The sequence below is a fragment of the Paenibacillus sp. NRS-1782 genome, assembly GCF_050467685.1.
Classification (GTDB): Bacteria; Bacillota; Bacilli; order Paenibacillales; family Paenibacillaceae; genus Paenibacillus; species Paenibacillus terrae_A.
In genome coordinates, this window is record NZ_JBITPH010000016.1 from 1 (window position 1) to 57,182 (window position 57,182).

At 45.8% G+C, this 57,182-nt stretch carries 58 protein-coding genes, 1 tRNA gene, 3 pseudogenes and 1 other annotated feature (1 of these 63 running past the window's edge); of the genes and pseudogenes, 15 read left to right on the forward strand and 47 right to left on the reverse strand.

Annotation, left to right across the window (positions count from 1 at the left end; translation table 11 throughout):
- The 3 genes from ACIFQM_RS06160 to ACIFQM_RS06170 form a co-directional block, all read right to left on the reverse strand.
- Positions 1–393 (reverse strand): helix-turn-helix domain-containing protein (locus ACIFQM_RS06160; RefSeq protein WP_430065163.1); only part of this gene is annotated, 393 nt, incomplete at its 3' end.
- Positions 390–1,298 carry a hypothetical protein gene (locus ACIFQM_RS06165; RefSeq protein WP_430065164.1) on the reverse strand — a complete coding sequence of 303 codons (909 nt, stop codon included), beginning with the start codon at positions 1,296–1,298 and terminating at the stop codon, positions 390–392. The genes ACIFQM_RS06165 and ACIFQM_RS06160, both read right to left, overlap by 4 nt.
- Before the next feature lie 164 nt (positions 1,299–1,462).
- On the reverse strand, positions 1,463–2,446 hold the full coding sequence (locus tag ACIFQM_RS06170; RefSeq protein WP_430065166.1) for a tyrosine-type recombinase/integrase: 984 nt from the start codon (positions 2,444–2,446) through the stop codon (positions 1,463–1,465).
- A gap of 465 nt (positions 2,447–2,911) precedes the next feature.
- On the opposite strand from ACIFQM_RS06170, the gene ACIFQM_RS06175 reads away from it, so the two are divergent.
- Complete coding sequence (locus tag ACIFQM_RS06175; RefSeq protein WP_013311032.1) at positions 2,912–3,070, forward strand: hypothetical protein; 159 nt, start codon at positions 2,912–2,914, stop codon at positions 3,068–3,070.
- Between the two features lie 395 nt (positions 3,071–3,465).
- Here the strand turns inward: ACIFQM_RS06175 and ACIFQM_RS06180 are convergent, their stop codons facing one another.
- The 3 genes from ACIFQM_RS06180 to ACIFQM_RS06190 form a co-directional block, all read right to left on the reverse strand.
- The gene (locus ACIFQM_RS06180; protein ID WP_430041893.1) at positions 3,466–3,618 is read right to left on the reverse strand and encodes a hypothetical protein; all 153 of its coding nucleotides are present in this window, start codon (positions 3,616–3,618) and stop codon (positions 3,466–3,468) included.
- A gap of 99 nt (positions 3,619–3,717) precedes the next feature.
- On the reverse strand, positions 3,718–4,044 hold the full coding sequence (locus ACIFQM_RS06185; protein ID WP_430042230.1) for a YnfA family protein: 327 nt from the start codon (positions 4,042–4,044) through the stop codon (positions 3,718–3,720).
- 55 nt (positions 4,045–4,099) lie between these two features.
- Complete coding sequence (locus ACIFQM_RS06190; protein WP_430041892.1) at positions 4,100–4,282, reverse strand: hypothetical protein; 183 nt, start codon at positions 4,280–4,282, stop codon at positions 4,100–4,102.
- A 263-nt stretch (positions 4,283–4,545) separates the two neighbouring features.
- Here ACIFQM_RS06190 and ACIFQM_RS06195 point away from each other — a divergent pair, with 263 nt between their 5' ends.
- Positions 4,546–4,788 (forward strand): hypothetical protein, encoded by a 243-nt coding sequence (locus tag ACIFQM_RS06195; RefSeq protein ID WP_430041891.1) that lies wholly within the window; start codon positions 4,546–4,548, stop codon positions 4,786–4,788.
- Between the two features lie 32 nt (positions 4,789–4,820).
- Positions 4,821–5,852 (forward strand): glycosyl hydrolase, encoded by a 1,032-nt coding sequence (locus ACIFQM_RS06200; RefSeq protein ID WP_430041889.1) that lies wholly within the window; start codon positions 4,821–4,823, stop codon positions 5,850–5,852.
- Positions 5,853–5,926: 74 nt separating this feature from the next.
- Here the strand turns inward: ACIFQM_RS06200 and ACIFQM_RS06205 are convergent, their stop codons facing one another.
- From ACIFQM_RS06205 to ACIFQM_RS06215, 3 genes are all read right to left on the reverse strand, one after another.
- Positions 5,927–6,142 carry a hypothetical protein gene (locus ACIFQM_RS06205; RefSeq protein WP_322153707.1) on the reverse strand — a complete coding sequence of 72 codons (216 nt, stop codon included), beginning with the start codon at positions 6,140–6,142 and terminating at the stop codon, positions 5,927–5,929.
- Positions 6,143–6,300: 158 nt separating this feature from the next.
- Positions 6,301–7,404 carry a glycerol dehydrogenase gene (locus tag ACIFQM_RS06210; RefSeq protein ID WP_430041888.1) on the reverse strand — a complete coding sequence of 368 codons (1,104 nt, stop codon included), beginning with the start codon at positions 7,402–7,404 and terminating at the stop codon, positions 6,301–6,303.
- Positions 7,405–7,537: 133 nt separating this feature from the next.
- Positions 7,538–8,086 (reverse strand): GNAT family N-acetyltransferase, encoded by a 549-nt coding sequence (locus tag ACIFQM_RS06215; RefSeq protein WP_430041885.1) that lies wholly within the window; start codon positions 8,084–8,086, stop codon positions 7,538–7,540.
- A gap of 350 nt (positions 8,087–8,436) precedes the next feature.
- Between ACIFQM_RS06215 and ACIFQM_RS06220 the strand changes: the two are divergent.
- Positions 8,437–8,604 (forward strand): annotated as a pseudogene (locus ACIFQM_RS06220) (excalibur calcium-binding domain-containing protein); the annotation flags it as partial.
- Between the two features lie 70 nt (positions 8,605–8,674).
- On the opposite strand, the gene ACIFQM_RS06225 reads toward ACIFQM_RS06220, so the two are convergent.
- From ACIFQM_RS06225 to ACIFQM_RS06235, 3 genes are all read right to left on the reverse strand, one after another.
- On the reverse strand, positions 8,675–9,661 hold the full coding sequence (locus tag ACIFQM_RS06225) for a ketoacyl-ACP synthase III (protein WP_430041882.1): 987 nt from the start codon (positions 9,659–9,661) through the stop codon (positions 8,675–8,677).
- Between the two features lie 53 nt (positions 9,662–9,714).
- Positions 9,715–10,065: a hypothetical protein gene (locus ACIFQM_RS06230; RefSeq protein WP_430041880.1), complete on the reverse strand. Its 351-nt coding sequence runs from the start codon at positions 10,063–10,065 to the stop codon at positions 9,715–9,717.
- A 182-nt stretch (positions 10,066–10,247) separates the two neighbouring features.
- Positions 10,248–10,628 carry a peptidoglycan-binding domain-containing protein gene (locus ACIFQM_RS06235; protein ID WP_430041878.1) on the reverse strand — a complete coding sequence of 127 codons (381 nt, stop codon included), beginning with the start codon at positions 10,626–10,628 and terminating at the stop codon, positions 10,248–10,250.
- A 348-nt stretch (positions 10,629–10,976) separates the two neighbouring features.
- On the opposite strand from ACIFQM_RS06235, the gene ACIFQM_RS06240 reads away from it, so the two are divergent.
- The gene (locus ACIFQM_RS06240; RefSeq protein ID WP_430041877.1) at positions 10,977–11,651 is read left to right on the forward strand and encodes a cupin domain-containing protein; all 675 of its coding nucleotides are present in this window, start codon (positions 10,977–10,979) and stop codon (positions 11,649–11,651) included.
- On the opposite strand, the pseudogene ACIFQM_RS06245 reads toward ACIFQM_RS06240, so the two are convergent.
- Together ACIFQM_RS06245 and ACIFQM_RS06250 are read right to left on the reverse strand one after the other, a co-directional pair.
- Positions 11,623–11,757 (reverse strand): annotated as a pseudogene (locus ACIFQM_RS06245) (IS3 family transposase); the annotation flags it as partial. The gene ACIFQM_RS06240 and the pseudogene ACIFQM_RS06245 overlap by 29 nt on opposite strands.
- Positions 11,758–11,931: 174 nt before the next feature.
- A complete protein-coding gene (locus ACIFQM_RS06250) occupies positions 11,932–12,084 on the reverse strand; it encodes a hypothetical protein (RefSeq protein WP_430041874.1) in 153 nt (50 codons plus the stop codon).
- A gap of 177 nt (positions 12,085–12,261) precedes the next feature.
- Here ACIFQM_RS06250 and ACIFQM_RS06255 point away from each other — a divergent pair, with 177 nt between their 5' ends.
- Positions 12,262–12,456, forward strand: a complete 195-nt coding sequence (locus ACIFQM_RS06255; protein WP_430041873.1) for an IS3 family transposase — start codon at positions 12,262–12,264, stop codon at positions 12,454–12,456.
- Positions 12,457–12,515: 59 nt separating this feature from the next.
- On the opposite strand, the gene ACIFQM_RS06260 is transcribed toward ACIFQM_RS06255, so the two are convergent.
- The 5 genes from ACIFQM_RS06260 to ACIFQM_RS06280 are packed head-to-tail and all read right to left on the reverse strand — an operon-like array spanning position 12,516 to position 17,878.
- A complete protein-coding gene (locus ACIFQM_RS06260) occupies positions 12,516–14,006 on the reverse strand; it encodes a glycoside hydrolase family 1 protein (protein ID WP_430041871.1) in 1,491 nt (496 codons plus the stop codon).
- Positions 13,993–15,294, reverse strand: coding sequence for a PTS sugar transporter subunit IIC (locus tag ACIFQM_RS06265; RefSeq protein WP_430041869.1), 1,302 nt, complete (start codon positions 15,292–15,294; stop codon positions 13,993–13,995). The genes ACIFQM_RS06260 and ACIFQM_RS06265 overlap by 14 nt, the downstream gene beginning before the upstream one ends.
- Positions 15,295–15,311: 17 nt before the next feature.
- Complete coding sequence (locus tag ACIFQM_RS06270; protein ID WP_430041866.1) at positions 15,312–15,605, reverse strand: PTS sugar transporter subunit IIB; 294 nt, start codon at positions 15,603–15,605, stop codon at positions 15,312–15,314.
- Complete coding sequence (locus ACIFQM_RS06275; RefSeq protein ID WP_430041864.1) at positions 15,605–15,943, reverse strand: PTS lactose/cellobiose transporter subunit IIA; 339 nt, start codon at positions 15,941–15,943, stop codon at positions 15,605–15,607. Before ACIFQM_RS06275 ends, ACIFQM_RS06270 begins: the two co-directional genes overlap by 1 nt.
- Positions 15,944–15,958: 15 nt before the next feature.
- Entirely contained in the window at positions 15,959–17,878 is a 1,920-nt protein-coding gene (locus ACIFQM_RS06280; RefSeq protein ID WP_430041862.1) for a BglG family transcription antiterminator, read from the reverse strand.
- 874 nt (positions 17,879–18,752) lie between these two features.
- On the opposite strand from ACIFQM_RS06280, the gene ACIFQM_RS06285 reads away from it, so the two are divergent.
- Positions 18,753–18,983 (forward strand): hypothetical protein, encoded by a 231-nt coding sequence (locus ACIFQM_RS06285; protein ID WP_430041859.1) that lies wholly within the window; start codon positions 18,753–18,755, stop codon positions 18,981–18,983.
- A gap of 198 nt (positions 18,984–19,181) precedes the next feature.
- On the opposite strand, the gene ACIFQM_RS06290 is transcribed toward ACIFQM_RS06285, so the two are convergent.
- On the reverse strand, positions 19,182–19,304 hold the full coding sequence (locus tag ACIFQM_RS06290; protein WP_014282395.1) for a hypothetical protein: 123 nt from the start codon (positions 19,302–19,304) through the stop codon (positions 19,182–19,184).
- Between the two features lie 170 nt (positions 19,305–19,474).
- Between ACIFQM_RS06290 and ACIFQM_RS06295 the strand changes: the two genes are divergently transcribed.
- Positions 19,475–19,744, forward strand: coding sequence for a YuzF family protein (locus ACIFQM_RS06295; protein WP_430041857.1), 270 nt, complete (start codon positions 19,475–19,477; stop codon positions 19,742–19,744).
- A gap of 73 nt (positions 19,745–19,817) precedes the next feature.
- On the opposite strand, the gene ACIFQM_RS06300 is transcribed toward ACIFQM_RS06295, so the two are convergent.
- Both ACIFQM_RS06300 and ACIFQM_RS06305 read right to left on the reverse strand, forming a co-directional pair.
- Positions 19,818–20,891, reverse strand: a complete 1,074-nt coding sequence (locus tag ACIFQM_RS06300; RefSeq protein WP_430041854.1) for a GH25 family lysozyme — start codon at positions 20,889–20,891, stop codon at positions 19,818–19,820.
- Between the two features lie 197 nt (positions 20,892–21,088).
- Positions 21,089–22,150: a YeiH family protein gene (locus ACIFQM_RS06305; RefSeq protein WP_430041852.1), complete on the reverse strand. Its 1,062-nt coding sequence runs from the start codon at positions 22,148–22,150 to the stop codon at positions 21,089–21,091.
- Between the two features lie 118 nt (positions 22,151–22,268).
- On the opposite strand from ACIFQM_RS06305, the gene ACIFQM_RS06310 reads away from it, so the two are divergent.
- Positions 22,269–23,156, forward strand: a complete 888-nt coding sequence (locus tag ACIFQM_RS06310; RefSeq protein WP_430041849.1) for a LysR family transcriptional regulator — start codon at positions 22,269–22,271, stop codon at positions 23,154–23,156.
- Positions 23,157–23,422: 266 nt separating this feature from the next.
- Here ACIFQM_RS06310 and ACIFQM_RS06315 read toward each other — a convergent pair whose 3' ends face one another.
- The 7 genes from ACIFQM_RS06315 to ACIFQM_RS06345 all read right to left on the reverse strand — a co-directional run bounded on the left by ACIFQM_RS06315 (position 23,423) and on the right by ACIFQM_RS06345 (position 31,637).
- Positions 23,423–25,000 (reverse strand): glycoside hydrolase family 43 protein, encoded by a 1,578-nt coding sequence (locus tag ACIFQM_RS06315; protein ID WP_430041847.1) that lies wholly within the window; start codon positions 24,998–25,000, stop codon positions 23,423–23,425.
- Entirely contained in the window at positions 24,966–25,970 is a 1,005-nt protein-coding gene (locus tag ACIFQM_RS06320) for a pectinesterase family protein (RefSeq protein ID WP_430041845.1), read from the reverse strand. Before ACIFQM_RS06320 ends, ACIFQM_RS06315 begins: the two co-directional genes overlap by 35 nt.
- A 25-nt stretch (positions 25,971–25,995) precedes the next feature.
- Positions 25,996–26,880 carry a dienelactone hydrolase family protein gene (locus ACIFQM_RS06325; protein WP_430041844.1) on the reverse strand — a complete coding sequence of 295 codons (885 nt, stop codon included), beginning with the start codon at positions 26,878–26,880 and terminating at the stop codon, positions 25,996–25,998.
- A 49-nt stretch (positions 26,881–26,929) separates the two neighbouring features.
- Positions 26,930–28,291, reverse strand: coding sequence for a glycoside hydrolase family 28 protein (locus ACIFQM_RS06330; protein ID WP_430041843.1), 1,362 nt, complete (start codon positions 28,289–28,291; stop codon positions 26,930–26,932).
- Between the two features lie 180 nt (positions 28,292–28,471).
- Entirely contained in the window at positions 28,472–29,992 is a 1,521-nt protein-coding gene (locus ACIFQM_RS06335; protein ID WP_430041841.1) for an extracellular solute-binding protein, read from the reverse strand.
- Between the two features lie 28 nt (positions 29,993–30,020).
- Entirely contained in the window at positions 30,021–30,644 is a 624-nt protein-coding gene (locus ACIFQM_RS06340) for a YesL family protein (protein ID WP_430041839.1), read from the reverse strand.
- 21 nt (positions 30,645–30,665) lie between these two features.
- Positions 30,666–31,637, reverse strand: coding sequence for an ABC transporter permease (locus ACIFQM_RS06345; RefSeq protein WP_430041837.1), 972 nt, complete (start codon positions 31,635–31,637; stop codon positions 30,666–30,668).
- Positions 31,638–31,905: 268 nt separating this feature from the next.
- On the opposite strand from ACIFQM_RS06345, the gene ACIFQM_RS06350 reads away from it, so the two are divergent.
- Entirely contained in the window at positions 31,906–32,790 is an 885-nt protein-coding gene (locus ACIFQM_RS06350; protein WP_430041835.1) for a carbohydrate ABC transporter permease, read from the forward strand.
- A gap of 31 nt (positions 32,791–32,821) precedes the next feature.
- Here the strand turns inward: ACIFQM_RS06350 and ACIFQM_RS06355 are convergent, their stop codons facing one another.
- Positions 32,822–35,083 carry an AraC family transcriptional regulator gene (locus tag ACIFQM_RS06355; RefSeq protein ID WP_430041833.1) on the reverse strand — a complete coding sequence of 754 codons (2,262 nt, stop codon included), beginning with the start codon at positions 35,081–35,083 and terminating at the stop codon, positions 32,822–32,824.
- Positions 35,084–35,249: 166 nt separating this feature from the next.
- On the opposite strand from ACIFQM_RS06355, the gene ACIFQM_RS06360 reads away from it, so the two are divergent.
- The 4 genes and pseudogenes from ACIFQM_RS06360 (at position 35,250) to ACIFQM_RS06375 (ending at position 38,864) form a co-directional block, all read left to right on the forward strand.
- A complete protein-coding gene (locus ACIFQM_RS06360) occupies positions 35,250–36,743 on the forward strand; it encodes a GDSL-type esterase/lipase family protein (protein ID WP_430041832.1) in 1,494 nt (497 codons plus the stop codon).
- A 244-nt stretch (positions 36,744–36,987) separates the two neighbouring features.
- On the forward strand, positions 36,988–37,320 hold the full coding sequence (locus ACIFQM_RS06365) for a hypothetical protein (protein WP_430041830.1): 333 nt from the start codon (positions 36,988–36,990) through the stop codon (positions 37,318–37,320).
- Positions 37,321–37,644: 324 nt separating this feature from the next.
- Positions 37,645–38,202 carry a hypothetical protein gene (locus ACIFQM_RS06370; protein WP_430041828.1) on the forward strand — a complete coding sequence of 186 codons (558 nt, stop codon included), beginning with the start codon at positions 37,645–37,647 and terminating at the stop codon, positions 38,200–38,202.
- Between the two features lie 202 nt (positions 38,203–38,404).
- Positions 38,405–38,864, forward strand: a pseudogene (locus tag ACIFQM_RS06375) (uridine kinase).
- A 5-nt stretch (positions 38,865–38,869) separates the two neighbouring features.
- Here ACIFQM_RS06375 and ACIFQM_RS06380 read toward each other — a convergent pair.
- The 11 genes from ACIFQM_RS06380 to lspA form a co-directional block, all read right to left on the reverse strand.
- Positions 38,870–38,943, reverse strand: a tRNA-Ile gene (locus ACIFQM_RS06380).
- 126 nt (positions 38,944–39,069) lie between these two features.
- Entirely contained in the window at positions 39,070–39,234 is a 165-nt protein-coding gene (locus tag ACIFQM_RS06385; protein WP_014282411.1) for a hypothetical protein, read from the reverse strand.
- Positions 39,235–39,373: 139 nt separating this feature from the next.
- Positions 39,374–40,015, reverse strand: a complete 642-nt coding sequence (gene pyrE, locus ACIFQM_RS06390; RefSeq protein ID WP_430041826.1) for an orotate phosphoribosyltransferase — start codon at positions 40,013–40,015, stop codon at positions 39,374–39,376.
- Complete coding sequence (gene pyrF / locus ACIFQM_RS06395) at positions 40,012–40,749, reverse strand: orotidine-5'-phosphate decarboxylase (protein WP_430041823.1); 738 nt, start codon at positions 40,747–40,749, stop codon at positions 40,012–40,014. Before pyrF ends, pyrE begins: the two co-directional genes overlap by 4 nt.
- Before the next feature lie 126 nt (positions 40,750–40,875).
- Positions 40,876–44,094 carry a carbamoyl-phosphate synthase large subunit gene (carB, locus tag ACIFQM_RS06400; protein ID WP_430041821.1) on the reverse strand — a complete coding sequence of 1,073 codons (3,219 nt, stop codon included), beginning with the start codon at positions 44,092–44,094 and terminating at the stop codon, positions 40,876–40,878.
- A 1-nt stretch (position 44,095) separates the two neighbouring features.
- Positions 44,096–45,232, reverse strand: a complete 1,137-nt coding sequence (locus tag ACIFQM_RS06405) for a carbamoyl phosphate synthase small subunit (RefSeq protein ID WP_430041818.1) — start codon at positions 45,230–45,232, stop codon at positions 44,096–44,098.
- A 61-nt stretch (positions 45,233–45,293) separates the two neighbouring features.
- Positions 45,294–46,616, reverse strand: coding sequence for a dihydroorotase (locus ACIFQM_RS06410; protein ID WP_430041817.1), 1,323 nt, complete (start codon positions 46,614–46,616; stop codon positions 45,294–45,296).
- Positions 46,617–46,719: 103 nt separating this feature from the next.
- Positions 46,720–47,634 carry an aspartate carbamoyltransferase catalytic subunit gene (locus tag ACIFQM_RS06415; protein ID WP_430041814.1) on the reverse strand — a complete coding sequence of 305 codons (915 nt, stop codon included), beginning with the start codon at positions 47,632–47,634 and terminating at the stop codon, positions 46,720–46,722.
- Positions 47,631–48,197, reverse strand: a complete 567-nt coding sequence (pyrR, locus tag ACIFQM_RS06420; protein ID WP_430041811.1) for a bifunctional pyr operon transcriptional regulator/uracil phosphoribosyltransferase PyrR — start codon at positions 48,195–48,197, stop codon at positions 47,631–47,633. Before pyrR ends, ACIFQM_RS06415 begins: the two co-directional genes overlap by 4 nt.
- Before the next feature lie 504 nt (positions 48,198–48,701).
- Entirely contained in the window at positions 48,702–49,673 is a 972-nt protein-coding gene (locus ACIFQM_RS06425) for an RluA family pseudouridine synthase (RefSeq protein WP_025684629.1), read from the reverse strand.
- A gap of 1 nt (position 49,674) precedes the next feature.
- Positions 49,675–50,166, reverse strand: a complete 492-nt coding sequence (lspA, locus tag ACIFQM_RS06430) for a signal peptidase II (protein WP_149093331.1) — start codon at positions 50,164–50,166, stop codon at positions 49,675–49,677.
- Positions 50,167–50,402: 236 nt separating this feature from the next.
- Between lspA and ACIFQM_RS06435 the strand changes: the two genes are divergently transcribed.
- Entirely contained in the window at positions 50,403–51,134 is a 732-nt protein-coding gene (locus tag ACIFQM_RS06435; RefSeq protein WP_044648406.1) for a TraR/DksA C4-type zinc finger protein, read from the forward strand.
- A gap of 31 nt (positions 51,135–51,165) precedes the next feature.
- Here ACIFQM_RS06435 and ACIFQM_RS06440 read toward each other — a convergent pair whose 3' ends face one another.
- From ACIFQM_RS06440 to ACIFQM_RS06465, 6 genes are all read right to left on the reverse strand, one after another.
- The gene (locus ACIFQM_RS06440) at positions 51,166–51,561 is read right to left on the reverse strand and encodes a DUF5665 domain-containing protein (protein ID WP_430041808.1); all 396 of its coding nucleotides are present in this window, start codon (positions 51,559–51,561) and stop codon (positions 51,166–51,168) included.
- A gap of 141 nt (positions 51,562–51,702) precedes the next feature.
- Positions 51,703–54,792 carry an isoleucine--tRNA ligase gene (gene ileS, locus ACIFQM_RS06445; protein ID WP_430041805.1) on the reverse strand — a complete coding sequence of 1,030 codons (3,090 nt, stop codon included), beginning with the start codon at positions 54,790–54,792 and terminating at the stop codon, positions 51,703–51,705.
- A 76-nt stretch (positions 54,793–54,868) separates the two neighbouring features.
- Positions 54,869–55,156: a binding site (T-box leader), on the reverse strand.
- Positions 55,157–55,320: 164 nt separating this feature from the next.
- Positions 55,321–55,830, reverse strand: a complete 510-nt coding sequence (locus ACIFQM_RS06450; protein WP_014282424.1) for a DivIVA domain-containing protein — start codon at positions 55,828–55,830, stop codon at positions 55,321–55,323.
- Between the two features lie 171 nt (positions 55,831–56,001).
- The gene (locus tag ACIFQM_RS06455) at positions 56,002–56,784 is read right to left on the reverse strand and encodes an RNA-binding protein (protein ID WP_430041802.1); all 783 of its coding nucleotides are present in this window, start codon (positions 56,782–56,784) and stop codon (positions 56,002–56,004) included.
- An 8-nt stretch (positions 56,785–56,792) separates the two neighbouring features.
- Positions 56,793–57,050, reverse strand: coding sequence for a YggT family protein (locus tag ACIFQM_RS06460; protein ID WP_134913494.1), 258 nt, complete (start codon positions 57,048–57,050; stop codon positions 56,793–56,795).
- A 7-nt stretch (positions 57,051–57,057) separates the two neighbouring features.
- Positions 57,058–57,182, reverse strand: partial view of a cell division protein SepF gene (locus ACIFQM_RS06465; RefSeq protein ID WP_025684635.1) — the end only. It continues 328 nt past the right edge of the window; only the last 125 of its 453 coding nucleotides appear in the window; the start codon falls outside the window, past its right edge — the gene reads right to left on this strand; it ends in the stop codon at positions 57,058–57,060.

Below are 57,182 nucleotides of genomic sequence, written 5' to 3' on the forward strand. Positions count from 1 at the left end.
CGCATCAAATATCGCAAGTTGACTTATCGGAAGCACCGTATATCGCGTATTCTGCCACGTACCTGTAGGCGATCTCTCCCGTACGGCACGGATAACTGGACGTCCGTTCCAGCGGTATTCCGTCAGCTTTCTAACGTACCTATTCGCTGTCTGCCGATTAACTCCGAGATACCTCGCAATCTGATCCTGCGTTGGGTAGCAGTTACCAGCGGAATCCATAAACGAAGCGATTACGCAAAGTGTCGTCCAGTTTTGCGCACCCATACTTGCGATGAGCCCCGCCTTTGCGGCGTCGACGTACATTTTAACGAATATACGCGTTTCGGTTGCGCCGGATGTGACGGAGTATTCCGTTTGAGTCTCTACGCTGACGAGACGTTGTGTATCAGTCATGCTGCGTCCTCTCTTCTGTAGGATATCGAATCAACGAACGCCTCCATATCCACTATTAAGTCCGAACGTCCTGCGCCTCTCAGTCGTGGGTATAACGCAGATACATGAACAACCGATGCAATACCGATCGACTCCGCTATCGGCTCGCCTCTTGCGTAGTAGACCGTTAGACTGTCCGTCTCCTTCGTGTACTTCTCTAACGTCCTACACCTCGGGTCAAGTATCGAGTTAGCGCTCAGTTTGGCGTCGACCCACTCCGTTTCATTAACGATGAAGTCCGGAATGCACGCGCCTACTTTGACGTGATATCTGACGTCTGGATAAATAGCACGTAATATCTCGCCGAGTCTTCGTTCAAATTCGTGTCCGAGCGGGATGGAGTCGCGGCCTCTGTACCTTTGACTAAGTGCGTATTTGTACGAGACTTTATACGCAGCTAGAAACTTCCGATATGTCCCGTAGTGCTTACGTAGGTACCCGTAAAGTTTCGGATAGGTCTCCCGTAAAACTCGCGTAGGTAACTCGTCGAAGGGGTAGTGTTTACGGTAGAACTCGTCTAGAACATCTACCTCTACGCGTTCCCTAACTTCTCGTGACACTCTCCGAAAGCTAAGGTAATCGAGATTGTAAATATCGCATACGTGCGCAACATCGACCGTCTCTACTACTCGGAAATCGTCCGTTATATCGAAACACCGTTGGAGATCGATTTCGCTAGGTGTTCCGTTGCATTCGTATAGTCCGTATTCACGAAGCGCTTGCGTGTAGCTTCCGAAGGTGCGTACGGCCTGCTTGCGGATGCTGTCGTACTCCTTTGCGGAAAGTTCTTTCGAAATGTTGGTAACGTCGATTCCGCGATCTATTAACTCGTCGATCTTCGAAAGCACCCGCTCCTTACCGCCCACTCGATCGCCTCCTCACTTCACTTGCTTCTGTTTGGGGTAGCTTCGCATACTTTCGGGAAACTGTCGCCTTCATTTACTTCAACGACACCCAAGCATCCGTGTCACACTTTTACGAAAAAAAAAATAACGCCCACCTCCGAAGAGATGAGCGTTGTGTGCATAATTTATAAGCGTTCCAATGGCGAAAATTTAGCGTGTTGCCGAGACACGTCCGTCCCGAAGAGATTTACGTACATTCTGACGATCTCTAACGAAGTATGCCCGAGTATTTTCTGGAGGCTGAACGCGTCGCCACCGTTCATAATGTACATCTTTGCGAACGTGTGGCGAAAGGTATGCGGACTGACACGTACTCCTTTGATCCGCGCTGCCTGCCCGTAAAGCTGAATAGCTTGCTGCATACCGCGCACTCTAAACGTGTTGTTGTCTATATTTACGAATAAACTATCGGTCTCCAAGATGCCGCGCATCTCCATATAATTAAATAGTATTTTTTCCAGTGACCTAGAGAACGGCACAAGTCGCTCCTTGCGGCCCTTTCCGTACACTTTAAATGTACGGTCCTTCCAATCAATATCCGGAATGTCTAACCCTTCCGCTTCACTGATTCGTACTCCCGTATCTAATAGCATTGACATCAAGAAGTAATCCCGGTATCCCGTAAAGGTAGACCGATTCGGCGCGTCAAACAACGCCTTTACCTGTACGTTATTGAGCGTTTCAATAATACGCTTCTCCGCTTTGATCGTACCGATACCGACTACCGGATTTATATCCGTGAAGCCCTCCGTATGCAGCCAGTTGAAGAAGGCGCGCCACCCTCGTATTAGCTTATTGATCGTAGCGTCTGCGGGAGTTGAAGCGCGACCTCTTTTAATCTTCTCGTTCCTCTTCGTGTCAATAGCGGTCATTATGTTCGCCTTCGTAACGTCAATTGGACGCTCAACTTCTTGCTTCGTCAATTGGCGTATTAGTTCCTTCGTTGTGTCTCGGTAGAAGTTTAACGTTTCATCCGTGAGGTTTCGTATCCGACAATAACGTAGGAAGGAATCTCTTGCGGTTTCAAATTCGAGGGCTTCCGGGGGGTATGCCGTTGTTACTTTAGTCCGACCAGCAGCGGCCAAGTTAACGCGTCGTTTTCGTTCCAATCAAAAACGCCTCCATTCGTAATTATCCGTTAATGAAACGAATAAAACGAATGTAGGCGTACAGGATATCGTATATAACGTATCGCATAACTTGCGTAATTTACCGTATTGGGGATGCGTACCGACTTCGTAATGTTATCGTGCATTAGCGGAAAGTCATACGGGAGCAGGCGCTTACTTTTAAGTCCTGTGCGTCTGCCAATTCCGCCACCCCGGCATAAATTTAGGAACGCTATTTTTCATACTTACTTCACTTATAAGTATCGGAGAAACATCCATCTTATGTACAAAATGGTTCTCGCTATGTAAATACCGTTTTAATGGGCACCAACATATAATACGACAATTTCAACGAGTTGTAAAGTACTTTTTTCTAAAATAATAAAATTTCTTTTCTTGTATAACTCGGGCGCATTTGAATACAATAATAAACGTCTTTCCAAACTACCAGAAGGGGTGTTACGAATGCGTGAAGGTATGATTCCAGCTGTTCTTGGAACGGTAGTATCGGCTTCAGGCGCTGTGTTGCTGAGCAGTAAGTACAAGCTTGCGGCTACAGGCATTCTCGGTTTCGGACTGGCTCATGTTGTTCTGGGAGCGATTGATCTGATTGAGCATCGCTAGTCGTTTGGGAAGTGCCGGGCGGGAGCTATTTCCTCCCCGGCTTTATTTTTTAGCCGCTTTAGCTGCCTTGAGTATTAACGTTTATATAAAGCGTGCAATATGCTTGCACTCGTAAAGGAGCGTGTGATGTATTATGAAAGAAAACATTAGGGAACCAAAGAATCGCACCGTCGATCAGGTCAAACATGAACAGTCGTTAGATCGCGCGAGCCAGGCTTTAATCGTATTCCTGACATCCATGCTGATACTCCTGCTGCTACAGATATGATTGATGAAGCGATAAACCGTGGCATGGACAAGCTTCGTAACGATTTTACAGATTAAAACCTGGGTCATAGGGCACGGGTTACTTAAGTCGCATTAACTAAACAGACTTATATAGTGATTCCTAGAGATCATTTGAAAATAAGCATAAACCAGCCAATAATCGAGACCCAAAGCACAGCACTAATCAAGACTCCCCATACGATGCCTACTGAAAAATTCCCTTCACTCTTCGGTACAGCATGGCCAAATTTCATTCTAAGCTTCATTTGATTCCAGTTCATAGAACCCCCTCCTTAAGTTCTATTTCGGAATATGAAGCTCATTTATGTAGATCAATAGTCATGTTTTTCAAAAAAAATAAAAAAGGGTTTTTTGTCCTATCATCCAGATCGGGGAAAAAGTATCACGGCTATTCCGACCAAACAAATCAAGCCACCCACGATATCGTACAAATCTGGTGTCTTTTTATCAATCCACCATCCCCATGCAATGGAAAGGACTATAAAGACACCTCCGTATGCTGCATACACACGCCCAAAGGAGGAGAAAACCTGAAAAGTTGCAATGACTCCGTAGACAGCCAAAATCACCCCGCCGCAAAGTCCGACATACCATGTCTTCCCTTCACGCAGCCACTGCCAGATCAGATACCCTCCCCCAATTTCAGCTAAGCCAGCCAAAATAAAAAGTAACGCTGCCTTTAACACCATTTCACATCCCTATTCTGATAATTTTATCGACTTTATTTCTTAGTTGCCATCCTTACAGCACTCGACCTAAAATAATAATCAACGCAATCACGCCAACCAGAATAAGCAGATTGCTGACCTGATGCCATAAGCCAGAGGCTCCCTTAGAGTGAAGCTTCCGCTGGTTCACATCAAAATTCGCTTTGGCTCCTTCAGCATCTACAGGGCTGGAAAACGGTCGATTATCTTCATTCATGTAAATGACCTCCTTATCAATACCACCTTAATGATACCAAACTTCCCCGCTGATTTCGCGTTGATTTTATACTCATGCTTACTGTATATTTCCCACTACACCTGCATATTTATGAAGTGTACAACTATGTGTCAATATTTCACTGAATATAGCGTACGATGGCGAATCGAGGCAGAGTAGGTATTTTGACACCTTTTATTGCAGGACGGTAGTTATGGTATAATTTAGTCAACTTAATTAGATTGTAACGAGAGTACAACTACTTGCCCATTTTATTTCAGGCAGCCATCGTTCTGGGCATCATACACTGGATTTCCAAGCGTAGCCGCCGTCCGGCGCAAACCAAAATGGTTCTTACCATGGGTTTGCTTGCGTTGATTTTCGGCTTCCTTCTGCTGGAAGGCTGGATATATTCACAGGAACCGAACTGGTTGGGTTTCTTCTGTTTGCTAATCATCCTCATTAGCGCATGTATCCAGCTGAGAAAACACAAAGAAAACATGTAATTTCATCATGATGTCATCAAAGGAGGAGCGCCATGAAATCTCACTCAATACGCTTTTGCTTGCAAAGGGTGCTACTGCTACTAGTTGTTTTACTATTCAGTGTCTCTCAGCAATCGTTCATTATAGCTGATGCCGCTCCACCTGTTAATTCCCAGGCCTCTGCCAAAGCCAAGCAACTACTCACCTACCTTTCCAATGTGCCGGGGGGGACGCTAATTTCCGGGCAGCATGATTATTTGGAGGCACCGGATGAACAAAACAACAAGCTACAACAAATCAGCGGACAATATGCAGGACTCCATGGCTATGAGTTTGGAGGATTAGCCAATCAGTCCCACGCAGCCTTACAAGAGCAGCGTCAGCGTGTTGTGGACAGTGCTATCCAGTGGAGCCAGTCCGGTGGAATTGTAGCGATTACCTTTCATCAGGCGTTACCTGGTAAACCGAAAACGTGGAAAAACGTGCAAACCAAGCTTAGTCAGGCTGAATTTAATTCCTACATCACACCGAGTACCCCGCAATATCGACAGCTGATTGCCGATATTGATGAGGTCGCACTTTCCCTCAAAACGTTGCGGGACGCAGATGTGCCTGTTCTGTGGAGACCCTATCATGAAATGAACGGCAACTGGTTCTGGTGGGGAAACAAACAAAATTACGCTCAGCTCTGGAATGTGATGTATGACCGATTCGTTCATGTTCACCATCTAGATAATCTGTTATGGGTATGGAGTCCGAATGCACCGAACACATACAGCACACCGTACAATGGGCCTTTTCCAGGCATAAACAGAGTGGATATTCTCGCAGCTGACATTTACAACAATGATTACAAAGCCTCTTATTACACCGGACTGCTCAAGCTTGCACAAGGCAAGCCGATTGGAATTGGAGAAAGTAATATTCTGCCGAGCGCCAATGTGTTAAAAAATCAACCCGCCTGGGCCTATGCCATGACATGGGGAAAGGAACTATCCACAACCAATTCGCAATCAACGATCAGAACATTTATGAATCAAAATAATATTATCACACGGGACCTTCTCAACGAGGCCCTGCGTTGAAACAACAAAAAAAAGCTTCAACTTCGCTCTATGAGTGAAATTGAAGCTTTTTTGAGTCTAACCAAGCCAAGCGCTTAACTATTTCTAATCACTTCTTCCAGATCAATATCGGCATACGCCTCTTCACCGAGATGCACAGATACAATGGTATAGATCCGCTTGGTCAGTCTCGACATCAGTCGATCTCCCGGCGCTACTGAATATTCTTCCCGATAATCTCCAATTTTGTGAAAACCGCTGGACATGTGGATGTACAAATTGCCTCTTCGTGTTTTACCATGTACCAACATCAAATCTCCTCCTGCTGTAACCATTCCTAATTTCAACTGTTACATGTATATCGGTCAGAATAAGATATGATATAAGTCCGCGTTTAAACCAAACGGGCCTGCCAATAATATGACAGACCCGTTTTTGCAAAAGATATTTTCGTACTTTAGGGAAAAAACTATCCCTGATAGGATTCTGCAATCGCATTCGCCGCAATGATGGCGTTGTACACGTCAGCAGGACTGACCGGAAAGGGCATATTGACCATCGTGTCATTCGATGCACAGGCAGCTTCGGCTACTTGACGCCATTCAGCCTCGACAAACTCCTCTACACCCAGATCACGAAGCGTCAATGGAAGACCTACGTCCTTAACCAGTTTGATGACCGTTTCCAGTTCTTCTTTCGGTGCATTTTCCAGCACCAGCTGAGTTAGCAAGCCGAATGTGACCTTCTCGCCATGCTGTGCTTTATGCAGTGAAGGAACAGCCGTCATGCCATTATGAATCGCATGAGCTGCTGCCAAACCACCTGATTCCGCACCAACACCACTCAGATAAATTGTCGCTTCAATGGTATCTTCCACCGCACGAGTATATACTTTACGATCCACCGCAAGCTTGGCTTTCACGGCATTTTCCAGCAATGTATCATAACAGAGACGGGCAAGCCCCAGCCCTGTGGTCGAAGGCTTGTTCAGCACGAGGTTGTCCCCATTGGACTGATAACAAGCCCGCGCTTCAAAATAAGTAGCCAGCGCATCGCCAATGCCAGCTGCGAAGAAACGTGCAGGCGCCGCTGCCAGAATGCCCGTATCTGCGAGTACAACGTCGGGATTGGTTGGCAGGAACAAATATTCATCAAAGGAGCCATCCTTCTTGTAGATAACCGCAAGGGCTGTACAAGGGGCATCCGTAGAAGCAATCGTCGGGAAAATAACGACAGGCAGCTTTTCATAGTAAGCCGTTGCCTTAGCGGTATCCAGCGTTTTCCCGCCGCCGATTCCTATAATGATGTTAGCGCTATGTTTGCGCACCAATTCCCGGTTACGCTCAATTTCTTCTTTAGTACATTCATATTGAAATTTTTCAAAAATGGCCTGATTGCCAGCTGCTTCTATTGAAGCGCCAGCCTCCCTTTGAGCCCTTTCAAGTATAAACTCATCACAAATAATAAAGGCTTTATCGCCATAATCCTTAATGTAGTCATTTAACGACGAAAGCAGATTCTGGCCAGAAATAAATTTCTTGGGTGAAGTGACGGACCTTACAACATTTGTCATGTAAATTCCTCCTTAGCTTTGACTCATACCGAAAACACGATGCATCACAGTATGTGACAATTTAACTATAGACCTCATTTGACCCTTTTAAAAGACTGTTTATGGAATATTTTATGAACAAATTGTGTATCTGTCAAACTTTAACGCTTTCATTCCATTCGGAATGCAGCATCCCCATCATAATACGGTCATAACTGTTGCCATCACGAAGAACAGCCGAACGAACTCTGCCCTCAAGCTGGAAACCCGCCTTTTCGTAGGTTCGAATGGCCTGTTCATTATACTCAATAACATCCAGACCGACCCGATTCAAATTTAATTCGTAAAAAGCATAACGAAGAATGAGGCTCACCGCTTCCGCCCCGTATCCCTTCCCACGGTAGTCCCTATTGCCAATGCCAACCGCCAACTGACCGATCCGATTATTCCACTCAATCCCGTGAATGGCCACAAATCCGATCAGGACATCATCTGCTAACGTTCTCAACCGGAAATAGACTTCGTTCGAACTGGGTGAACCTTCCGACTCCATTTGCTTCAGCGTATAAGGAAGTGCCAGATCCGTATCTACATTTCGCAGATATTCCGCATCCTCTCCCCATTTGAACATCGTTTCGGCATCTTCTTCCCTGACAGCGGATAGTTTAATCCTATCCCCATAGAATACATTTTCGATTGTCATGACACGTCATCTCCTGTTTTATGTTGTCCCATTTTCGCTCTATCTTATTATGCTATTAAACGTCCGCAATATAAGCCCCCTCAGGAATTCAATGTATAAACTTTACAAAACAATCGAACAAAACACAAATAAATAGCCATAAACTATCCACCCATCCTTTTTTATAGAATAATATTCCTGATTCTGATAGACTATAATCAGTCTAATCCCTACAGATTTGTATAAAGGACCGGGACTATAGTCATGAACAGAAAGGAAGAGTAAGGATGAACAAACAATCCAAAATCGTCTCCATCGCACTGGCATCGGCTCTAGTATTCAGCGTTTCTTTTCAATTCGCCCCCACCGTGGAGGCCAAAAAATCAAAAAAATCCCATAAATCAGCTACGCAAAGTTCCGTCTATTACAAAAACTGTACAGCTGTTAAAAAGGCAGGTAAGGCACCTCTCTACAAAGGTGATCCCGGCTACCGCTCAGCACTCGACCGTGACCATGACGGAATTGCCTGCGAAAAATAATCTCTCATTACATTTGAATAGGTATTATGTACAAAAAGACCCTGCGGCCGCAAGGTCTTTTTCATATTTCTTAATATTTATACAGCATAGCCACCAGCTGATATCCAGCTCCAATCGTCCAGAACAGCACATAATCACCGCGCCGGATGCGACCGGATTCAATCCCTTCATACAAGGCAATGAACGGGCTACTGGTACCCGTGTAGCCATAACGATCACCCACATAGATCATTTGGGCGTCCTCCAGCTTCAAGTGCTCCTGAATCTTCAATACATTTGCCAGCGAAAACTGAGACAGGCAATAAGCCCGTACATCCTGAGGCGCCAGTCCGTTCTTCTTCAAAATGCGTTCAAGCAGCTCAAATGTAGGGGGCAAGGCCATATTAGCGTCAAACGGAAGCCACTGAATATATTTTCCCGGAGCATTTGCTTGGAGTGTTGCCGCTAATCCCTGAGCCGGGTACAAAATTTTATCTATGTTGACCGGGTCCGTAAAATACATAGAATCCATAAAACCTGTATCCTCTTCTGTACGCTCCAAAATAACCGCACAAGCGGCATCCCCATAATTCGCATAAGTAATTTCATCCTCAGGGCCAGAAACGAGTGAGTTATAATCCGAACCAATGATAAGTGCTGTCCTCACGTCAGGACTAGACAGCATGGATCGGCTGGCTTGATCGACAGCCACCGTCATGCCTGCACAATTCGCGTTAGAATCCATGACAACCACGTCATGTCTGGCCTCAATCGCTTGATGAATAAATAGGCCATTCATAGGGAAGAGTGACTCTGGGACTTGGGTGGAAAACACGATCATGTCCACATCACGGCCTGTCATTTGAGCTTGATCCAGCGCTTTCTTGGCAGCCGTGATCCCCATCGTCAAACCGTTCTCATGCGGGCTATCAATAATGTAACGCTTTTTCCTGCCCATATGCTCCATGAAGCGCCGAATATCTTTGCCCTGTTCATCAAAATGACGAATATAATATTCGTTATCCACCGAATGAGGCGGATGATACACACCCAATGCCTTTATTCTAATATGGCTCATCAGCAGGTTCCCCCTTACACATTCATCTCGCTGTTTATCACCGCTTCAGAGCATTATTGTACGACGACATCTACGTTGTTTAATCCCGCTTCACGTGCTACACGACCAAGTTGCATTTTAATAATCGTTTGTTGAAGGCTGATAACAAAAATCACTTTGGCAAACCCGGTTTCTTTATACCGTACAAAAGAACCTTTCAGTTTTTCTACTTCTTCCGGACCCAGCAGTGCCATTTGGGTGCAGTCCACCTTGAGCGTAAAGCTGGATGCCTGAATGGAGGTAGTCTTGGATACATACTCCTTGACAAAGCTATCATACTCAGTCGGGCTAAACACACCGTTCACCGCCATATGTACCGTTTTAATGGTTTGATCCACTTCGATGCTGTAAGGATTTTGACTCATTTCAGTAAGACTCCTTTGAATTCATATTTTTTACTATTAAGATTATCGGAAAAATATGTAGAAATTTCAATATTAAATTTGATAAATCGATACTAATATATTACAAATTTGTGAATATGCAAAAAAACTGCCACTGCTCCTGGCTACAGGAAGCAACTTGACGGCTGACGAGTGACGTGTTCTTACGTTGAATTAATTGTAAACGTATGGCGGCCGAATGAAATGACAGCCGGACGACTCTTGCTCCACTTGGCCGTTAAACGCACCTTCCCGAAGGAATCCAGCTTGGCTTGCGTTGCCGCTCCGGCTACACCGTCGGGCGTAAGACCGTAGTCCCGTTGGAAGCGGGCAACCGCTTTACTGGTCAAGGAGCCGTAATATCCGGTATAACCGGCTTTAAAATAACCAAGCGAATGAAGCTGTTGTTGAAGCTCAAGCACCTGCTCACTCTGAGCCCCTTTCGTCAGCGTTGACGATTGCGCTTGTACTTGTCCTGGAGCAACCAACAACACAGCACCCAGCATACATGCACAGGACAGGATCAACATAAAACATTTTTTCATACTTCAGACAACCTCCTCTTTCCTGTTCTGTCCGGTACAACCATTCCGGCCTGTACAACTCAGGGGCGTTTATCCGATGTTGTTTCTTGGGCTATAGCTTATGCCTAGCTGCGGAAATGACGCGTTGCTACATACGGGATCGGACAAAGATGCTCTCACACGTCCGTTGCAGTATTCCACAAGCCGCATTTACGTATCATCCGGCTCTGGTCCTAAGACTGTGTATACAAATAAACGCTAGCCTTAACGGTCTGACGCGTGCCCTATCCCTGCACACAACATTGGGCGAATGCATAGGGTAGCTGTACGATCATCAAATTTTGAATAGTAGAAAGGCAGGAATGACGCGTGGATTCATATATGGATTATACCTCTCCCTCTGCACAATTTACCTATGATTTAAAAGACAATGTTTTATTTCAAAAGGATGCTCAAAACTACATCAACGAGCTTTCGATCCAGCAACTAAATACGTTGGCGAATATATCGCTGCTGGATATTTACCTCAGCACAGCCAACGTCGTAGAGCCTCATTACCACCAAAATGCAGCAGAACTGGTATACTGCGTCTCTGGAGCAGTGACCGTGTCACTAATTAACCCATTCACCCGCGAGCTGCACCATTTCCCGCTCATACCTGGTCAGGTCGCTAATGTTCCCCAGGGATGGTGGCACTACGAGGTCGCCACAATGGATCATACTCATTTGATAGCGATTTTTAATGCTCCCATCCCTGAATTCATCCTCGGCTCAGACATCTTGCGATTAACGCCAAGCAATATTCTGGCTCATACCTACTGCCTGAATGAGAATAAAATTCAGGCAGCGCTCGCTCCTATCAAAAAGCCTGTGATTATCGGTCCGCCCAATGACTGCAAGCACCAGCAGGCCAAAAAACCGGGAATACATGTGAGACTTGCCGATACTCCCCCGCACTTGCAGGCCGCCCCGGAAAGAACCTATGCCCCTACAAACGGATATCCCGGATTGTCATTTAACAATGGATTGTCAACGCAAAATTGAACAACAACCATGAGGACACTTTTCTAGCTTGCACAGGCGTGAGGTAACCAAGTGTACCGTGAATGCAGTAGTGGTTAAACCAGTGGACATAGTCGCGCAGCTTGACAACAAGCTGCTCCTAGATTAGAAAATGGTTCTGGTTCGCGAACTCGGTATTGAAGATTTTAAATGTGACTTTTGCGGCAGCGTTATCATAAGGGCAACCCTTTGCGCTGAGCGAACGGATGATACCAAATGTTTCTACAGCTTGGGAGATCAGCTGGTTATCGAACTCTTTACCTTAATCGGTATGAAACATCTGGATACGGTCAAGTCGAATAGATAGGCTTGCAATGGCCTTGTAAGCGAGCGATGCTGTCTTCCTGGGAGCGCTGCTAAAACCGATCATTTCACGGTTAAAGAGATCAACAATCAGGCTCCAATCGTTTTTCATTTTCGTTGTCAGCCAGTTCCGGTTTGTAGTAATTGGTACTACGTGGTAGTTTAAGGACTTTGCAAATGCTCCTGAGTTTTGGCTCTGCGCAATCCAACGATCCAGTGTAGAAGCGCTTAAGTCGTATTCAGGAGCAATATTTGCCCTTTATTTTCCGCTCTCATACAACATAAGCTATTGCAGGTTGAATGCTTGGCTCGCTACGACTTTGAAACGTACAGCGAAGCTTACGAAGCCGTCACCGAATTCATTCATTTTTATAATGAGCGAAGAATCTGGGATACACGGCTCGCAGAATCTACGAAACGCAGACGTTTCCATCAAGACCCTGTCGCCTATCTGAAACAAATAGTAAATAAGTTTGTTAGTTGATTAGACATCTTAGAAAAAAAAGCTGGAGCCCTCCCTAAGGAAGATCCAGCCTTGAGTTATCAGTTGTGCAAATCTGCACCGTTGCTTTCAATAATCTGTTTGTACCAATAAAAGCTGTCTTTTGGATAACGATTTAGTGTTCCGTTGCCCTCATCATCTTTGTCCACATAAATAAAACCGTATCGTTTGGACATTTCGGAAGTCCCAGATGAAATAATATCCAGAGCAGACCAAGGCGTATATCCAATTAGCTCCACACCATCGATAATAGCTTCTTTCATTTGCTTGATGTGCTCTTTCAAGTAGCTTATGCGGTACGCATCATGAATCTTGTGATCATCTTCCAGAATATCCTCGGCACCCAACCCATTCTCTACAATAAACAATGGCTTTTGATAACGATCATAGATCGTATTTAAAGAATATCTAAGCCCTACAGGGTCAATCTGCCATCCCCAATCAGAAGCTATCAGATAAGGATTTTTTAATCCTCTGGTCAGATTCCCCTCTGTTTGCTGCAAGCTCTTCAATCTTTCCTTATCATTCGTAGTAATCGATGATACATAATAGCTCAAGCTGATGAAATCCACGATATTATTTTTTAGAATCGCATCATCTTCTTCGCCTTTAATAATCTCAATACTGTTCTCCAGGAAATAACGGTTCATATATGAAGGATAATAACCTCTAACCATCACATCCATATAGAAAAAGTTTCCATATTGGTCATCCAAGGTAGCCTGCATAATATCGTCAGGATGACAGGTGGCAGGATATGTCGTCAGACGGGCAATCATACAGCCAATCTCGCTCTCCGGAGCAATGTCATGACATAACTTTACCGCCAGAGCACTCGCTACAAATTGATGGTGAACGGCCTGATAGATATCCTGTAAGTAATTCTCCGTTCGATCCTCCACGATCCCGGTGGATTTAAAGGTAGCAAATCTGCCCGCATTAATCTCATTAAATGTTATCCAGTAGCGAACCCGATGTTTGTAACGATTAAAAAGAACAGCAGCAAAGTTGGTGAACATCTCAATGACTTTACGATCCTTCCAGCCTCCATACTGATTGACAATATGAAGCGGGAGCTCAAAATGGGAGAGTGTAACCAGCGGCTCTATTTGATGCTTCTCCAGCTCATCGAACACCCGGTCATAGAACTCTAGCCCTTTCCGATTCGGCTCTTGTTCATCTCCGTTAGGGAAAATCCGACTCCAAGCAATAGAGAAGCGGAACACTTTAAAGCCCATTTCCGCACATAAAGCAATATCTTCTGCATACCGATGATAGAAATCTACACCGTCTCTTTTAGGATAACCTTTCGTACTGTCAGCATTAAGCGCCTGTTCTATCAATTCCGATGTGATATTACTGTGCTTTGACAAATCTACACGGTCGGAGTGAGGATCATAAAATGATATATCGGATACAGACATGCCTTTATGATCCTCACCAAAACCGCCCTCGGCCTGACAAGCTGCAATTGCCCCTCCCCACAAAAAATCTACCGGAAATCCTTGATGCCCTGAATTATACTGTGACATTGTCAGCCCCCTGAGTAATCGCATTTTGTTCGTCTTCAATTGATTTTTTGTCGATAATTCTGAAGAAAGGATAGTAAATGATCACCTGCAATGCAATACACATTAATTGAAGTACAACTAACCTAATACCGCCATTGACAAATGAATTCAAGATAATCGGCGTTCCCGCCGGGAAATGAGTCCCGTTCGCTATTGGGAAAATACCTAAGTTCATCGACCAGTAAGCAAAGCTTGATACGATAATTGGCCCAAACACAAACGGTATGAACATGAACGGGTTGAGTACCAGCGGAATCCCGAAAATTATAGGTTCATTAATACTAAAGATGGATGCCGGAAAAGCAAGCCGCCCCAGAGTCTTGTATCTTTTGCTTTTCGCAAAGAAGGCCAGTAAAATGGCTAATCCAAGCGTAGCGCCTGATCCGCCGATGACTACAAACGAGTTGTAAAAACCTCCGCTAAGAATATTGGTATGTGCTTCTCCTCTACTGATCGCATCAAGATTGGCCAATCCCAACGGCAACCATACACTGTAAAATATCGGGCTGACAACCATAAATCCATGAATCCCGAAAAACCACAATAGCTGAACAACAAATACAAAGATCACAAGCGACCAGTAACCTCCGCCAATATTCTGCAATGGTGCCTGTATGGAAGTGTAAATCATCTGATGTAAACTCCCAAAATCCGTTAAGGAAGACAGATAGCTGATCATTGTAAAAACAATAACTATTATCGTACCTGGAATGAGGTTGGCGAACGTTTTGGCTACAGTCGGTGGTACCCCTTTAGGCATTTTAATAATCAAGTTTCTATTGATAATCATGACATATAATTTACCTACAACAAGTCCTACTATAATTGCTACAAACAAACCTTGTGCTCCCAAATAATTGAAGGTGAACGCATTGACCTCATCTACTTTAGTAATCGGTGTCAAAATGAAAAAGGACATCAACGCGATGAGACCTGCACCTGCATTATCCGCCTTGGGATTCAAATTACTGACCAGCCGATAAGCGATAAAAAACACTGCATAAATGGACAAAAGCGTGATTAATACACTACCAGGGATTTGAAAAACCTGTTTCAGACCTGTACGTTGAATAAAGTTTTGGTAACTATCAATATTAAGATTAGCAAATAACGTAGCAAACGAGCCCAGCATCAAAACGGGCATGACGGAGGTTAATGCTTCGGATATGGAAGAAAGATATTTATTTTTACTTATTTTACTTGCTGTTGAAATGACCTTCTTTTTTATTACTTCTACGTTTAAGCCCACAGATTAAGCCTCCTTATTTAAATATTACTCAAGGCCGTATTTAACACTTTTTCTCCATCCATCATGCCGTAATCCATCATATTAATGGTCAGTACCGGCATCGGAAGAATTGCTCTTAACTCATCCTCCATATGCCCGATTTGTGGTCCTAATAGGACGATATCCACATCACCAAATTTCTCTACCTCACTTTCAGCCGTTGCATCAATGAGAACCTCTATGCCTTGGGAGATCGCTGACTCCTTCATCTTTTCAACCAGCATACTTGTAGACATACCCGACGAACATACCAGCAATATTTTTTTTAACATTAGCTCACCGATCCCTTCAATTGTTGTTCCAATGCTTTACGCTCCTTAATCTCTTCAATCAGTTCGACAATTAATTCTCTGACTGTCAGAGCATTCATCAAATGATCCTGAGCATGAATCAAAAGAATCGTAATTTCCGTTTTCTCTCCCCGGCCCTCCGCCTGAATCAACTGAGTTTGGACCTTATGCGCCTTGGTCAGACTTTCCTTCGCTTGCTTGATCAGATCACTTGCTTCGTCCAGCTTTCCTTGTCTGGCGGTTCTCACTGCTTTTAGGCTAAGGCTTCTGGCCTCTCCACTGCTGGCAATAATTTGCATAACGGTTTGTTCGTAATCCATATTGTTTCTCCACTCCTATAATAGATTCTCTATTTCTTTTATAAATTGGTTGTAGCTGTTGACCGTGAGCAGTCTGCTGCGGCCGTCTTCCCTCTCCATCAGTGTCAGCAGAAGCTTGCTTATTTCTTTATGAAGAAATAACTGGCCTGCGCGCAGGTTGATAATAAAAATGATCTGCACCGGTTTTCCTGTATACACAGTTGGTTTCTTTAATAATGTAATGCTGATGCAGTCTTTCAGGGCACTCATTCTCATGGGATGCGGACCGGCAACGCCATTTTTATAGATGGTCGTAAATTTAGCTTCTCTTAGCAGGACCTGTTCCGGAAAATCCTCCAGCGCATACCCTTTACGCACAACTTCGCGGCAGCGCTCTTTCAGCAGTTCAGTGTAATCCTCAGGTCCGCTCAGGTGAAAGAGTTCCTCATGAAATAATTCCTTGAAATCCATAAGCTTATAAGAGGGCCGGAAGTGATCCATTTGCAAGGAGATCGTCTCCCTGATCCGCTGCACTTCCTGGTCATCCAGCAGCTTCTTGATGTGTATAACCGGCTTATCCTGTATTTCGATCCCGAGCGGTACGGTAGTTAGGATTAAATCTACCGACCTTGTACTGATCGCTTCAAGCTCGGAGATAGAGGCGGTAATAACCGAGGCTTTAGGAAATACGGCTTCCAATTTAAGTCGAATCAGATGGGCGCTTCCCGCTCCAGTGGAACAAATGACGGCAATCCGCTTGAATTGCTCCAGGTTATGCTGCCTCTTCCGTTCCAGATGTGTCGCAAAATGGAGCGCTACATAACCTGCTTCATCCCGGGACATTTTGAATCCATACTGCTCTTCAATAATCTCGGCAAAGCGGAAAGAAATCACGAACACGTTGGCATATTCGCTGTAGACATCCTCTACTAATGGATTATCCAGCTGAAGATTGTAATAGAGACGATTGAGCAGAGGAAACATATGCAGCAGGAGCGATTCCCGCAATTCCTCATCCTGATTAAAGCTGGTTAGGAATTCCTTATCCAGACGCTGCAATATCGCGCTTATTCCTTCACGCAGTTGTGATTTCATTTCTGTAGTGATATTCTCGACAATTGTTTTCCCTGAAATATGAAGCGCTAGGTAATCAACCTCATCGGGTGGCAGCGAGATTTGGTAATGCTCTTCAACCCATTCAGCTATCCTCCATGCAATGTCACAGTATAATGGCTCCGGTGTCTTTAGCATCGCTTGGCCGCTTACAATGAAATTGCTTTTGGATATCCGGTACAGAAGGATGAATAAATGCGTGACAATGTTGTCTAAAAAGACATCCGAGATCTTGAGCTCCTTCTCTTTGAGCACCTGCAGCAGATAAGCCTTCAGCTTCCCGGCATCCAGCTCGCGCCGGAAGGTGTTGAAATCCTTGCTATGCTCAACAACCTGACTGTTCTGCAAAATGTAATGGGAAAAGGCCTTGCGGATATTTTTCTCGTCGCCTTCAATCTTCACCCCATAGTGGGAGCGGCGCTGTAATTTGAGCTGGAACGCTTCAAACTGCAACTCCACTTCCTTCAAATCAGAAATCAGAGTCGAGCGGCTGATTCCTAGTTCATCCGCTAGCTCATCTATAGGCCGGAACGTATCGCTTTGTAGCAAATAGTAAATAAGATATTGCTGTCTGGAAGCTATATTATCCGAACCTACAATATCCCGTTTCACAGATAAATGCTCCATATAGGCCAAGAATCGTGATTCGTCTTCGGTTTCAAGCAGATATCCTTGATTACGGATCATCCGGATACGGAAGCCTTGCTTCTCCCCCGCTTTCTCTAAAGAGCGAACAACTCCCCTTACGGTTCTTTCGGACAACTCAACCTCAGCAACTAATTCACTCATTTTTACAGGAAGCTTTTTGGTGAATAAAATATTTAGAATTGTGTATTCTCGCATGCGATCCCTCATTTTTGATACTAGTATCGGTCAAGCAACTCAGCTGGTTATGAATACATGATACTTGGAAGCGCTACCTAAAGAACAGTTTATATTTTGCTATTTGAAACGGCAAAAAGAAACAGGTCCCTATTGATGATAATTATGCTTAGGTGCAAACTCCAGTTCCGGCTACCCAACCGTCCGTTACTACGGAATAATCCCAAGCGTTTGGGATAGTAAATACCCTACTAGCATTAAGTGAATTGACCCCAAAAAGTTATCTTTTCTTTCTTTCCTCATTCGTCCTTGATTGAATATTTGAACATCAAAAAGCCGCTGATCTTTTTTTAGATCAACGACTTAGAAATTTAGTTTTTTTACATATTCTTCAACTGACCTTTTAAGCTGTTTATTTTCTGTACTCGGATTATCCATTACTATCATCGCAATTCTCTGAGGTGTAAGCGATATCATAAGTTGGATATCCTTTCGACTGTCTTCGGTTTTATAGGGACAATTACATGATATCTCATCGTACCCTATAAATGAATGGTAATACTTTCGCTCCAACGAGGAACACTAATTTCTTTACTCCGCTTCTATGCTATTTCTAACCATTCATGGAAGAAATTTTCACCGAATTACATTACAATTTTTTCGATAATCCAGCTTGATGTGTTTACATCTACACCTCCTAGTTCTTTTAAGTGTTATTGGATAATATTATCAGCAAAGAATTCAAGTTGGACCTTTCTCATCTCCCCCTTATTATTGAATGGATCTAACCACGATAAGATCATAAATCCGTGGGAATGCCCTCTCCCTGTATATTAGCCGTTACCGTTACATCATTCCTCTCATAAAATGCGAATGTACAAGAGGGGGTGATTGAATGGACGCTTATTACAACTGCTTGGGCTGTATGAACAGAAGAGTACGTGTTTTGACCGTGGACGGACAACAGCACGAAGGCACCGTCGTGAAGGTGGATCGCAATAATGTGTACTTAAAAGCGGAATCCAACGGGCGTGTTCAAACCTCTGCATTTTATCCTGGCTATGGATATGGTAATCAAGTCTTAACCTTGAGCCTGTTCACCCTGCTGGCAATTGCTTTAATTTAATCCGCTGCTCCACGTCAAGCCCTGTCTAACAAGTGTGACACCTCATATGACAGCTACCACCCCCGACACTCATCCGTCAGGTAGTGGTAACTGCTATTTGGGGTGTTTTACTATCCAAACAAGTCACTTGAATCCCTTAAAACGATAAATCCCCCACCAGCTATACACCGGTGAGGGATTTAATACACTCATTTCAAATTAGATCCATAACGACTTGGTGATGATGACCAGCAGAATGAACAGTACCAGGATAGCCCCTGTTGATGTCCAACCACCGTAGCCTCCAACTTGACCGCCACAACCTCTTTCGCATTCACCCATGGATAAGTTCCTCCTTCAATTCAAGGTACATCATAGCTTATGTATAGAGGCTTCCTATGGACCGGGCTTATCGGCAATGATGTGAATTTTTCCGTTGATTGGGCATCCGCCTACACCCTTTCTGGGCAGGAGCATAAGATATCACAATTAATCCTGAAGGAGTGAAGCAATTGAATCCAAATCAAGCGCTTAATTACAGTACGAACCAACCTTTTCCTCATCACCACCATAACCCTCATCACATCATGGTAACCCCTGTAGACCCGTATGTGGTAGAAACATTAAAATCGGTTATTGGCAAATATGTTGTACTGGAGACCACTCGTGGCAGAATTGACGGTTGTGTAGTGGATTGTAAGCCTGATCATGTTATTTTGGATGTGTACGGTAAGAAATTCTTTGTCCGGATCTGTGAAATCGTATGGATTATGCCCAATTAGACGATTAGACTCCAAAAATCCTCGCCGATCCTATACCGGATTCGCGAGGATTTACTATTGTCATAAGCTTCTGCTATTCAATATCTCCCGCCAGCGAAGAACGGAGTTCATCTATCGTTCCATTGAATTCATTCAAATCCACATTACCACGGATACCGGGAACGCTACCTGTGCTACTGTACTGCCAGGCCCACCAGTTATCCCAGGCTGGAACTGCCGTCGGTTTTTGAGTGGTGCTATATCTGGCTACCCACAATTTATACATAGAAAATGTAGGATCAAACTTGGAAGCAAAGACATTTCCCGTGTACACGATTGGCAGACGACCGGTAAGCTTCTCCGTTTCATCCAAAAATGCATGAGCCACTTCACTAATTTGCGCAGGAGTAAGACCTTTTGGGTTATTTTCATAATCCATCACGGGTGGCAGATCCAGACTGCCACCTGCTGATTCTATAGCTCTGGCAAAATTAGCAGCTTCCTGACGAGCACCATCCGTAGTTGTAGCGTTCAAAAAGTGATAAGCACCGACCAGTATGTTGGCATCCCTCGCTCCCTGAACATTTGCTAAAAATTGATTATCTTGATATGTTATCCCCTCAGTAGCCTTGATGAAAGCAAATGTCTTGCCTGCCGCCGCAACCTGCTGCCAATCTATATTGCCATTATAGTGAGAGACATCGATTCCCTGAGCATGTCCGTCGGAAAAGATGACAGGCGGGGAGGTCAGAAACACCGTTTTTAGCTTGCTGCTCCATGCCACATCAAGCCCTGTCTGTTCAGATACAAAGCGAAGCGGAACATAAGTCGTCCCGCCTTTAAGCATTGGAGCTACCGTCAACCCCATTTGAAGACCATCGACAGACGCTATGGGGTTATTTACCTGAAGACTGAGGTTATGATCTCGATCCTGTATCGTTACCGTACTTGTCTTGGACTCCCAATTGACCTTATAACCTAATTCCTCCACAATGAGACGAAGTGGGACCAACACACTCCCCTGTATTTCCTGAATCTGAATTCCCTTCGCAGTACTTAAATCTTTACCATCCAGCTCAATATGTGAACTTGAAGACGTAGCGTAAGTTTGCCCTGGAAATCCCCATAAAAACAGAAATAAAAAAGCCAAAAAACAAATTTTCTTCATTATGTACCCTACCATTCTATAAATTTTCACTTATAAAAATCGTGCAATCTAGTATCCTCAGTACCCGCCATTTTGATAGACGCAAATCATATGTAAAAGTTACGGATAAGTCATCATATATCTCAAGTTTATCATTTACAGCACTAAAAAGTCTCTACCAGCTACATAGCGAGCAGAGACTTCTTTTGTATCCTTATTCACACGGTCAAAAATGTTAAGCCTGCAAGAATGACCGAGGTGATGGACAGCACCAGTAAGGGAAGCACCGCTTTCTCCCGCAAGGTCTTAAAGCTCACATTCAGCCCCATGCCTACCATTGCCATCGTTAGCATAAATGTGGTGATGTGAGAAAGTCCGTTCATCAGACTAGAAGGAACTACGATATATTTTCCCAAAACATAGCTACCGATCAAACTTGTGATGACAAATCCAATGAGAAACCAGGGAAACTCCATTTTCGCATCCGAACGGATCTTTCCGGTTCGCTTCATCCAGTACATGATCATAAAGCTCAGCGGTATTAGTAAAAAGACACGGCCCAGCTTGGCTAGTAAGCCAATCGCGAGAGCATCCTGCCCAGCAGGCTCGGCAGCTAAGGCCACATGTGCAATCTCATGCAGGCTGATGCCTGACCATATTCCATATTGCATATCCGTCAAAGGAAGCCAGGATCGAAGGACGGTAAACAAAATGGCAAATACGGTTCCGACCAAAGCAATAAGCCCTACTCCTATAGCCGTATCCTCATCCTTGGATTTCAACAGGGGAGAAACAGCCGCAAGTGCAGCCGCACCGCAGACACCTGTCCCAATACCGAGAAGAAGCGAGAGCGAAGCATCTGCCTTAAAGCGCTTGGCCAGCCACATCGTAAACAGGATGGAAAATATGACGGTACCCACATCACGCAGGAGCAAGCCCATACCGTGATGAATAACAACATCCATATTGAGCTTTAGTCCGTATAATACGATAGCCCCTCGCAGTAATTTTTTAGCCGAAAACTCAACCCCTGAGCGTAAAGCTTCGGGATATCCCCAGAGCTGTCGGTATAAGACTGCGAGAAACATGGCGCAAGCCAAAGGGCCTACATAATGAAAGCCAGGTATTTCGTTCAGACCATACCCCACGGATGCAAATATCATGGTCAGTCCAATGCCTAAGATACGCTGGATAAAGCGATTTGGGTTAGAGTGTGAAGAACGCTTTTGTGATAAGCCGGAATTTAATGAACATTTCATGCGCTTTATGTGACTGCTCATGGTGAATACCTCCAATTCTGTCTTCATAAAGCTTAATGCGTATTTTGTCATAAGAAAAATAAATCATTATAATGGTATCCATAAGTAAATAGGTATGATGAAAATGGAGGAGTTGGCTTTGGATCAATCTTTAATCGTATTTGTTATGGTCGCAGAAAAACAAAACTTCACAAGAACAGCCGAAGAGCTACACATGACCCAGCCCGCCGTCAGTCAATACATTCAAACGCTGGAGCGTACCGTGGGAGCCCGGCTTTTGGAGCGAAGTAATAAATATGTGCGTTTAACCAAAGCCGGTGAAATTGTGTATCATCATGCCCAGGAAATGATCCGCCTCCACACCCGAATGCAGTATTTAGTGGACGAGTTGATGAATACGACAAAGGGCAATCTGTCCATTGGCGCAAGCTACACGTACGGAGAGTACGTACTTCCTCATGTGATTGCGCAAATGAGAAGTCAATATCCACTCATTCAGCCCTCCATTAGCATCGGCAACACTCAGGAAATTGAAAGATTGGTGATCCGCAATCAACTGGATGTCGGGATTATTGAAGGACAATTTCAACATGACCATTTGTATATTGAACCGTTTGCAGAAGATGAAATGTATATCGTCGTTCCACATCATCATCGTTTGGCTAGTAAAGCTCAAGTGGGATTAAGTGAGCTACAAGAGGACATATGGATTCTGCGCGAAGAAGGCTCTGGAACCCGGGAAGCGGCGGAAAAGATGTTTGCACGATTTCAGTTTGCCCCTGCTCATATTATGGATTTTGGCAGCACCCAGATTATTAAAGAGTCTGTAGAAGCAGGCTTGGGCATTTCTTTGCTGTCACAGTGGACGATTCAAAAGGAACTCACCTTGGGCACTTTAAAAGTGTTGGATATAAGTGGTTTCCCGGTCGTTCGGAAATTCTCTTTTCTGACCCCTTCTGCGGTATTTGAAACGAAAGCGACCACCGTTTTTTTAGAAGTTTTGCGAGGTTATAACGTGAAAAGGTGAACAGGTACAGCTTTCAAGCCCATAAAAAAAAGCACCCCGGAAAATTCAAGTCCTGCAATGTAATGATGTAACACGGGATTCATGGATTATTCCCCCTCTTCGCTTATTCCGATGATTTTACTATACATATTGATTTCATTATAACTGAACTCCTCCAAAATAATCCAATTGACTTCAGGTTCATGAAAAATTGCAAAAAGCCCCTGCTAAGAACAAGGGCTTGAAAAAAATACCTTGATAAATACTCCTAACGAAAGAAAGGTATTTTAAGAGGATAGATGATCTTGCCCATGATACAGAAAGTGGCTAAAATCAGCGTAGCTGCCTTGAAATTGTTGCATGTCGTGGGCGGCAATCCCTACAAAATTCCCTGTAAATCCACCTGATAAAAAGCTGATATTTTGCTTTTCAAAAAGCGGAGTCCAGGTAGGTTCATTCCCGACATGGTAATAAAACCGTCCTTGGGTTGCATGGACTTCTACGGCCAAATGTATAGGGAGCTCCTCCTGAAGTGTAATCGCATGGGGAACTAATGTGAATGTATCTGCTTCACATCGCATCATGCGTAGCACTTTCCCTTGTGCCTCTTCATAGCTGACATAAGCATATAAATAATTTTCTTCATTTAGATACAGCAGGAGCCCCGCCATTTGCAAATAGCTAACAGGTTGATATTCCAAGGCCGTTTCTACCCGAAAATGATGATCGGTTTGCCGGATGGCAAGCACATGATGCTGAAACAGACTTTGAATGGATTCTCCAGCCAAAATTCGGAGATAGCCCGGACGCTGGCTCAGTGAGCACCAACGGTCATCCGCCAGTATACGCAATGTGTTCCACGTTTTATTTAAAATGGGCCCCTCGAAAAAGTCTTCGAATACAAAGCTGTCCTTGTGCCCTGCCGGGAAAGTGGTTCCGATCGGTGCAGGCACTTCTAATTGCGGCGTATGGCCCCCGCCGGTTAATCGCAGCCAGCCTTCATCATTCCAGTACACGTGCTGCAAGGCTGTTTCTCGCCCTAAAATGGCATACTTCCCTTCCAATGGACGAGTACATAAATGAGCCATATACCAATCACCATCTGGCGTCTGTACAAGACTGCCATGTCCTGCACATTGTAAAGGGAATTCAGGACGATCGCGTGACGTAAGCATCGGGTTATGCGGGTCTACTTCATAAGGCCCGAATAGCTGCTTCGAACGGGCTACGGTTACCGCATGTCCCGTACCCGTTCCACCTTCCGCTGTAATAAGGTAGTAATATCCATTTTTCTTGTAGATATGAGGGGCCTCTGTCTTTTTCAAAGTCGTGCAATCAAAAATTTTCACAGGCTCGCCAATCAGTCGTTGCTGTCCGCTATCGTATTCCTGCATAACAATACCTGAAGATTTATTGCTGTCCACCATGCGGTAATCCCACAATGCATTCAATAGCCATTTACGTCCATCCTCGTCGTGAAATAAAGACGGATCGAATCCACTGCTGTTGAGATATACCGGGTCCGACCATGGCCCATGGATCGCAGGCGCCGTCATCACAAAATTATGAACGTCCTTAAACGGACGTCTGGTGCTCTTTACATCCGTATAGAGCAGATAAAAAAGGTTATCCGCGTAGCTCAGCTGCGGCGCCCAAATGCTGCAATTTTTCGGGTTTCCTTTTAAATCAACCTGATCGGTCAAAATATCTGTGCAGTGCTCCCAATGTGCCAAATCTGTGGACTGATAGACCCGTACTCCCGGCAGCCACTCAAACGATGACACGACAATATAGTAAGTATCCTCGACTCGTACAATACACGGATCGGGATTAAAGCCTTTTAATATGGGATTTTGGATCATCATGAGAAATTGCTCCTCCTTGCTTCCAAAAAGTGTCTCCACCAAAAACCTGCTCCTTGCTCCACGCTTCTGCTCCTGCTTCAAAACAACCCGCCCACGGAACACGCTGCCTAAGCAACGAGGCAACATCGGATACACCATACTCCTGATAGCAAACCGTTTTCTCATTTGCAGAATCGTCCCAATTGTCCCAACCCCGTGGATCAATATGTTCGCCCATTTTACAATCCACAAATACGGTCTTGGCATACTCACGCCACGGCCGCCCCAAAAATACCGGGGTAATATCAGGCTCTGCGCTTAAGCAGCAATGATTGAATACATAGCCATACGCTTGTCCGTGGGGAGTGGAAGCGGCTGTAACGTAGCTCGTTTGGTTCTCATGATGGCGCAAACTGCGAATTTCGCAATGTTCAAAATAAGCTGTCGCCCCGCCAAAAATAAAATCGACCGTGCCCTCGATATAGCAATGCTGATAGAGCTGGCGATAGTGGGCATGATGTTCTTTTAAATGGATGCCGCCAAACTTTAGCCGTTCTTTCGGTGCCGGAGGCAAGGGACCTGTAAATAACGTATCCTGATGCCCGCGAAAGGTGCAGTTTCTAAAAACCGTTTTATCACAGTGAGCATATACAGCAACAGCCTGCCCAATGGCTTCCCCCTGTCCCGCTGTGTTGGAAATCGTGAGATTTTCCAACATCAGATGGCTACCGCCTAAAAATAAAGTGGGAGTCGCAAAGGTCCCTATTTCCTCCCCTGCCTCATCCCGCTCCTTGGCATATCGATGCATTCGAATGTCTACCTGTCCGATGCCTATGATATGAAGATACGAACGGTAAATTCGCACCTCTTCCTCGTAGGTACCCGATAAAATATACAGCGTTTCCATTTCATTGGAAGGCGACTGCTCCAATGCAGCAATCGCCTCTTGAATCGTATGGAAATCACAAAAGGATTCTTTCCCTACCAGCATGGTTGCCCCAATCCTTTCATTGGAATTACAGATGTTCTGCTAAAAATGATTGCCACGCCGTTCGCATTTCCAAAGTCTCCATATGCCCACCACCTGCAATCACAGGCTGCCAATGCTCAGGGCGACCTGCTTCCTGGTAAGCTTCCAGCAGTCCTTGCGCCAGATGCTCGACTCCTTCAATAGGACACATTCGATCATTTTGACCTGTTATGCTCATTCGTGGACGGGGAACAATCCGCTTTTGAATATCCAGCGTGGTAAAATGCTTAAGCAAGCCGGGGACATAGGAATAGAAGCCATGGTGATCCAGTCCCCTTTTGGCGATCAGCGTATGGGCATCTACCTGTCCGCAAATATCAATCGTGACCTGTATCCGCTCATCTAGCGCTGCCAGCCACCACGCCATCAGGCCCCCCATCGACATGCCAATCGTTGCAATGCGAGAAGCATCAACATTCTCTCGCTGGCACATATAATCCACCAGACGACGGTTATCGTACAGCATCATGCCCCACAGCACTTGGCCCTGCCAGAGCATCTCCTTTACCAGCTCGCTTTCGGTTTTACCCCCGCGTTCATTAAAGCCCCACATGTCAATACAACAAGCGCAATAGCCCATGTCTGTCAGGGTTTTAGCAAACGAGGGCTGCTGCAAGTAAGGGCTGCTATGGATAAATTCCTTGCGTCCATTGGTATAATTGCCTCCATGCGAATGGTTGAAAATGACCAATGGAAACGGACCGTTTCCTTGTAATGGTGTGGCTATATAAGCTGGCACAGGCTCGATTCCGTTGATGTCCAGCAGGAGATATTTCAATTGGTATCCCTCTTGCTCCTCTTGCTTTAGCAGGGTGGCCGTAACGGGTCGGTCTGCCGGAAGGTCACCCAATAATGCTTGCAGCTTATCCACGTTTTCCCTCCTTCTATGCCCCTCCTAAATCAGGATTTTTGCAAAATCCTCAATTAAAAATATTTTGTTCAGAAGGTTGTATCGTCACTTGTTCAATCAGCTTTTCAGGCTGGTTTGTATTCTTCGAATGACAACGGTTGACTTCAACGCCTTCCCCGTTTTCAATATAAAAAGCGGGACCTTCATGATTCTCAATAGTCACCTGTTGAAAACGGATATCTCTCACATTGCCTAAATAAAAACCACGGTTGTTCATATCTTCGATCCCTGTCATCATGGCAGGACGGCCGGGAATCGCATTTTTCGCCATAGAAATATCAATATTGGAAAATGTAATTTCAGCAATATATTGTTCTGCAAGTCCGTATAAGAACCCAGCAGCCGCATGAACCTGTCGTGCCGTGATATCGGAAAAATGAATCCGTCTAAAGCAAGGCGTTTCATCGGTAATTGGATAGGGATTTTTGTCCCAGACATATTTGTCTTTACCCCGAGGTCCGCAGAAATAATAGAGGTTCAGAATAAATGGGCAAATCACATCTTCCATCACAATATTGCTAACACGAATATCCTCGACGATTCCGCCGCGTCCCCGTCTTGATTTCAGGCGGATGCCCCGATCCGTTTGCTTAAACACACAATTGCTGATCGTGACATTACGGATATCTCCACTCATCTCGCTTCCCAGTACGACAGCGCCATGTCCATGCACCATCGTACAGTTGGTAATCGTTATATTTTCACAAGGAATCCTCTCCTGTGTATCCTCGGTTCCTGCTTTAATCGCAATACAATCATCGCCCACATCAATATTGCAGTTACTAATACGAACATTGGAACAGGATTCGGGATTAATGCCATCCGTATTGGGGGAATCCGCCGGGTTAAGAATGGACACATTGTCAATCGTAACGTTATAACAAGCGATAGGGTTTACAGTCCAACTGGGGGAATTTTTCAACATGATATCTTTAATGGTGACCCGCTGACAACGGTCAAAGCTGATTAATTTGGGTCTCGGGTACTGTAACTCCTCGGGATGATTCCGATGCTTTTCCCACCACGGTTGACCATTTCCGTCCAGCGTTCCGCTGCCTGTAACTGAAATATTCTCCAGGTTCTGTCCATAAATACACGACGCATGTACTTCTCGCTGAACGCCTTCCCATCTGGATTCTACTACTGGATAATCAACCAAATCCGTACTGAAGGAAAGAATTGCACCGGGGCTTACATGCAGCTCAATGTTACTTTTCAGAAAGATAGCGCCTGTCAGATACGTACCCGAGGGAACAAATACCGTTCCTCCCCCGGCATGGCTAGCCGCTTCAATCGCAGCCGCAATCGCCCCTGTTGCCAACGTCGTACCATCCTGAGGTGCTCCATAATCTACAATGTTATACACTTGCATCTCGCTCTCTCCTGTCATCGTATTTGTGAATGCGCAAATAATTTATATAGGCTGAACTTAAAAATACACTGGAAAACGGAGTAGGCGGAATGGTGCTGAACAAGCGTCAGCGATGGTAAGCACCATCCGCCTGCGTAGTGGCACTTCATGTACACTGATGTTCAACCTATATCTATATCCTTATTTTTTCGATTTCTTATACGCTTCTTCGTATTCAGTAATAATCTGTGATCCACCGGAATTTTTCCAGTTTTCTACCGCTGCTTTAAATCCGGCTTCATCGGTCTCACCCATAATAAATTTGAACGTAGCATCGGTAATAATTTTTTCGAGTTCAGTTCCTTTTTCATTGGCAGTTACAGAATCCAGAGGAACGGTTGGGTCCAAAACGGCAAATTCGTTATTTTCCTTGATTAATTGATTGGCCAGTTCCTTTTCAGGGTTGGCATCTTTTAACGTGTAAGTTACTTCACTCGGTCTGGAGCTTGCAAACGGCTGTACATCTGCTTGCCACAAATCGGTGTTAATAATTCTGAAAGCTCCTTCATTATCAATGTCATAATGAGTTCCCTTGATACCACCTGTCATGTCCATAAATACTTCTTCATCAATCAAATCATTGACAAATTGAAGCAATCTTTTCAATTGAGCTTCCGTCTTCACCTCGGATTTAGGAAATGCCAGCAAACCGCCAACTCCGCTGCCCTCGGACCAAATGTGATATTTACCGTCTCCATTGGAAATTTTGTTTACAGGCACCAATTCAAGCCCCTTTTGCAATCCTTGTGACAGATTTCTCAAGTTGGTGATATCCACCATTCCCGTATAAATTCCGGTTTTCCCTTGAGCAAATTGCTGCTGCTGATCGGTTTTAGCGGTTACGGCGAAATCCTTCGATATATACCCGTTCTTATATAATTTATTGGAATACTTTATCGTTTCCAAATATTGAGGTGTATCAAATTCCGGCGTAAACTTGCCATTCTCATCAACTTTCCAGCCATTAGGTGTGCCAAAATAAGAGCTTAAGGTTTTAAAGCTGCTGTAGCGCAGATCAGATCTGTCGCCAAAGCCTGTCGTATCCTTTTTACCATTACCGTCCGGATCATCTTCTGTAAACGCTCTCGCAACTTCGTAAAGCTCATCCAGGGTCGTAGGTACTTTAAGTCCTAAACGATCCAGCCAATCTTTGCGAATAACCAAGCCTGCTCGTGCCAAATTTTTCTGGAATGGAACTCCATACAGAACACCCTCGATGGAAGCTGCATTTCTAACTTCGGGAGGTATCTTTTTTAAATTGTCATAATCGTCCAAATAGCTCCCTACATCCCAGAATAGACCTGATTTCAATGAACTTCGAACTGAAGAATTTGTCATCATCGTAAGAGTCACGATATCCGCCAATTCACCGGACGCCAGCGCTGTAGTGATCCTCTCTTCCTTGGACGCATCAGGAACCCAGTTGAACGTAATCTTGGAATTGGTGTTTTTTTCAATTTTGTTCTTAATCGTGTTTGTAGGTGGAGAGGCTGTATGCAATACATTTAACCAGGTTAATTCCAGCTTTGAATTCGGGTCATAGGTTTGGCTGCCTTGATCCTCTGCCCCCTTGTCACCGCAAGCAGCTAAAAAAACACTCATGACCATAAGTACGGCAAGAAGGCCCGATATTCCCTTTTTCATCGTGATTCCTTTTTTCATTGTGTTTGCTCCTTTTCTGATCGTATATTCATGCCATATCTTCCTCTTTCACCAGAACCTCTCGCTCTATTTTGCTAAACACCTGATGCGTCATCCACATCACGAGATAACCGATGATACTGGCTCCGGCAAAAGTCAGAATTCCTGGGTACAAGCCTAGAATCAATGTAAAAAGCGCGACAATCGCAACAAAAAGAACAAGTGTATATTGCAAATACGAAAACCCAATCACCACGGACATTCTGATTTTCAGCTTAATCCCTTTCCAATCATAATGAGCCAGTAACGGGAAAATGTACGCCAGAGAGATGAGATACAAAAAGGCTCCAATCAGCGTCACTACGCGAACATACCAGGACGAGACATTGACGATATCCACGTAGAGTACGTAGCCCACGAGGCTGTAAATGGCTCCAATGATCGCGGCTTCTTTAAAGCTTTCTTTAAAGTAACGTACAAACGCAGAGAAAATGGCGACCTCCTCATTCCCCCGAATCCATTGCCTTAAAATACTGAGCATAGCGACAGTTGCAGGTCCCACACCTATAAAGCCCAAGCCCAGGATCGTTGCAACCGTCCACAGCAAATTAAGGTAAACCAGCCGGAGCAGCCGCATGCACCATTTGTTCATGTTTTCTACAAACCGTACCATTTCGCATCCTTCCCGTCGTCATTAGTAAACGCCGTCTTCACCAAATTTCTTGGCCAGTCGATTGGAGCCCATAATTAGAATTAATCCCACCACGCCTTTAAAAAGTCCTACCGTCGTACTAAAACTCAATTGTCCATTCTTTAAGCCCGCTGTATAAATGTAAGTATCAAAGATTTCAGCAACCTCGCGGTTTAGTGAGTTCAATAGCAGATACATATGCTCAAATCCCAAATCCAGCGTGCTGCCAATTTTCAAAATTAACAACGTAATAATGACTGGGCGAATTGCAGGCAAGGTAACATGCCATGTTTTTCGGAGACGTCCGGCACCGTCCATTTCTGCTGCCTCATACAGTTGCGTATCCACGACCGTAATCGCCGACAGATAAATGATGGTAGACCAGCCTAGTTCCTTCCAGATCACTTGCCCCATATAAACGGTACGCAACCATTCCTGGGAAGTTAAGAAGCTGATCTTCTCACCGCCTAGCGCAGCAATCATTTCATTTAGTACTCCGCCGTCTACGGTTAAAAATACATAAGAAATCGAAACAATGATGACCCATGACATAAAGTGCGGGATGTAGATAATCGTTTGAATGATATTTTTAAACACACGCTTCCTGACCTCATTCAGCATCAATGCCAAAATGATCGGTAATGGAAAGAAAATCACAATGTTGAGCGCAAATATAACCAGGGTGTTACGTAATAGCATGAAAAACGTGGGCTCGGTAAATAAACGAATGAAATGCTTCATTCCTACCCACGGGCTACCCGTGATTCCCAGAAAGGCTTGATAATCCTGAAACGCAATGACCAAACCGCCCATAGGGAAATATTTAAAAATAATGAAGTACACTAGTCCGGGTAAAACCATCAGGTACAGCAACTTATGTTTTTGCATACGTAAAAGATTTTCCGTCGTTCTGTTGTTCTTTTTCATTTTCAGATTCGGTTTCATGTTCGGTGACGGGACACTTGAAGCTTTCATTAGCTCGACCTCCTTCAAACGTTTATGTATACGTTTTCAAGAGTACGTGATTTTTGGCGTTACGCATATAATCATCAAATGATAGCGTTTACAAAACCTTATATACCGCCTATTTTCCGGCTTTTCACCTTACCTAATGATTACTACACAACCTAATGATTACCCTCTTATTTCCATGCTTAGGAGAACACCTCAAGATTTGATTATATACGGAATTCCACCCTCTTGGTACAGTTTACATGTAAACGATTACGAGGAGGTCATACACTTGGCGCAAACATCACTAAAAAAAGAATCGCTGGGCAGTCGTATTTTTACCATTGTAAACAGTACTTTATTAATTCTCATTGCCCTCACTTGTCTCTTGCCTTTTCTGAATATCATTGCCAGCTCCTTTGCTTCAACCCAAGAAGTGGTAGCTAAAAAATTCATTTTGTTCCCTGTCACTTTTTCCCTGGATGCATATCGGTATATCCTGTCGACCCCAACGATTTTCAGAGGACTAGGGGTTTCGATCGGAGTGACTGTCGTCGGTACCGTGGTGAGTATGATCTTTACTGCTTTTATGGCGTACGGATTATCCCGAAGATATCTGCTTGGCCGAAATACGATTAACTTCATTGTGGTGTTTTCCATGTTGTTTAGCGGAGGGATGATTCCAACTTTTCTGGTTGTAAAAAGCATGGGGCTTATCAATTCGTATTGGTCCCTTATACTTCCCGTGGCCATTAATGCGTTTAACCTGATTATTATGCGAAACTTTTTTCAGGCGTTGCCGGATGATCTGGAGGAATCGGCCAAGATGGACGGGTGCAACGATTTTGGCATCTTCTTTAAAATCATGCTGCCGTTAGCGATGCCCTCGATTGCAACCATTTCACTTTTCTACGCGGTAGCCTACTGGAATACGTATATGCATGCCATTCTCTATATCAATGACTCCGCCAAATGGCCCATTCAGGTCTTGCTTCGCCAAATTGTAATCGTTTCCAGTGGTATGCAGGCAGAAGGAACCTCTGTGGATGTCATCCCACCTGCACAGACGATTAAGATGGCGGTCATTGTGGTGGCAACCGTTCCTATGCTAATCGTGTATCCATTTGTACAAAAACACTTTGTCAAAGGGGCATTATTAGGGGCGGTAAAAGGATAAGCTGCCCCTCGATTGCCAGTGAAATTTCAGCTCAATTCGCTTGCTTCATCTTGCGGTATGCTCCGGGCGTGACCTGTTCCTTTTTCCGAAACGAGCGGATAAAGTTCTGCGGATTATGATATTGCAATCGCTCGGCGATTTCTTTAATCGTCATATCTGTTTCAACGAGCCACTTCTTGCCCATTTGCAGCCGGTAGCCCATCAGATATTCGCTGAACGTCGTACCATATTCTTTTTTGAAAATACTGCTTAAATAATTGGGATTGTAATGAAGACGGTCCCCAATAAGCTCCAGTGACAATTCCTGGTCATATTCAGCTCGGATTATGGCGGCAATTTTCTCAGAGAGACAGCGGAATTGCTGGTTCGTCTTCTCCTTCATACTTTTTACCATAGGGGAAATGACTTGCTCCACCAGCATACGCTCGATCTCTTCCGGATTACGAATGTCCAGCAAACGATGGTACAACGCATGATTGTTCTGCGTCAGCAGCACTTCGATCCCTAGCAGCTGCTCCAATTGAATGAGATTATTCACAAACCGCACCAACAGCACCTCAAAGTTCATGGAATGATTGTTCTTTGTCATGATTTCAGTCAATAAGGAATGTACGGTAAGTCGTACTTGCTCTTCATCTCCTATTCGAATAGCGTCAAACAGCTGCGATTCCAATTCCGTCGGATAATGAAGCAGCACCGGACCTGAAATGACCGTGGAAATGTCTTCATAAAATATAATGGATTCTTTGCCTAAATTTAAACGGTGGTGCAAGGCTTGCTTACTCATCTCACAGGCTTCCTTGCTTTCTAACAAATTGTCATACGACTTACTAATGCCGATACTGATGGATACATTCAAATACTCTTTTACAGTTCGAATTAAAAGGGTGGCATCGTCCAGCACTTGCTTGTTTATTTCCTGTTCGTTCTTTCCTGTAAACATTAAAATGGTCGCCTGGATGTCATCGTTCAAAATAATGGGAAGCATTCGCTGCTGCTTTGGAATGGTCTCTTCTACGATTTTGTTAATGGCCAGCAGTAAAACGTCCTTATCCGAGGGCTCCCGATCTCCCAGATTATCCAGTTGGATCAACAGGGTAATATACATGGGGTTCTCAAGTTGTGGATAGCCCAAGCGTGGCATTTTTCGTACCAGCTCCTCTGCTGAAATACGCCTGCGGAACAGGTTGAGAATCAATTGGGTTTCAAGCTGTGGCATTTCGGACTGAATGAGGCTTTCCAGGCTCTCCTTTTCCGTTACAATGCTGTCAATCGAATCAATAATCCAGTCAATTTCATTTCTGGAAGGCTCATTTTTGAACGAAAAATTAGGATTCTTAGGCAGGCTGCGTTTAATTTGCTGGAATGGCTTTGTAAAATAAACGGCTACCATATACGCCACCACTACAATCAAGAGCGTGAGTACAAGTACCATCGTGATGATTCCAAATTTAGTCGTTTGGAATGCATTCGAAATCTCCTTTTTATCTAATATCGTTAAGTAGGTCCAGTTGTTATAAGCGGACTTGGCATAAATGACCTGCTGACCAGGCTGATGCTTCGTTTTTTCCAGTGTCAACATGCCTGAATTGTCGGGTGTAGCCGTAGCCTCTGAAATGTGCTGAAGCTGCTGGGCGGATAATAATTGTTCAACGGGCTCCGTTTCGTACAATAAATCGCCTTGTTTATTCAGAATAAAAACGGCCATGTGATCCTCTGCCTGCATTGTACGATTTAACGTTTGCAACGAAATATCCGACAGCGCAATGGCTTGCTTCTTTTTGGAGAATACAGGCAAAGTATTTACAAAGCGGATTCCCTTGTCTGTTTTAATCCAGAATAGCCCCTTATCCTGATGGTCGATATAGGTTTTAAATAGCTTCTCTCGTTCAGTTTTCGTCAAATAGGACAGGCTTCCATTGGAGATTTTCCAATTCTGATCCAGGCTAATCAGTGAGTATTCCGTTCCTTCTAATCCCATCGTAGCAATATAATTGAGTTGCGAATTCACATTCCGATACGCTACAAAATCTTTTTCTGTAATGGGATGTTTTACGACTTCATCAAATGAACTGGTCGTACTATACGTATTGAAAGCATATTCAATCGTTTGGATTTTCTGCTCCAGACTGTTTTTGATCTGAGTCATGTAGCTTTGTTTACTGTTGGAAACTCTTTCCATGACTGAGCTAATTGTTGTAAAATAGATGTAGCTGCCGAAGCTGGCCACCAGCCCTATTCCCAAAACCAGAATCGTAATAAAAATGGTGTAAAACATTCTGCCTCTTTTCATTGCGCTCCCCCTTTGGTTCTTTGCATCATACCAAAATTATAGCGCTTTCATAACAAGGTTTAAATCATTTTTTTCACGTGTGCATTTATTTAAAAAACAAACCTGGGCTTAAGCCCACTCTTCAAGCAGGCTTGCAGAATTTAAAAAAGGAATTTGGAGGTACCTTATGTTACATGTTGTTAGTCATAAAGATCAGATTGTAAAAAAAGAATTTCCAGCAGACACTTCCTTTCTCTCCCTCTATCCAGCAGTGGCCCATGAAGCTCGCCCTTTTATATTGGTACTGCCCGGCGGTGGCTACGAGCACTTGGCATCACATGAGGGAGAGCCCATAGCTCGGTGGTTGAATGATTTAGGTATTCATGCAGGTGTGCTGCATTATCAAGTCGGAGACTTTGAGGTCGATTCCTTGTTGGAGGATGTGGAACATGCCCTGAGGTGGATTCGACAAACGCCCAAAAACTGGAAAGTAATTCCGGAGCAAGTAGGTCTGGTTGGATTTTCAGCAGGCGGGCACTTGGCCTCCATTGTCGCTACCAGAGGGGTGGAAAAACCCGATCTTCTGCTGTTGGGCTATCCTGTGATTACGTTTCATGATGCTTATACGCACATCGGAAGCCGCACTCGTTTTTTAGGTGAACAGCCGACACAGGAGCAGCTTCACGCCTTTTCATCCGATCAACAAGTGGCTTCACAGACCCCTCCAACTTTTATTTGGACTACGGCCAATGACGCCACTGTTCCGGTCGAAAACAGCTTGTTGCTGGCTTCCGCATTATCCAGAGAAGGCATTCCATTTGAGCTGCATGTATTTGAGGAAGGGCGACACGGCTTGGGACTGGCTGAGGATAACCGCGAATGCCAGCAATGGCTCGCTCTTGCGAAAAAGTGGCTGCAAAAACATAGCTTTGTTACGGAAGGGCAGCGGATCACATCCAGGCTGTTTATCGCTGGTGACTCCACGGCTGCCCAAAAAGGAGCTACCGAAAAACCGATGACAGGCTGGGGCGAACACTTGCAGAGTTATTTTGATCCGTCTGTTCAAGTGAACAATCGTGCGGTTAATGGACGAAGCACTAAATCTTTTATAGCCGAAGGTCGATTGGCTCATATTGAAAGGGATTTTCGAGCTGGCGATTATCTGTTTATTCAATTTGGACACAACGATGAGAAGAAGGAAGATCCCACCCGCTATACCGATCCTGACGGGGACTATCGCCTAAACCTAATTCAATGTATTGAGTCTGCCCGGGAGCGTGGTGGAATTCCAGTGCTGTTGACCTCTGTAAGCCGCCGCCGCTTTATCGCAGACGGAGAGCCTGATCCGCTTGCTGTGGGAGCCTATCCCGCAGCGATGAGACGAGTAGCCGAGGAAACGCGGACACCGCTGCTCGATATTTTTAAAGCCTCTCAGCAGTTTTATCGTAACCTTGGAGAAGAAGGGTCCAAGCAGCTATTTATGCATTTACCTGAAAAAGTACATCCGAATTACCCCGCTGGCGTAACGGATAATACTCATTTTTCTGATGAAGGAGCAAGACAGATCGCTAAATTGGTCGCTGAAGCCATTCGTAAATGCACGGAACTGTCTGCATTAAAACAACGTATGGTAGAAAGGAATCCAGTCAGCGGTGAGAGACTTGAAAGGACTTGGGGCTAATCACTCTGACGTCCGTTTTTTATTCCGTGTGGGTCAAAAACTATACAGCTATGGAGATAGTTCAAAAGTACGGTAAGTTAAAAAGTAAATACTTAAATTGTTATATTTTAATTCTTTTGTATTTTATAGGACTTTAGAATCGTTTTATTGTACTATTTTGACACTATTTGTCGAATGAAGTGAAATCAACAATTTTGCATGGTATATTTTAGGAGCTCATATCATACATCAGGAGGAATTTTTTATGAATACTAAGAAAATATTATTATCAACGGTCATGTCTTTGGGGCTCATTGGTAGTATCATCGTCCCTAGTGCGTCCGCAGCAGTAGGTCCTTCACCGATAATTACGCCTACTGTAGAAGTTAACGGAGTATACTACAGAACTGCTACGTTACCGCGAAATTATTCCTATGCGCTGTCAAATTACCCGGGGGATACTTATAAAGTGGCAAGTGGAAATGTGACAATCTCCGCTTCTGGCGTGGTAACAACCACCACTGCAACAACTGCAAGAGTTGAGATTTACGGCGGTAACGGTAAATTGAGAATGGTATACACTGTTAAGGTGCTCTAAGATTGGAGTAAGTGTTCCTGGGAATGTGGAGTCAACGATCATTATCAAAATGGTGATTTGGTAGCGAGTTTTTTAGGCACTTTGTTAAGCGATTTCGAGAATATCAAAAGAAGCACTGTCCGTTTATTAGGGCAGTGCTTCTTTTTGGAACGAAAAGAACGTAAGTGAATTGTAGGAGTCAATCAGCCCCCGCTTACCTCGCCGTTGCAAAAATTATATTACGAACATACATTCTAAACAAGGTGAATCAACCTAGAAAAATATTCCTAGTTCTGATAGACTAATTTTGTGTTTTGAAAATTAAAAGGATAAGGAGTCATAAAAATGAAGAAATATATATTAGTATTCTTCTCAGTAATCATTGTTTCTGTATTCCTCCAATTTCCAACATTTGCTGTAGAAATCAAAACCAAAGAAATCCTAAAGAAAAAATATCCTCGTGAAATTATAACACTGAGCAAATCTGCAGATTTAAACGGAGATGGTAAAAAGGAATACTTCCTACTTACTGAAGCGGGTAATTTTTTTCTTGTTAATTCTAAAGGGGCTGTTGAATTAATTAACACAAATATAATAAGTGATGAATTTTTTAAACAGCCAACCATCCAGATTTATCAAGTATCTAAAAAAGAAAAGCACGTAGCAATAACGTTTGAATATGGGCCATCAAATACACAGTTTTATGCTTATCAATATAGAAATGGTACATTATTTAATAAACTTTCCATTATGGGTGATCAGGGTGTACAAGTTGATATAAAGGGAACCGTTAAACAATATTGGAAAAAGTACAGACCTGAGGGTGGATGGGATTTAGCTATAGCGACGTATTCATGGAGTACTTCAAATAATAAGTACCTCGGAGCAGGTCAACTGCCTTAATTAATCCTCTCCAATGAAAGGCTCACGTTTAAAGTCATCTAAAGAAGTACACTGGAACTCACACCAGCATTCAGCCAGTGGAGTCCTCTTTTTAGATCTAATTGTAAACTAACTGTGAGTTGATGAGTTCCATACCGTTAAGCTGTCCGTTCTCAACGGAAGCGACCTATGATAAGCTTAGCTTATCATAATTTACTAAATAATAGAGGGGCATTTCAACTCTTTTCAAAACTTCGTAAATGCTATAAACGAAAAATCTAAAAAGCAATCTACTTTGCTGATTGGGGTAGATGGTTGTGGTGGTTCTGGTAAAAGTACATTCGCATACAAGTTAAAAAAGAACTATCTAACTCAACTATTGTTCACAAGGATAATTTTTCTCTGCCCTCCTCTAACATTTTAAATACACATCTCTCAAAAAAACCTATCGGTGCTGATTATGGAGTATACTCCATCCAAAAGGAACTGGAGGATAAATATGACTTCAAAATTTGGGTTAATTGTCCTTGAGAAATTAGGCTTTCAAGAGTCTTGAAAGCGACGGAGAGTGTGATCGTGGGATGTGGGAAGATACTTGGATGATTTCAGAAGACATTTATGTAGAAGCTCATAAACCCTATATAAGACAACAAAAAAAACCCTTGCTATGCAAGGGTTTTTGAGGAAATGGGCCCTGAGGGACTCGAACCCCCGACCAATCGGTTATGAGCCGACCGCTCTAACCAACTGAGCTAAGGGCCCTCAAAAAAATATGTATATTCACGCTACATTTACATAAAACAGCGGCGTTAATTAATATACAACATTTTCTTGTGTTTCGTCAATAGTTTTCCGAAAATTTTTCTTTTTTAATTTTTTTTTATGAATCTAGGGAATAAATCGAACACCATAACGTCCTTTGCGCGAGCGGTACACCTCCACTGCGCGGGGATCGTTGTAGCCATACATCCAGCCATCGTGCTCCAGCCTTTTTGCCAGACATCCTGCCTGAAATTTGGTCGTGTACAGTCTGCCGTAGTAAATCCAATACATCCGAACTCCCTCTTTTCACATGATGGTAGAAGTTAGTGTAACCGGATCGAATTCGAATTACACGGCCTGCATCATAACAATCTGCAACGAGTATGAGTCACTTTAATCAATGGCCTCGTTACACTTTATATGCTAAGCCTTATTTGCCAAAGGAGGCCGGGTCCTGACGCCAGGAACGCAGCAGTTCCAACTCTTCTTCCTGAATCGTTCCTTCACGCAAGGCGACATCCATCAGGGCCGTGTAATTGGACAAGCTTTGCAGCTTCACACCTGCTTCTGCAAAGGCTTGAGTCGCTTTATCAAGCTGGTAGCTGAAAATAGCGAGTACAGCTAACGAATGGGCGCCTGCTTGCTCTACGGCCTGCGCTGCTTTGATGGAGCTGCCGCCAGTCGAAATGAGATCCTCGATAACAATAACCTTTTGTCCCTCACGAATCTGACCTTCGATCTGGTTCTCCTTGCCGTGTCCTTTAGCTTTGTCCCTTACATACGCCATCGGCAGATTAAGCTTTTGTGCCACCCAGGCAGCATGAGGAATGCCCGCTGTAGCCGTGCCTGCAATGACTTCGGTTTCAGGATATTGCTCACGGATCACAGCAGCGAACGAATCAGCAATCAGCTCGCGCACCTCCGGGTAGGACATGGTCAGTCGGTTGTCACAGTAAATAGGCGATTTAATGCCGGATGTCCATGTAAAAGGCTGCTGTGGACGCAGCGCTACCGCCTGAATACGTAACAGATGGGATGCAATTTGCTCAGGGATATTATTTAATGTAGTCATACTTGATTCATCTCCTCAATAATGTGTTCCGCTGCGGCACGCGGGTCTGATGCAGCCGTAATAGGGCGTCCAACGACGATGTAGCTGCTGCCTTGGGCGATGGCCTGCCCAGGCAGCACTACACGTGACTGGTCGCCTGTAGTGCTGCCTGCCGGACGTATGCCAGGGGTAATCGTCTTGAAGTCCGCCCCGCAAACAGCGCGGATCGCAGGCACTTCCAACGGGGATGCCACTACTCCGTCCAAGCCTGCCTCACGGGTCAGTTGTGCGTATCGAACGACCGCATCCTGTACCGTACCAGGAATACCTATCTCCTGGTTCATCGTTATCTGATCCGTACTGGTTAGCTGTGTAACAGCAATAATGAGCGGCATGGCAAGCGAGCTGTCTGCGGAAACCGCGGCTTCGGCCCCGGCCTTGGCGGCTGCCATCATATTTCGCCCTCCGGCAGCATGTACGTTGAACATATCCACGCCCAGGCGGGTGATGCTCTCCGCACCTCCCCGTACGGTGTTGGGGATATCATGCATTTTCAAATCCAGAAATACGGAGTAGCCTCTCGACTTTAGCTGCTCTACAAAAGCAGGCCCTGCGCTATAAAACAGCTGCATACCTACTTTTATATAACAGGGAATACCCTCCAGCTGTTGAATGAGCCGCTCTGCCTGCTGCGCATCCGGGTAATCTAACGCGACCATCAGCCGTCCTGCCATCTGCTGAAATGCTTCGTTCATCGTCCTGCATCCCCTTTTCACGTCAATTCGGGTATATTTGCCCGTGATAAAGGACATCCGTCAGCCAAAGCTGATGAATGTCCTTTCCTGTAGTACTTATTTTTTATCCTCTATTCGCGTATCGCGTTAGCGGCTCAGAACCGGCATGGATTCGGATGTGAAGTTAATCGTCTCCAGCATTCTCAGCAAAGCGCGTACAGTATCCAACGAGGTCATGCAGACGATGCCGTTCTCAACCGCTTCACGGCGGATACGGAAGCCATCACGCTCTGGGGTTTTCCCCTTGGTCAGCGTATTGAAGACGAAGTTGGCTTCACCCGTACGGATCATATCCAGAATATTTGGGGTACCCTCGCTCAGCTTGTTGATCGTCTTCACTGGAATGTTAGCCTGCTCCAGCGCAGCCGCCGTTCCACCTGTTGCAATAATTTTGTAGCCCAGTCTGTAAAAGCCCTGCATCAGCTCGACAGCTTCTTCTTTATCTTTATCCGCCACCGTGATGATGATCGCCCCGGTAGAAGGGATTTTCATACCAGCACCCACGAGTCCTTTGTACAGCGCTTTGGCGTACTGAATGTCGCGTCCCATCACTTCACCCGTCGATTTCATTTCCGGCCCCAGGGTCGGCTCTACACGGCGCAGCTTGGCAAAGGAGAATACCGGAACCTTGACCGAGACATAATTACTTTCAGGCCATAGCCCTTCTGTATAGCCCGCATCCTTGAGCTTGCCGCCCAAAATGGCCTGTGTCGCCAGATTCGCCATCGGGATATTCGTGACTTTGCTCAGGAAAGGAACCGTCCGCGAGGAACGCGGGTTGACCTCGATCACATACACCTCGTCTTGATGAATGACGAACTGGATGTTCACCAGACCAATCGTTTTCAATTCCTTGGCGATGCTGATCGTGATTTCCACGATTTTTTGCTTCAACTCGTCGGACAAGTGCTGCGGCGGATACACCGCGATAGAGTCACCTGAGTGAACCCCAGCCCGTTCCACATGCTCCATAATGCCCGGCACCAGTACCGTATCGCCGTCACAGATGGCGTCAACCTCAACTTCTTTGCCCAGCATGTAACGGTCGATCAGCACCGGGTGTTCAGGGTTGATTTTAACGGCTTCTTCCATGTAGCGCAGCAATTCCGCATCGGAGTATACAATCTCCATCGCCCGTCCGCCGAGGACGTAGGATGGACGCACCAGCACCGGGTAGCCCAGCCCTTGCGCAGTTCCTACCGCTTCATCTACCGAGATGACCGTGTTGCCTTTAGGCTGTGCAATAGCCAGACGTGACAGCAGCCGCTCGAACTTTTTCCGATCTTCCGCTTCGTCGATGCTTTCCAGACTCGTACCCAAAATGTTCACGCCTGCCGCACTAAGCGGAGCTGCGAGATTAATGGCCGTTTGACCGCCGAACTGGACGATAACGCCAATCGGTTTTTCCTGCTCGATGACATTCATAACGTCCTCGAAGAAAAGCGGCTCAAAGTAGAGACGGTCGGATGTGTTAAAGTCCGTAGAGACGGTTTCAGGGTTGTTATTGATAATCACTGCTTCGTAGCCCGCTTTTTGAATGGCCCATACCGCATGCACGGTGGAGTAATCAAATTCAATCCCTTGCCCGATCCGAATCGGCCCGGAGCCGAGTACGATGACTTTCTCTTTATTGGATGGAATCACTTCGTTTTCCACCTCATAAGAGGAGTAGTAGTACGGCGTAGTGGCTTCAAACTCGGCTGCGCATGTATCTACCATTTTATAGACCGGGCGCAGGTTGTGACTCAAACGGAACTCACGTACCTCGCGCTCGGTTGTCATGCTGCCACCCGGTTGGCTCAGACTGCGAACCTCGGCGATGGAGCGGTCCGTAAAGCCGTTACGTTTGGCCTGATAGAGTGTTTCGTAGGTCAGTTCGGATTCTTCGGCCATTTTGGCTTCGAACTTGACGATGCCCTCTACCTTGTCGAGGAACCACCAGTCAATTTTCGTTAAATCCTGAATTTCCTGCTGCTCCCAGCCGCGACGGAATGCCTCAGCTACCAGGAACAAGCGCTCATCATCTGCTTTAATCAGGCGCTCCGTGAGCACCTCATCCGACAGTTGATCCGCTCCCTTAAGATGCAGACGATGTACACCGATTTCCAGCGACCGTACCGCTTTGTGGATGGACTCTTCGAACGTGCGACCGATAGCCATCACTTCGCCAGTTGCTTTCATTTGCGTGCCCAGCTTGCGATTGGCAGAAATGAATTTGTCGAATGGCCAGCGCGGTATTTTGCTCACGATGTAATCCAGTGTCGGCTCAAAGCAAGCATACGTTTGTCCCGTTACCGGGTTCACGATTTCATCCAGCGTGTACCCCAGCGCGATTTTGGCAGCCATTTTGGCAATTGGATATCCAGTCGCCTTGGATGCCAGCGCTGAGGAACGACTCACCCGTGGATTTACTTCAATGACATAGTATTGATAGCTGTGTGGATCAAGCGCAAACTGCACATTACATCCGCCTTCAATATTGAGGGCGCGGATAATTTTCAGGGAAGCGGAGCGCAGCATTTGGTACTCTCGATCTGACAGCGTCTGACTCGGCGCTACAACGATACTGTCGCCAGTATGTACGCCGACCGGATCAAAGTTTTCCATATTGCAGACAACGATACAGTTATCATTGCCGTCACGCATGACCTCATACTCGACTTCCTTCATGCCTGCGATGCTCTTTTCCACCAGACATTGTCCAATTGGACTGTAACGCAAGCCAGAGCTTACCGTCTCACGCAGTTCTTCTTCGTTCTCACAGATCCCGCCGCCTGTTCCACCCAGCGTATAAGCCGGGCGAACGATGATCGGATAACCGATTTCGTTAGCAAAATCCAGCGATTCCTCTAACGTTGTAACAATGACGCTCTCAGGTACAGGCTGTTCCAGCTCACGCATCAAATCGCGGAACAAGTCACGGTCTTCGGCTTTTTCAATCGAAGTCAGCTGTGTTCCCAGCAGCTTGACGTTTTCACGCTCCAGTACTCCGGCATGAGCCAGCTCCACCGCCATATTCAGTCCTGTTTGTCCTCCCAGTGTAGGAAGCAGGCCATCTGGACGCTCTTGACGGATAATTTGTGTTACAAAATCAAGTGTAATCGGCTCGATGTATACTTTGTCCGCCATGTTCGTGTCTGTCATGATGGTTGCCGGGTTACTGTTGATCAGCACTACCTCGACGCCTTCTTCTTTGAGCGCTTGACAGGCTTGCGTACCAGCGTAGTCGAATTCCGCAGCCTGACCAATCACGATAGGGCCGGAACCAATTACGAGTATTTTTTTAAGTTCTGTATTTTTCGGCATATTAGCGCTCTCCTCTCACTGCGGCGGCGATAGCAGCCTGACGCGGTTGCTTTGGATGATTTCTTTTGTACTCACGGATCATGTCCAGAAAGCGGTCAAACAAGTAGCCGTTATCGTAAGGTCCAGGCGCAGCCTCCGGATGATATTGCACCGAAAACGCGGGATACTTGGTATGCTTAAGACCTTCAATCGTTTTATCGTTGTTATTAATATGCGTCACTTCAAGCTCGGTTCCTTCGATCGAGCCCTCATTCACGGTGTAGCCGTGATTTTGTGAAGTAATGAAGCAGCGTCCGCTCTCCAGTTCCTTCACCGGATGGTTACCGCCACGATGACCGAATTTCAGTTTCTCCGTATCCGCTCCCGAAGCTAAGGCAAACAGCTGGTGTCCCAAGCAAATTCCGAAGATCGGATATTCCCCTAGCAGTTCAGCCACCGTGCGTACGGCATGCGGTACGTCTTTGGGATCTCCAGGGCCGTTGGACAACTGAATTCCGTCCGGGTCCAAGCGGCGAATTTCCTCTGCCGTTGTATCATGCGGAACCACTACTACGTCGCAATCCCTTTTATTCAGTTCACGCAAGATACCGCTCTTAGCACCATAGTCAATCAGTACGATCCGCTCCCCGTTGCCAGGGCTGCTATACGGATGAGGCGTAGAGGTCAATGGAACCTGGTTACGCAGTTCTTCAATTGTCAGGTCAGCCATCATTTCTTTCAGTTCTTCCACAGGCTGAGTGCCTGTCGTCAAAATGCCCTTCATCGTGCCGTGATGGCGAATAATCCGGGTAAGCATGCGGGTGTCGATGTCGCTAATGCCAATGATGCCATATTCCTTCAGCAAATCGTCCACGCTGTATTGGGCACGCCAGTTGCTTGGCACCGGCTCGTAACGTCGAACGGCAAAGCCATGCACATAAGGCCGTACCGATTCAAAGTCATCCCGAGTAATTCCGTAATTGCCAATCAGCGGGTAAGTCATCGTTACGATTTGTCCGCAATAAGAGGGATCGGTCAGCACCTCTTGGTAGCCTGTAATCCCTGTGTTGAAAACGACCTCGCCTGTTTTTTCACCGTCCGCACCAAATGCTGTGCCTGTAAACAGCGTGCCGTCCTGAAGCAACAATCTTGCCTGCATCCCGTCTCACTCCTCTGTATGATTTCCTGTAATAAGGTTCTATTATTTTAGTGTTTTGTATTTATTTCACTTCGTCAGCAGACCATACCAGTCTGCCGTCTACCCAAGTTTTCACAGGCCATCCTTTGAGCTTCCAGCCTGTAAAAGGAGTGTTGCGTCCTTTACTGGCAAATGCTTGCGGATCAACGGCCTGCTCCTGCTCCAGATCAACCATGGTCAGGTCCGCAGGTGCTCCTTCTTCTAGACGCCCTGTGTCGAGGCGGAAGACACGTGCCGGGTCAGCCGTCATGCGCCGTACCAGAAAGTCGAGCGTCCATTGTCCGGTCGCTACAAATTTCGTGTACAGCAGCGGAAAAGCTGTTTCGAAGCCAACGATACCAAAAGGCGCCAGCTCCAACCCTTTTGCCTTCTCTTCTTCGCTGTGTGCCGCATGGTCGGTTACGACGATGTCGATCGTTCCGTCCTCCAGTCCCTCGATGCAGGCCTGCACATCACGTGGGGAGCGCAGCGGAGGATTCATTTTCCAATTCGCGTCCAGCCCCGGAATGTCTTCATCCGACAATACCAAATGGTGGGGACATACCTCAGCCGTTACCTTGATGCCAAAAGATTTCGCGTGGCGGATCAGCCGCACAGACTGCTCCGTGCTGACATGGCATACATGATAGTGTGCCCCGGTTGCCTCGGATAGTAAAATGTCCCGTCCGACGTGAATCGCTTCGGATTCGTTCGGAATGCCTTTAAGTCCGTGGCGCTTGGCAAATTCGCCGTCTGTCACCGCTGCTCCTTCAACAAGCGTGTTATCTTCGCAGTGAGCAATAACCGGCATATCCAGCACTTTGGCCCGCGCCATGGCATCCTTCATCATCTGCGCGCTTTGCACCCCGACACCATCGTCAGTAAAGCCGATTGCGCCTGCTGCCTTGAGCGCTTCAAAATCCGTCAGCTCGCGGCCCAACTCGTTTTTCGTAATGGCTGCGTAAGGAAGTACCTTGGCAAGCCCGGCGTCCTGCCCCTTTTTCAGTACCAATTGAACCGTGTCCACATTGTCCGTCACCGGGCGTGTATTCGGCATGCAGGCAATCGTCGTAAATCCGCCTTTCACCGCCGCTCGGCTGCCCGTTTCAATCGTTTCTTTATATTCAAAGCCAGGTTCTCTCAGATGCACATGCATGTCGATCAAACCGGGAATCACCAGCTTGCCTTGGGCGTCGATTTTTTCGACTTGGCTCTCCTGCTCGGATGCCCCTTCTTCCACAAGTAGACTAACTCCAGCGTCTGCATTTACGATTGCCAATATTTTTCCGTCCGCGATCAGAATAGATTTCAGTTCAGCCTCGCCCTGCTCATTCAATACGCTTGCATTCATAATTAATTGGTTCATGTAAAAGGTTCCTCCGCTCAGGTTTTCTGCAACTTTCGCCGCTGCTTGTTATGCTTTGCTTTAACCGTTACCAATGCTAATTCCGCGATCCTGCTGACAGTCTCTACAGCTTCATTGCCCGTTCCATTACCGCCATGCGGATTGGAACCCCGTTTGCCATCTGCGGGAAAATCCGTGATTGTTCGCTTTCCACAACTGCACTGTCGATTTCCACATTCCGGTTCACTGGAGCCGGATGCATAATGATCGTTCCGGGTTTAAGATTGGCTGCTCTTTGCTCTGTCAAGCCGTACTGCTCGCGGTACTCATCCGCTGAACGCAGCATCCCTTCGGCGTGCCGTTCCAGCTGTACCCGAAGCATCATAACTACGTCTGCCTGCAATGCCTCTTGCATCGGTACATAAGGCGCGTGCGCCGCAAGATCAGATGCCTGCATATTGTCCGGCGCGCAGAAGCTAACCTGGGCTCCAAATTTTTGCAAGGCCCACAGATTCGATCGAGCCACACGGCTGTGCAGAATGTCTCCAATGATGGATACTCGCAAGCCCTTTAGCTCGCCGAAAGTCTTGCGCATCGTGTACAGATCCAGCAACGCCTGCGTTGGATGCTCGTTGTTGCCATCACCGGCGTTCACCAGTGGGACACTGACCTTCTCAGCAAGCTCTTGCAGCACTCCGTCCGGCTTCAGCCGAATGACTCCTGCGTCGATGCCCATCGATTCAAGCGTGCGTACCGTGTCGTAGATGGATTCCCCTTTTTCTACACTGGAGGCCGCAGCGGAAAAGTTCAAAACCTGAGCGCCTAAGCGTTTTTCCGCCATTTCAAAAGAAAAGCGGGTGCGGGTGCTGTTTTCAAAAAACATGTTAGCCGCAAAGCGTGATTGTAGCACTGGAACCAGCTTTTCCGGCTGTGATTCCCAATAATGAGCGCGATCCAGAATCGACTCAATTTCATTTCGGCTAAGTTCTTTTAATCCGAGCAGGCTGCGTTCTCTAAGTTGACTGGTTGTTGTAATCATGCCTGTTCCCCCCGATTTTGATTGATCGTCACTTCGTCCTTACCGTCCGTCTCCTGAAGCGCAACTACGATTTCCTCGGATTTGGAGGTCGGGATGTTCTTGCCGATGTAATCTGGACGAATCGGAAGCTCACGGTGTCCGCGATCTGCCAGAACCGCCAGTTGGATCATTTGCGGTCTTCCGCAGTGCATCAATGCGTCCATCGCCGCGCGAATGGTACGGCCTGTGTACAGCACATCGTCGAAGAGAATGACTTTCTTATCATGAACCGATACGTCAGCGGGATTCATCAAAAGCTCTTTTCCATTTCCCTTGGCTTCGGCATTGTTCCCCCGGTCATCACGGTAAGCTGTGACATCCAGTTCCCCCCATGGAATCGGGGCGCCCTCAATTTCAGCGATTTTTGCAGCGAGACGCTGCGCCAGATGAACCCCTCGCGTTCGAATGCCTACCAGCACACAATTGTCAATGCCTTTGTTTTTTTCCAAAATTTCATGTGCAATCCGTGTCAAAGCCCGGCGAATCGCAATTTCATCCATCAGTACATGTGTTTCACTACTCATGCTTCCAGCCTCCTCAGGATATGTTCCCTTCAGACCTGGTCCCGTGTTCGGATACAAAAAAGACTCCTTGCCCAAGTTTGGCAAGGAGTCTCGTATGAACAGTCTTCCACCGTTCTCCGATCTCTCGGATACACTGAAGACATGCCGCCGCAGCGGATGCACTGATCAGTGATCCATTCACGTTACCTTGCCAGCCTCACGGGACTGATTTAAAGGTGCTATTCAGGATTTCCTTTATCCAGTTTCTCATAGTACAAGATAGCAAGCCATCTTGTGGACAAAGTTCATCACAACTACAAGAAGTATGACAGATTGAAAATCACGTGTCAACACCTGTTCAACCGGCGCCACCGGAAGCACTTAAATAATTATACAATTTTACTGTATAATTATCCATAGTTGTTTTTACATATACCATGACCAATAACAAAAATAACCGCCAATTAGGCGGTTATGCTTAATCATTATTCAGGTTTGTGAATATCGAATGTAATTTATCATTGTTTACCGACTGCGCAAGGATGCCAGTACATCTTCCATATCGGGAGGAATCGGTCTGCTGAACTCCATGTACTCTCCAGTGGTGGGATGCTTAAAGCCCAATACCGCGGCATGCAGTGCTTGGCCATCCATACGGACCCCTTTGCTACGTCCATACATCGGATCACCGACCAACGGGTGCCCAATAAATTTCATGTGCACACGGATTTGATGCGTACGCCCTGTTTCCAGTTGAAGTTCCAGCAAGGTATAATCTCCCAAACGCTCAATCACGAGAAAATGGGTAACTGCATGCTTGCTGTTGCGCTCTGTCACAGTGAACAATTTGCGGTCCCCCGAATCACGTCCGATGGGAGCATCTACCGTTCCCTGATCATGACTTAGATGGCCATGAACCAGCGCTATATATTTACGAGTGACACTGTGATCCTTAAGCTGCGCTGCGAGCGAGGCGTGAGCCTGATCATTTTTGGCTGCCATCAGCAGTCCTGATGTATCCTTATCAATACGATGGACGATACCAGGACGCAATTCACCGTTGATGCCGGAAAGATCATGACAGTGGTACATGAGTGCGTTGACCAATGTGCCCGAAGAGTGTCCTGGTGCAGGATGTACAACCAGACCACGTTGCTTGTTAATGACAATGACGTCCGAATCCTCGTAAACAACATCCAGCGGAATATTTTCCGGTACAATATCTACACTCTCCGGCTCAGGTACGGACAATGATATTCGATCACCTTCAGCCAGCTTGTAATTCGCTTTGATCGCTGTGCCGTTCACCAACACCCGACCGTTCCCGATCCACAGTTGAATCTGGGAACGGGACACATCCTTCATTTCTTCGGCGATATATTTGTCTATACGCGTTTTGGCATCCCCGGATTCCGCTGTCCATTCCAGAGATTCACCCTCCAGTTCGTCCTCATAAGACAAACCTGTGGCTTCGCCGTTTTCGTTTACTTCTTTCATGCTATGACTTCCCTTCAATGCTATCACTGCCATTATCTTTGTTCCGACGCGATTCCAGCAATGTATCCAAAATAATCAGTGCTACACCGATGACAATCGCCGAGTCTGCCACATTAAAAATCGGAAACGTATAGCTTCCAAAATTGAATTGAGCAAAATCAACCACTTCCCCTGAAATAGCCCGATCCAAAAAGTTACCGACCGCGCCTCCAAGGACCAAACTTAATGCAACTGGAAGCAATTTCTGCCCGGCCTTAACCGTCTTCCGCAAATACCATATGATACCGATCACCACCACAATCGTAATCACGATAAACAGCCAACGCTGGCCTTCCAAAATCCCAAAAGCGGCTCCTCGGTTACGATGGGACGTGATTAGAAAGAAATTGCCGATGACGGGTATTTGCTCGTACAATTCCATGCGCGTAGCCACCAAATATTTGACTCCCTGATCAATCAAAAAAATAATTAGCGCAATACCAAAATAAATCACAGTCCTTCGTCACTCCGATCTGCTTATATCCGTTGTCGAACCCATTTATTGTAGCATAAGCCTTCTCAGATCGTCCACGAATCCCCCAAGCTATTGAGCCTGAATTACGAATAAATAAACTCCAGCGCATTTGATCAGAATTTCCTATGTAAAAGAGGTCTTTCCGGTGCAAACTATAAGGAGCATAACCGACACAGCATACGCGCAGGTTAAACCTAGAATAAGGAGTGGATTCCATGTCCCCATTGACGGAGCAACAATTGCAGGGATTGCGTAACGAACTACTGGAACGTAAAAAGGAGATTGAGCATCGTTTGCAGGACAACGATCATTATGGACTCGGCGATTCCCAACGCGATCAGACCGGCGAACTTTCCCCTATTGATAATCATCCGGGTGATTTGGCTACCGAAACGTATGAGCGAGCCAAGGACATTTCCCTATTGGAGCACGACGAATTTCAATTAGAACGTATCGAATCAGCCTTAATGGCAATGGATAAGGGAACCTATGGCATTTGTGCAGCTAGCGGCAAACCGATTCCTTATGACCGTCTGCTAGCAGTTCCCTATACCATTTACTGCAAAGAATACAGCCCTGAAACAGAAGTTTCCAACCGACGCCCGGTGGAGGAGGAATTCCTCGCTCCCGCATTCGGCAGAACAAGTCTGGATGAGCGTGAAGATCAAAACGGCTTTGACGGCGAGGACGCCTGGCAAATCGTTGAAAGCTGGGGTACATCGAATACACCAGCCATGGCCGAAAGTGGAGAAATTCATAGCTACGACGATATGGAAATTGAGGCCAACGATGATAATATGGGCTTCGTAGAGCCTTACGAAAGCTTTGTAGCCACAGACATATATGGAAAAAATGTATCGGTTGTCCGCAGTTCCATTTATCAGCGTTATCTGGATGATGGTGAGGGCGAAGGTCTGCTGGAGCCAGATACGCACGAAGACGAATAGTTAAACCAAATCCTAACAGGTAAATAAGTAACTAGTAGGTGTTTAGCTGCAGTTGTCGTTGCACAATCCGTACAATATCAGCAATATAATCACCGATGATCGGCAAATTCAGCGCTCCCAACACTTGCAGCACATAGATAATGGTCGCCGCGAAAAAAGTAAACCCAAGCGCGATACCGAGTCCCCGAGACAGACCTGATATTAAGTTTAGCCAGAGCAATCGCCAAGGCCTGTTGAGCAACAGGGCATAATCAGCAATACGGCTGCGTTCCAACTGCTGCGACACGGAACGCACCAGCTTTTCTACACGGCTTAGCTGGTCTGCCTGATCACCTGCTGTGCCTAGATCTGTGACTACAGCCCCTGTACTTCCTCCGTTCATGCCTTGGCGGCTTCTGCCCTGTCTGCGCCTTGATCGTGCGGTCATGCACCATCCCCCTTTTCCCATGCTGCCCTGAACGCAGCAAACGAGCCGAGGCATGTAACGGAGATCATCCATCCGTTCCAATACCTAGGCTCGTTTTTTATATGCTGCCTGTTATTGTATTATGGGACAGGGGTCTTGTAATTATTCCCCAATATGCACGCCGATCGTTTTACCGTTCACTTCTACACGTTCCATAGGCTCGGCTTGACCAAATGTCACCGTCGTTACCAATACGTTTTCACGCAACACCGAATCGAAATTTTGAATCGCCTGATGTAGCTCACTATCTACATCCAGCATAAGTGCCACATGCTTTTCAATCGGCAGATCCAGCTTCTTACGGTAATCCTGCACCGCACGAACAACCTCACGTACCCAGCCCTCTTGCTCCAACTCAGGCGTAATGTCTGTGTTCAACGCTACGGTTAAACCATAGCCGGAAGCGGAAGCAAAGCCTTCCTTCGCTTTTTTCTCCACCAGTAATTCCTCGGCTGTAACCTGTAACTCTTCCCCTTCTGGAGAAGCCATGTTCAGCACTCCTTTTTCTACAACCGAACGCGTGTCCTCCACAGACATTCCTTTGAAAAAGTTTTGCAGGAAGCCGACATTTTTGCCGTATTTCTTGCCCGCTACCTTCAAATTCAGCTTCAGTGTGAAGTCTACAAAGCCGCTATCGTCCGTTTCAACATGAATATGTTTCACATTGATCTCATCCTTGATGATTTCCTCATAACCACTCAGCTCAAAATCCTGATCCATGGACAAAATCAATTCGGATAACGGCTGACGCGTTTTCAGCCCCGTTTCGTTACGGACATTGCGCGCCAGTTCTACTACGCGGCGAGCCGTCTCCATGTCACGTTCCAGTTCCAGATCAATCAGGGCTTCATTTGCAGTTGGATAATCATCCAGATGAACGCTTTCCCCGTTGCTCAGGTTCAAGTAAATATCCTCAGCCAGCATCGGTGTGAACGGCGCAAGCAGCTTCGCTGTCGTCAACAGCACCTCAGTCAGTGTACGGTACGCATCCAATTTATCTTCTGTAAGGCCATGGCCCCAGAATCGGTCGCGCGAACGGCGGATATACCAATTGCTCAGTTCATCCACGAACGACTCAATCGCTTTGGACGAATTCAGGAAGTCGTTTACTGCCAGCGCTTTGTCCACCACCAGAATCAAGCTGTTGAGGCGGGACAAAATCCAACGATCCAACTTGTGTGCTGATGGCTTGAACGGATGCTGCGCCGGATCATAACCGTCGATATCCGCATACAAAGTCAGGAAAGCGTGTGTATTTACGAGCGTATCTACCAGCTTCGATTTGGCTTCGCCTACAATGCCCTTGGAAAAACGTTTGCTATTCCACGGTGCACTATCGGACAACAAAGCCCAACGGAAAGCATCTGTACCGTACTCGTCAATCACTTCCCATGGATCAATCACATTTCCCTTGGATTTGGACATTTTCTGCCCCTGCTCATCCAGTACGTGACCTGTCGCCATAACTGCTTTGTAAGGAGCTTTGCCCGTCAGCATGGTCGAAACCGCAAGCAAGCTATAGAACCAGCCACGAGTCTGGTCAATACCTTCACAGATCATGTCTGCCGGGAATTGCTGCTCGAATGTTTCATTATTTTCAAATGGATAATGATGTTGGGCAAATGGCATGGAGCCGCTATCGAACCATACGTCGATCACTTCCGGTGTACGGGTCATTTCGTATTTGCCGCATGTACTGCGAACCTTGATTTCATCCACATATGGCTTGTGCAGCTCAATATCGGCTGGTACGTCACCAATCGCACGTTCCCGCAGTTCAGCAATACTATGCGGAGCGAACTGCTCTCCGGTTTCTTCACAAACCCAGATATTCAGCGGTGTGCCCCAATAGCGATCACGGCTGATGTTCCAGTCCACCAATTCCTCCAAAAACTTGCCGAAGCGTCCTTCGCGTATATGACCCGGATACCATTCAACTTCGTTGTTGTTGGCAATCAGTTGATCCTTGATGGCGGTTGTTTTGATAAACCAGCTATCCATGGCGTAGTACAATAGCGGAGTATCACAGCGCCAGCAGAACGGATAGCTATGCTCGTATTTTTCCTTGCTGTACAGCAAGCCTTTTTCCGACAGCATTTTAACAATATCCACATCACAGTCCTTCACAAAACGGCCTGCAAAATCAGTGATTTCCTCTACATAGTTACCCTGGAGATCCACCACATTGATGAATCCAACGCCATTTTCACGACATACCCGGTAATCATCTTCACCATGCGCCGGAGCCATATGAACAATACCTGTACCGCTGGAGTCCGTTACGAACTTCGCACCCAGAATCTGATTACCCTTCTCGACTTGGAAATACGTAAATGGCGGAGTATACGATTGACCTACCAATTCCGAACCCAGCAGCGTGCCAATCACTTCATGATCGCCTTTAATCACGTCTTCGACGAGGTTTTTGGCAACGATATATACACCGTCTTCCTGTTTTACACGAGCGTATTCCAGATCAGGATTGACGGCAAGTGCCACGTGACTCGGTAAAGTCCAAGGTGTTGTCGTCCATGCCAGCACATATTCACCACTACTATGGAGCTTGAATTTGGCCGTGGCACTCAGGTCTTTTACGTCTTTGTAGCCCTGTGCCACTTCATGGGAACTCAGCGTTGTCTGACAATCCGGACAATACGGACTTACGCGATGACCGCGATACAGCAGATCCTTTTCGTGAATTGTCGCCAGAATGTTCCACACACTCTCGATATAATTATTATCTAGCGTGATGTATGGATGATCGAGGTCTGTCCAGTAGCCGATGGCTTCGGTCAGATCACGCCATTGCTGCTCATACTCAAACACGCTGGCTTTACATTTTTTGATAAACTTTTCAACGCCATATTCCTCAATTTCAGGCTTATGGGAAATGCCCAATTGCTTCTGTACACCCAATTCTACCGGTAGCCCATGGGTATCCCAACCTGCCTTGCGTACGACACGGTACCCCTTCATCGTTTGGTAACGGCCGACAAAATCCTTAATTACACGCCCCAGCATGTGACCGATATGCGGTTTACCATTAGCTGTTGGCGGGCCTTCATAAAATACAAAGTTTGGTTTTCCCTCACGATGCGTGATGGTTTTGCGGAACGTGTCCTCCCGCTTCCATTTGCTCAGGATGCGCAGGTCGCGGGACCGTGCCTTTTCTTTGACATCTACTCTGTTCATAATGTCATTCTTCCTCTCTGTTCATCAGTTTCTGTAGGATTCTCTGAAAAAAAGCAACAAAAAAGCCCCGTCCCTGTAAAGGGACAAGACTGTGCTCGCGTTACCACCCTGATTCCGTAAACAGACCATTTTCAAAAAGACTGGTCCCGTCACGGCTCTCCGAGCCCTACTCAACTACAGCAGGGCGCCATTGTAACGTATGGCATACGGTGATAGCTTACACACGCTGGATAAAACTCAAGCGCTTCAGCTCACTTCTCAGGGAGGATCTTCGGTCATGTTCTGAACGTTGGCTTGCACCGGAAAAAGGCCAACTCTCTGAGGGACAAAAACATGACGTACTCGTTCCCATCAACGAATTCCAAATGTTAAATTCATCGGGAAATTAAATCAGCAGCTTCGCTGCCCTGAATAACAACCCATTACCCAACGGATAACGTGATATCCAGTATAGTATTTCAGTTATAGCCTCTTTGAAGATAAAAGTCAACCCTGAAGAGACCCAATCATCGCTGTCAGAAATGACGATTAATAAATCTCTTTCATTTCACGCTCGCGCTCCAGCACTTCGCGTTCACGATTTTCAAGCGCTTCCCATCCGTCCTGACTTAACAAGTCAAGCTGCGCCTCCACCAATGTACGAAAACGTGCCCGGTAAATCGAAGCCTGCTTCTTCAGTTCCTCGACCTCCAACGCAATTTTGCGGGATTTGGACAACGCTTCATTCACAATGCGGTCCGCATTTTTTTCCGCTTCCTTCACGATGAGCTGCGACTCTTTCTTGGCATTGTTACGGACTTCATCAGCCGCTTCTTGCGCCACGATAATCGTCTTGCTCAGCGTATCCTCAATGGTCGAAAAATGATCGAGCTTTTCCTGAACATTCAACAGCTGTGTACTCAGTTCTTTATTTTCACGGATAACGCCCTCGTAATCCTTGATCACCTGATCCAAAAATTCATTGACCTGATCTTCGTCATAACCGCGAAGCCGGCGGGCAAATTCCTTGTTATGTATATCCAATGGTGTTAATGGCATGCCGTCCACCTCCTATAAGATTGACAAAAAAACATTTTCCGCGTCACGACGCTCACTATCATCTATCGGTCATCATACCCCGTTTTGTGAATGCTGTACAGAGCAAAATCGTTCCAGTTCTTCGCTATAGCTTAATTCTTTCGACAGAAAGCTCGTGAATCCTGCCTCCAGCTATATAAACTTGCCAATTTTGACACGGAATCTTCCTTTTTTTGTCACACCGTCTGTTTCCAGCACTTTGAAACGCCCAAATCCCTGCATGGAAATAATGTCCCCCGCCTTAAGTGAAGTGGATGGATTCTCCTCCACCTTCCAATTTACCTTGCACCGTCCGGCCCGGATCGGTGTTAAGATCTTGCTGCGGCTCAGCTTATACACATCACTGGCAATGCCGTCCAGACGCAAAGATGCCACCGTCAGGTCCAGCGGCTCTAATGCAACATCCTTCGTCCGCAGATTTTCTGGAGGCAACAGTTCGGTCCACACATGAACACGATGAACCTGCTGTAAATGCATCGTAATAAAATCGCTGATCTCTGAAGCCACCAATACATGGCACCCGTCGTCCAGCACATGAATATCCCCTATTTTTTCACGCTTGATTCCAAGTCCCAATATCGCACCCAAGTAATCACCGTGCTCCAACGTATTCATTTTATGATCATCGGACGTGACGGAAAGAACCTGAATCCCCATATTCTCCTCGTCCAAATACGAATAATCGGGCGCAATCAGCGCCCGCTTTCGTTCCGATGCCTCATAACCGCCATCTACCCTAATCGTGACCTTGTCTTCCTTCGAAGCAAGCGTCTCCAATATGTACAGTTGACGCGGGTCCAAAAAATCAGTCAGCTTCTTCTCATGATAAGCCCCCGCATGACTGATCCATTCGGAAGCGCGATCTACATAATCCCGTTCATCCGGGTGAAAATGCTCATAAATCTCAGTTCGCATAAGCCCTCCTAGACGAAATTGCGAATTAAAGACATCAAACCGTACGACGCAAAACGCAGAGCAATCAGCGCAACGATGGGTGAAATATCAATCATCCCGAAGATTGGCGGTATAAATCTGCGAAAAGGAGACAAATACGGCTCCACAAACTTGGCAAGTAAATCACCGATTACACTTTCTCTTGCATTAGGAAGCCATGACATCAGGACATATGCAATGATCATGTAAGAATAAATCTGAAATAGCCAACCGATTACCTCGATCAAGAAAAGCTCACCTCATTCTGTTAAGTTCTTGTTCAGTGTCAGCTAGTATTTCCGTAATGGAGCCTTGAATTTCAACCGTATCCGGTGTACACAGGAAAATATTATTGCCCACCTTGGAAATCCCCCCGCCCA

Excerpts from the sequence above, each read along its gene's own strand:
- ACIFQM_RS06175 (WP_013311032.1), top strand. The coding sequence starts at position 2,912 with ATGCGTGAAGGTATGATTCCAGCTGTTCTTGGAACGGTAGTATCGGCT.
- ACIFQM_RS06180 (WP_430041893.1), bottom strand. The coding sequence starts at position 3,618 with ATGAACTGGAATCAAATGAAGCTTAGAATGAAATTTGGCCATGCTGTA.
- ACIFQM_RS06190 (WP_430041892.1), bottom strand. The coding sequence starts at position 4,282 with ATGAATGAAGATAATCGACCGTTTTCCAGCCCTGTAGATGCTGAAGGA.
- ACIFQM_RS06200 (WP_430041889.1), top strand. The coding sequence starts at position 4,821 with ATGAAATCTCACTCAATACGCTTTTGCTTGCAAAGGGTGCTACTGCTA.
- ACIFQM_RS06205 (WP_322153707.1), bottom strand. The coding sequence starts at position 6,142 with ATGTTGGTACATGGTAAAACACGAAGAGGCAATTTGTACATCCACATG.
- ACIFQM_RS06210 (WP_430041888.1), bottom strand. The coding sequence starts at position 7,404 with ATGACAAATGTTGTAAGGTCCGTCACTTCACCCAAGAAATTTATTTCT.
- ACIFQM_RS06215 (WP_430041885.1), bottom strand. The coding sequence starts at position 8,086 with ATGACAATCGAAAATGTATTCTATGGGGATAGGATTAAACTATCCGCT.
- ACIFQM_RS06225 (WP_430041882.1), bottom strand. The coding sequence starts at position 9,661 with ATGAGCCATATTAGAATAAAGGCATTGGGTGTGTATCATCCGCCTCAT.
- ACIFQM_RS06230 (WP_430041880.1), bottom strand. The coding sequence starts at position 10,065 with ATGAGTCAAAATCCTTACAGCATCGAAGTGGATCAAACCATTAAAACG.
- ACIFQM_RS06235 (WP_430041878.1), bottom strand. The coding sequence starts at position 10,628 with ATGAAAAAATGTTTTATGTTGATCCTGTCCTGTGCATGTATGCTGGGT.
- ACIFQM_RS06250 (WP_430041874.1), bottom strand. The coding sequence starts at position 12,084 with ATGAAAAACGATTGGAGCCTGATTGTTGATCTCTTTAACCGTGAAATG.
- ACIFQM_RS06260 (WP_430041871.1), bottom strand. The coding sequence starts at position 14,006 with ATGTCACAGTATAATTCAGGGCATCAAGGATTTCCGGTAGATTTTTTG.
- ACIFQM_RS06270 (WP_430041866.1), bottom strand. The coding sequence starts at position 15,605 with ATGTTAAAAAAAATATTGCTGGTATGTTCGTCGGGTATGTCTACAAGT.
- ACIFQM_RS06275 (WP_430041864.1), bottom strand. The coding sequence starts at position 15,943 with ATGGATTACGAACAAACCGTTATGCAAATTATTGCCAGCAGTGGAGAG.
- ACIFQM_RS06280 (WP_430041862.1), bottom strand. The coding sequence starts at position 17,878 with ATGCGAGAATACACAATTCTAAATATTTTATTCACCAAAAAGCTTCCT.
- ACIFQM_RS06285 (WP_430041859.1), top strand. The coding sequence starts at position 18,753 with ATGGACGCTTATTACAACTGCTTGGGCTGTATGAACAGAAGAGTACGT.
- ACIFQM_RS06290 (WP_014282395.1), bottom strand. The coding sequence starts at position 19,304 with ATGGGTGAATGCGAAAGAGGTTGTGGCGGTCAAGTTGGAGGCTACGGT.
- ACIFQM_RS06300 (WP_430041854.1), bottom strand. The coding sequence starts at position 20,891 with ATGAAGAAAATTTGTTTTTTGGCTTTTTTATTTCTGTTTTTATGGGGA.
- ACIFQM_RS06305 (WP_430041852.1), bottom strand. The coding sequence starts at position 22,150 with ATGAGCAGTCACATAAAGCGCATGAAATGTTCATTAAATTCCGGCTTA.
- ACIFQM_RS06315 (WP_430041847.1), bottom strand. The coding sequence starts at position 25,000 with ATGATGATCCAAAATCCCATATTAAAAGGCTTTAATCCCGATCCGTGT.
- ACIFQM_RS06320 (WP_430041845.1), bottom strand. The coding sequence starts at position 25,970 with ATGCTGGTAGGGAAAGAATCCTTTTGTGATTTCCATACGATTCAAGAG.
- ACIFQM_RS06330 (WP_430041843.1), bottom strand. The coding sequence starts at position 28,291 with ATGCAAGTGTATAACATTGTAGATTATGGAGCACCTCAGGATGGTACG.
- ACIFQM_RS06335 (WP_430041841.1), bottom strand. The coding sequence starts at position 29,992 with ATGAAAAAAGGAATCACGATGAAAAAGGGAATATCGGGCCTTCTTGCC.
- ACIFQM_RS06340 (WP_430041839.1), bottom strand. The coding sequence starts at position 30,644 with ATGGTACGGTTTGTAGAAAACATGAACAAATGGTGCATGCGGCTGCTC.
- ACIFQM_RS06345 (WP_430041837.1), bottom strand. The coding sequence starts at position 31,637 with ATGAAAGCTTCAAGTGTCCCGTCACCGAACATGAAACCGAATCTGAAA.
- ACIFQM_RS06355 (WP_430041833.1), bottom strand. The coding sequence starts at position 35,083 with ATGAAAAGAGGCAGAATGTTTTACACCATTTTTATTACGATTCTGGTT.
- ACIFQM_RS06360 (WP_430041832.1), top strand. The coding sequence starts at position 35,250 with ATGTTACATGTTGTTAGTCATAAAGATCAGATTGTAAAAAAAGAATTT.
- ACIFQM_RS06365 (WP_430041830.1), top strand. The coding sequence starts at position 36,988 with ATGAATACTAAGAAAATATTATTATCAACGGTCATGTCTTTGGGGCTC.
- ACIFQM_RS06370 (WP_430041828.1), top strand. The coding sequence starts at position 37,645 with ATGAAGAAATATATATTAGTATTCTTCTCAGTAATCATTGTTTCTGTA.
- ACIFQM_RS06385 (WP_014282411.1), bottom strand. The coding sequence starts at position 39,234 with ATGTATTGGATTTACTACGGCAGACTGTACACGACCAAATTTCAGGCA.
- pyrE (WP_430041826.1), bottom strand. The coding sequence starts at position 40,015 with ATGACTACATTAAATAATATCCCTGAGCAAATTGCATCCCATCTGTTA.
- pyrF (WP_430041823.1), bottom strand. The coding sequence starts at position 40,749 with ATGAACGAAGCATTTCAGCAGATGGCAGGACGGCTGATGGTCGCGTTA.
- carB (WP_430041821.1), bottom strand. The coding sequence starts at position 44,094 with ATGCCGAAAAATACAGAACTTAAAAAAATACTCGTAATTGGTTCCGGC.
- ACIFQM_RS06405 (WP_430041818.1), bottom strand. The coding sequence starts at position 45,232 with ATGCAGGCAAGATTGTTGCTTCAGGACGGCACGCTGTTTACAGGCACA.
- ACIFQM_RS06410 (WP_430041817.1), bottom strand. The coding sequence starts at position 46,616 with ATGAACCAATTAATTATGAATGCAAGCGTATTGAATGAGCAGGGCGAG.
- ACIFQM_RS06415 (WP_430041814.1), bottom strand. The coding sequence starts at position 47,634 with ATGATTACAACAACCAGTCAACTTAGAGAACGCAGCCTGCTCGGATTA.
- pyrR (WP_430041811.1), bottom strand. The coding sequence starts at position 48,197 with ATGAGTAGTGAAACACATGTACTGATGGATGAAATTGCGATTCGCCGG.
- ACIFQM_RS06425 (WP_025684629.1), bottom strand. The coding sequence starts at position 49,673 with ATGAAAGAAGTAAACGAAAACGGCGAAGCCACAGGTTTGTCTTATGAG.
- ACIFQM_RS06435 (WP_044648406.1), top strand. The coding sequence starts at position 50,403 with ATGTCCCCATTGACGGAGCAACAATTGCAGGGATTGCGTAACGAACTA.
- ACIFQM_RS06440 (WP_430041808.1), bottom strand. The coding sequence starts at position 51,561 with ATGACCGCACGATCAAGGCGCAGACAGGGCAGAAGCCGCCAAGGCATG.
- ileS (WP_430041805.1), bottom strand. The coding sequence starts at position 54,792 with ATGAACAGAGTAGATGTCAAAGAAAAGGCACGGTCCCGCGACCTGCGC.
- ACIFQM_RS06450 (WP_014282424.1), bottom strand. The coding sequence starts at position 55,830 with ATGCCATTAACACCATTGGATATACATAACAAGGAATTTGCCCGCCGG.
- ACIFQM_RS06455 (WP_430041802.1), bottom strand. The coding sequence starts at position 56,784 with ATGCGAACTGAGATTTATGAGCATTTTCACCCGGATGAACGGGATTAT.